The following is a 49,428-nucleotide window of genomic DNA, read 5'->3' as shown; positions in this document are numbered from 1 at the left end:
TCGCCTGACTTCGCGGCTGCCGGGTCGGCGGTGTCGATGACGGGCTCGAGCCGGTCAGCGAGCCGGCGCAGGACCGTCACCATCAGCCGGCGCATCGCCTCGCCGCGCTGTGGCGAAGAGCGCTCGCGCCGCACCCGCGCCGTCGGGCGGGCTGAGAGGACGTGCTCTCGGGTCGCGTCTTCAGCCAGAACCATCGCGGTCAGATCGATCATTGGATGCTCCTTTGAGCCGGGTCCCGTCTGCGCGGACCCGGTCACATCGCTGTCGCTCGGGCGGCCGTCCTCGCACGCTTGGGGTATCACCTGACAGCCTCTTACCGCCGAGCCGGCCGCACATCCGTGCCGTCCACCTATCCACCCCCGTAGTCACCACCTAATCGCCTACTGAGAGCGTGTTGAAAAACTTGGTCAGGTCGGGGTCTCTGTTCGAGCGTGGTAGCCCGGCCCGGTAGGTGCTGTTGTGGCCGGAAAGTGGTGGTCATGAAGATCTTGGAGACGGAACGTCTCCTCCTGTATCGGTGGGATCCGCGGTTCGAGCAGGACTTCGTTCGCCTCGCGACGGACCCGCGCGTTACCCGGTATATCGGCGATGGTCAGCCGTGGACCGCGCAGCAGGCGTTGACGGTCAGCGATGCGCGGTCCTCTGACATCGAGATTGGCTGGTGGTGTGTCCGGAGGCCTCCGGGCGTGGCTTGGCGACCGAAGGGGCGTTGGCGATCCGCGATGAGGCGTTCGAATGCCTCGGCGCTGAACGTGTCGTCGCCCGCTTACAAGGTGACAACACCGGTTCCCGACGTATTGCAGAGCGCTTGGGCATGCGCTGGCATGGCGAGGCGGTGGGCAGGTTTGGCGAACCCATTGCCGTCTACGTGCTTGAACGGGCGGGGTGGAGCGAGATAGTTTGAGAACTAGGCCGGCCTCCGGAGCCAAGCGCTCCCGCATTGGGCCCGGGCAGCTCCGCGATGGCGACCCCTCGCCCAGCGTGGCCTACTCCGGACAGTCCTGGCCGCCAACGCGGGCCACGCCTTCCGCCATTTGCTACCACGTAGGAATGGTCGCGTTGGCAATCCGCCGCTCCCAGTAGCAACTAGACGCGGTCGTCCACCCGGTCGCCGAACGCATGCCAGGTCTCGAGCATTTCCCCGGGTGGCGGACTACGAGGGGAGCGCACCTAGCCCTACGCCGTGCAAAACTTGACTGGCCAGCGCATCGCCAGGCCATTAGGCATCTGCCCAAACCAGATGACGGCGGAACTGTTCCCACTGGTGATATCGAGGTCTTTCCGCCTTCCGGCTTGGCTCGCAGAGGTGGCGTTCGCAGTCTACCTGACTGAATTATGAAGGCGAGATGAAACGACCACGCTTCACATTGGTAAACACCGCAGTGCGGATCGGCTGGGATCGCAACGGCGTTCCGACGGTCCGCACCCGAGCGAACGGTGGTTTCTGAAATGCATACTGGTTCCGTCAGAACGGTAGCCCGCGTAAGGGGGGTCGCCGCGACAGCGATCGGGCTGGCCGGCACGCTGATGCTCAGCGCTCCTGCGCATGCCGTTCCATCCGCATCGGAGGTCTGGGTCGAAGTGCCAGGGCCCAGCGTGCAGACACCCAACCAGTTCGCTGGCGTGTTGCCACTCACCGTTGCGGACGCCTGGGCAGTCGGTGGTAAGAGGGTCGCGGGCTCGGCTGACGTGACATCGCTGACCGCGCGCTGGAATGGTCGTACGTGGACAGCCGTACCCTCCCCGGGCCAGTCAAGGTTGCGTGGCGTTAGTGGTAAGCCCGGCGGATACGTTTGGGCCGTCGGGTCGAGCGACGACGGCACCAGATCCGTTGTCCAGGCTTGGAAGGGATCTGGTTGGTCGGTGGTTGGCCATGTTGCGGCCACCCCTGACAACCCGCTGCACCTCAACGCTGTAGCCGCGCTGGGCAACGAGGATGTGTGGGCCGTTGGCAATCGCGGCGACCTCGAAACGACGGGGCAGGCGGTCCCACATGCCCAGCATTACAACGGGCTTTCATGGCAGGAGGTCGAGGTCCCTCAACCACCGAACGCCTTTATCGCGCAGCTGACATCCGTGTCCGCCAATAACTCAACGGACGTCTGGGCTAGTGGCTTGGCATTTGGCGAAGCTGGGTTCATCCCATACTTCGTCCATTGGGACGGCCGGAAGTGGTCGCTGGTGCAGCCACCGGCGACCATCACCGGCGGGTACAGCGACGTTCAAGCGATCGGCAGCGGGCGCATCATCGCGGTGGGTTCGACTTTTGATGGCGAAGACCCCACACCTCGTCCGCGGATCGCGTCCTTGCGAAACGGTGTCTGGGTACAAGAGTCGGTTCCAGTCGCCGCGGCGGAGCTCAACGCGGTGGCGGTCGACGGCCTTGGCAACGTGTTCGTCGCTGGTGCGGAGCTGGGCGCCGGCGGCCACGACGATCGTAGCCCCCTGATCCTGACCCGGGGGGCCACTGGCCCGTGGTCCGTGCAGACCTCGACGGATGCCAAAGCAGGTGACCTTCTTGATATCCAAGCCACCCGGGTCGATTCCATCAAGTGGGCAGTTGGTTCGACGGGCGTGACGGACGAGACGCACAACAACCTCATCATGACCGCTATACCGAGCCAGCCTAACTAGCTAGCCCATCGCGTCCGGCTACGCCACCGGAGCTATCCAACTCCCGGAGGCGTAGCCGGCACACGATCCTTTCTGCCGGCGCTTCCTGGTGCATGGATGCGGATATTGGGTAGGACAGCCGATCGTGTTCGATTAACCACGACTGCGGTCACGACAGCTGCGTTGTCTCGTGGCGCTCTGGTACGACGCCGGCGGCATAGGCGCCTTGGCCGACCTGCCGCGATCGGGGCCGCCCACCGGTAGTGGATGAGGCGGCGGTCGTAGCGGCCATGCTCAACCCCCGCTGCGACTGGTGTCAGGCGATATAGCCCTGCCGGCCCGGATCGGCCGTCACCGCCAGGATTAGGTCGTTGCGTATCTCGACACGGACCCAGAAATCCCTCTCGCAGTGAGGACAGACGGTGTAGCCCTCGCTCTCGGCGCAGCCCTCGTCCGGGCGCCGCAGCGGCTCGTTCCCGTGCCCGCCGGCCCACCGCAGAGTGTCGCCAAGCCGGTACGTCCGAAGGTCCAACAGTCCAAGCTTGAACTCCACCTCGCACGCGGCACGCCGGTGGCACCATGGGCACCCCAGCTCCACCAGCAGCAGGTTGTAAAGGCTCACCAACTCATCTTCCTCGTTGCGACCCACGAGACGGGCGCCTGGCGCATAACGGTACCGGCAGGAAACCGGACTGTTGAATCAATGCCGTTGAGCAGGTAACCCGCCGTAGACGCGCCGAGCCCGCCACGCTGTCCGCAGCGCGACGCTACAATGACCATCATCAATGGCCAGTGGACGCGGGGTGCGATGTTCCCATCCGAACTCGACAGTGTGTTGTGCACCGGGCCATTTCATATCGCTCTTCGGCGGGCCATCCGGGAGCGGGGGCTGACGCTCGACCGGGTGCGGGTGCATCTCGCGCGGCGCGGTGTGTCGATCGGGCTGTCGAGCCTCAGCGACTGGCAGAACGGGCGTAGCCGGCCCGTCGACGGGCATGTCGTCGGCGCGCTCGAAGCCGTGCTCGGCGTGCCCGTGGGAGGGCTCGCGCGGTTGCTCGACGACGGGGCGCGCGGGCGGCTGGCCGACATCGGGCCCGTGGCCGAGCTGCTCGACGCCGTCGCCGACTCGCGGCCCGGGGACATCGAGATCGTCAGCATTCAGCAGCGGGTCGACCTCGACGAGGACGGGCGGTTCGCCGGCATGTGGGTGCGCAAGGCCATCCGCGCCCGGCGGGACGGTGTCGACCGGTACGTCGCCCGGTTCTACGGCGATCGTGACTGCGACCCGCGGCTCGTGCGGACCCGGGCCCTGCGCAACTGCCGCGTCGGCCGGCGGCTCGTGCATCCCGACGCGCCCGCGATCGTCTACGAGCTCGTCTTCGAGCAGGCGTTGCGGGCCGGCGACACCTGGGTGTTCGAGAGCCGGCTCGTCGACCCGAGCGCCGGGGTCTGCTCCGAGTTCGCCTTCGGGTTCCGCTACCCGGCCGAGCAGTGCCTGCTCGAGGCGCAGTTCCACCCCGGTGCGTTGCCCGCGCGGACCCGGGCGTTCGCCCAGTTCGACCTCGCCGACCGGCGGCACGCGATCGCCGACCTCGCGATGAACAGGCACAACGCGGTGCACCTGATCGCGTCCGGGGTCGACTCCGGCGTGCTCGGCATCGCCTGGGACTGGGCGTGACGGCCGCACCATAGGGCGCCGCGGAAAGGCGGTCAAGCGGCGGAATTCCGGGCCTTGCCCCCGACGGCGCGGTGGTGCGACAAAGACCGGCACAGCGGCCGCTCACCGTCCCCTCCGCCGAAGGAGCGAGTCCACCATGCGCGTCCCACGCACCGCGGGCCTTGCCGCCCTCGCCGTCACCCTGGTCCTCGGACCCGGCGTGCCGGCGCACGGCGCCGAGAACCCCGCCATAACCCAGCTTCCCCTGATCGACGCCGCCACCACGGTCCGCACTGCCGCCGCCGGCGCCGACGGGCTCTCCTCCATCGTCCTCGAGGAGAGATCCGTGACGGTCTGGTGGAAGGGCGCCGTCCCCGACGGGGTCCGCGCCGCCATCGCCCGGGCATCCAGAACCGCACCGGTACGCGTCGCCGCCGCCGCGTACTCCAAAGTGGAGCTTCTGGCCGCCTCCGCCACCATCGAGGCGCGACTCGGTGGCGACCCGGCCTTCCACGGCATCAAGGCCCGCCCCGACGGATCCGGCCTCATCGTGAAGCTGGACCGCCCGAGCACCCTGCGCACGACCAGCGCCGTCCCGGTCACCTACAGCGTCGAACCGCGCCTCGCGCCCGTCTCCCGCGGCGACGACGCGGCGCCCTGGTCCGGCGGCGCGCGGATCGTCAACACCAGCATCGGCGCGGCCTGCACGGGCGGCTACGGCGTCAACACCCCGAGCGGCCCGGCCGTCCTCACCGCCGGCCACTGCGGCAACCCGGGCAACCGCATCACCGACGGCGCCGGCGAGTTCATCGGGAACATCGGCGGCGACGACAACACGTACGACGTGCTGGTCATCCCGACCACCGCGGCGAGCAACCGCATCTACGTCGGCGGCGGCAACAGCAACCAGCAGCTCACGGTCACCGGCGCCGGCGCGCCGTTCGTGGGGGAGCGGCTGTGCCAGTCCGGTTACACCAGCGCCAACTCGGTCGGCGGGCAGATCTGCAACCTGCAGGTGCGGTTCGAGGGCACCGACTCGCAGCGGCTGTGGGAGGCGACGCAGACGGACGGCCAGATCGCGGCGCGGCCCGGTGACAGCGGCGGGCCGGTCTACCTCGACCGCGGCGACGGCACCGTGACAGCGCGTGGCACCACGACGCGGGTCGCGGGCTCCGGCTTCGGCTTCGCCGGCTTCGAGAAGGCGCAGCAGCGCTTCGGCGTCTCGATCCCGGGCGGCACGGGCGGCGGCCGGACCGGCCAGATCGTCAGCGCCGCGACGGGCAAGTGTTTGGACGTCAACGCCAGCGGCACGGCCGACGGCACGAAGATCCAGATCTGGACCTGCAACGGTACGGGGGCCCAGCGCTGGACGGTCGGCACCGACGGCACGCTCCGGGCGCTGGGCAAGTGCCTGGACGTACGCTCCAGCGGCACGGCCAACGGCACGCTGGTCCAGCTCTGGACCTGCAACGGCACGGGCGCGCAACGCTGGACCCCGCAGGCCAACGGATCGCTGGTCAACCCGCAGTCGGGCCGCTGCCTGGACGTAGCGGCCAACGGCACGGCCGACGGCACCCAGATCCACATCTGGGACTGCGTCGGCGCCGCCAACCAACGCTGGACCCTCCCGGCGTGACACAAACGCCCCGGGCCGCCGCACAGGTGGCCCGGGGCACCGACAGCGGCCTGGCCGGCGGTCGCGCTGCCGCCGGCCGGCCGCGGGCGTCACGGACCGGCGAAACCGGCGGCGAGCCGCTGGGCGAGCCGGTCGTGTCCCGCCGCGTTCGGATGCGGTGACCCGCTGACGCCGGTCTCCTGCATCTCGACCCGCGCCAGGTCCGGCGCCGCGACCACCCGCAGGTTGTCGTGCAGCGGCATGCTGAAGATGATGTTGGTGTTGATGGCGCTCATCACCGCCCGGGCCTGGCCGATCCAGAGCGGGTCGATCAGAGCCGACATGCGGGGTCCGAGGTTGGGTACGCGGTCCGCGATCCAGTCGGGCAGCTGGGCGCGGATCATCAGCTCGGCCACGGTGCCCGCGTCGGTGACCGCCGGGACGATGTCGTAGTAGAGCATCCAGACCACCTTGTCGGCGCCGGCGTCGAGCATGGTGTTGACGATCGAACTGGCGTTGGCGCCGATCGCCGCGAAGAGGTCCGGGCCGTTGAAGCGCGGCACGGTGGCCGACAGGTTGGTGTCCTTGTTCGTGATCGGGTTGTGCAACGTGAGCACGCACCCGCCACCCCCGGTGAAGATGCCCTCCTTCCCGTGCGGGTTGGCCCAGTTGACGTGCAGGCTCAGCCGCTCCGCGACGAACTCCAGCCCGCGGCAGAAGGCCAGCGACCGCAGCACGTCGGTCCAGTTGGTGTCGTTGATGCCGCCGGTGCTGACGAAGTAGGCGTCGTGGCCGGCCTCCTTGGCCTTGACGACCTCGGCCTCGGCCATGGACAGCGGCGAGGAGTTGCGGCCCCACGGGAACCCGCAGGCGTCGACGTCGTTGGCTCCCGCGCCGATGATCTGGCCGGTCGAGTAGCCGGTCCGGGCGAAGTTGTAGTAGTCGACGATGTTCTTGTTCGCGTTGAAGTAGCGGCCGACGTACGAGAAGAAGCCGTTGTTCCCAGGGTGACCGCGGTGGTCCTGGGAGACGTGCCCGCAGGTCTTGTCGCTCGACCGCAACTGCAGGTGCGCGGATGTGACCGAGTCGCCGGTCGCGACCAGCACCGTCGCGGCGTCGCGGTTCGGGATCTTGCTGACGTCCCGGCAGTCGACCCGGTCGCTCTTCGCCTCCTCCAGCACCTCCTCGTAGTCCTCGGGGCCGAGCAGCGCGGGGCACCCGGTCGGGTTCGGCGGGTTCGGCGGGCCGGGATCCGGCGGATTGCCCGGATCGCCCGGCGGCGTCTGCGGATCGGTCGGCGACGGGTCACCGCTCTCCGACGGGCCGGCGCTGCCGGACGGGTCGGCGCTGCCGGACGGGCTGGCGCTGCCGGACGGGTCGGCGCTGCCGGACGGGCTGGCGCTGCCCGAGGGGTCGGCGCTGCCGGACGGGCTGGCGCTGCCCGAAGGGTCGGCGCTGCCGGACGGGCTCGCGCTGTCGGACGGGTCGGCGCTGGGGCTCGCGGACGGGCTCGCGCTCTCGGACGGATCGGCGCTCGGGCTCGCACTGCCGGATGGACTCGCGCTGCCGGACGGGCTGGCGCTGCCGGACGGCCCGGTGCTGCCCGACGGGCACGGACTGTCGGACGGCTCGGGTGACGAGGTGGCCGTCGGGTGCGGCGCGGTGGGCGTGGCGACCGTGCCCAGCACCTGACGCAGCAGCAGCGCCGTCGCCGTCGGCTCCACGGGCCCGGTCGTCGCGGTCGGCGACGCGCTCGACGGGGGATCGCTCGGTTCCGCGGTGCAGTCGACCGCCGCACCCGCGTACCGCCGGCCGATCTCGTCCTGGATGAACGCGGGCAGTGCGTCACCTTCGGGTACGCACGGGTTGAGCACCCAGTCGGCGCCCGCGATCTCGCGCGTGCAGGGCCGCCCCGCCGCGGCCAGCCGCACCTGTTCCGCGCGCACCTCGGCCGGCGCCGGTGTCGGCTCGACCGTCGGCCAGGCGACGGCGGTGGCGATCACCAGCAGGACCGCGGCAGACCCGGCGACCAGCGCCGTGTGCCGCGGCCGCGCCTTCGGTGGCTCGGGCGGTGGCGGCCCTGCGGACGTCTCGCCCCAGGCGGAAGACCTCACCATCGCACACTCCTTTGTGGTCCGTGCGAGCCCCGGCGCCCGCCTCGCGGAAGCTAACCGGGGGCGATGATGCGGCGATGAAGCCGCGATGAAGGCGCGCACCGGTCGCGCCGCGGTCCGGGGCGAGGGATAATCTCGTCGATGTATCCCCGATAGGGCGATGGGACCGGGCAGTGCGGATACGGGCGCTGGGACCCATGCGGGTCTGGGACGGCGCGGCATGGGCACCGATCACCGCGCCACATCAGCGCATCGTCCTGGCGGTGCTGATCGCACACCGCGGGCCGGTGCCGCGCGACCGGCTGGTCGACGAGATCTGGGGGGAGCGGCCCACCCGCACGGCGGCCAGTGCCGTCAACGGCTACGTCATGCGACTGCGGCACCTCCTGCGCGGCGGCGGCGCCGGCACCCTCGTCAGCCGCGCGGCGGGCTACGAGCTGGTGACCGAGGACGACGCGGTCGACATCGCGGTGTTCGAGCGGTTGACCCGCACCGGGAAGCGGTACGCGGCCGAGGGCCGGACGGCCGACGCGGCCCGGCAGCTCTCCGCCGCCCTGGCCCTGTGGCACGGTCCCGCGTTCGCGGACGTGCCCGCCACGGCCACCGTCACCGCCGAGGCGGCCCGCGTCGAACAGCTCCGGCTGGCCGCGCGGGAGGAGCAGCTCGCCGCCCGGCTGCGCCTCGGCCAGCACGCGGAGATCGTCGAGGAGCTCGCCGCACTGGTGCGGGAACAGCCGTTACGCGAGCGGTTGTGCCACCTCCTGATGATCACCCTGTACCGCTGCGGCCGCCGGGCGGAGGCACTGGAGGCCTACCGCGCCGTCCGGCAGGCGCTGGTCACCGAGATCGGCATCGAGCCGGGCCCCGAGCTGCGCGACCTGGAGCACGCCGTGCTCACCGACGACCGGACGCTGGCGGCACCGACGGTCGCGGCCGTCACCCCGGCCCAGCTCCCGGCGGCCGTCGCCGACTTCGCCGGCCGGCACGAGCAGCTCGCGGCCCTCGACGCCCTCGCCGCCCGCCGCCCCGTGCCGCCCGTCGTCATCACCGGCCTGGCCGGCGTCGGCAAGACCGCCCTCGCCGTGCGCTGGGGACACGCCGCCGGTGACCGGTTCCCCGACGGCCGGCTCCACCTGGACCTGCGCGGCAGCTCCCCGTTCCCGCCGGTGCCGCCGGCGACCGCGGTCGCCCACTTCCTGCAGGCCCTCGGCGTTCCGGCCGGTGAGATTCCGACCGACCTCGACGACGCGGTCGGGCTCTACCGCAGCATCACCGCGGCGCGCCGCATCCTGGTGATCCTCGACAACGCCGCCGCCGCCGACCAGGTCCGCCCGCTGCTGCCCGCCGGCCCCGGGTGCATGGCCGTGGTGACCAGCCGGGACCAGCTCCGCGGCCTCACCGCGCGCGAGGGCGCCGCCGCGATCCGGTTGGGCGTCCTCGCCCGGGCCGAAGCCGGCACGTTGCTGGGCACCCTGCTGCCGGGCGCCGCGCCCGCCGACCGCGCCGAGCTGGCCCGGCTGTGCGGGAACCTGCCGCTGGCCATCCGCGTCGCGGCGGCGAACGTCCGCGCCCGGTCGGTGCCGCTCGCCCGCTACAACGAGCGGCTCGCCGCGACCGACCGGCTGGAGGCGCTGGCCGTGCCGGGCGATCCGGCGACCGCCGCCGCGACCGCCTTCGACCTGTCGTACGACGCCCACCCGCCCGCGGCCCGTCGCCTGTTCCGGCTGCTCGGCGTGGCACCGGGTGACACGGTCACGCCGGCCGGCGCCGCCGCCCTCGCCGCCGCCCCGGTCGCCGAGGTCGAGACGCTGCTCGACACCCTGGCCCGCACCCACCTCCTGGAACCCGCGGGGCACGGGCGCTACCGCTGGCACGACCTGGTGCGGCTGTACGCCCGGCGCCGGTCGCGCATCGAGGACACCGACCAGGACGCCGCGCTCGACCGCCTCCACGGCTACTACCTGTCCACGATGGACCGTGCCGCCACCCGGCTCTACCCGCACGTCGTGCGGCTACCGTACGCGTCCCGCCATCCCGGTGACGGGATCGATCCGGAGGACGCGCTGGACTGGGTCGAGTCCGAGCGCGACAACATGATCGCGGCGATCATGACGGCCGGCCCCGCCCACCGCGAGGCCGCCTGGCGCCTCACCGACCTGTTGCGCTGGCACCTCGACTTCACCGCACCGTCGGCGGCCTGGCTGCCCGTCACCGAGGCCGCCGTGGCCCACGCGCGGGCCGACGGCAACCCGTGGGGCCTGGCCGCCGCCCACCTGAGCCGGGCCACGGTGCTGCTCGCGGCGAGCCGGTACGGTGCGGCGCTCGACGACTTCGGTCACGCGCTCGACCACGCGCGCGTCGCGGGGTGGGCGGAGGGCCAGACGAGCGCGCTGAGCAACCTCGCGCACGTCGCCTTCGAGACGGGCGACCTCGACCGGGCGGCCCGCCACACCATCGAGGCGCTCGACATCGACACCCGCATCGGGCGGCCGGCCGGTCAGCTCGCCCGCCTCGCCAACCTCGGCAACATCCGCCTCCAGCAGGGCCGCCTGCCCGAGGCCGTCGCCCACTGCCGGGCCGTCATCGAGTTGGAGGGCACCGTCGGGCAGTGGCACGGGCAGGGCACCGCGCACGGCTGCCTCGGCGAGGCCCACCTGCTGCTGGGCCGGCACCGGGAGGCGCTGGACTATCTCACCACCGCGCTGGACACCCACCGGCGGCTCGGGGCGCGCAGCTGTGAGGCCGACACGCTACGGCTCCTGGCCGGCGCACACAACGCGGTCGGCGACACCGCCGTCGCCCGGGACCTGGCCACGCGGGCCGTGGACCTCGCGCGGGAGGTCGGCGACCGGTGGGTCGAGGCGCACGCCCTGATCGCGCAGGGCGAGCTCGACCTCGTCGCCGGCGACACCGACCTGGCCATCGCCCACCTGCGCCAGGTCCTGGCGCTGGCCCGCGGCGACGGCGCCCGGCACGCGGAGGCGCAGGCCCTGATCGGCCTGGCCCGGGCCCACAGCCGGCAGGAGGCGCAGCGGGCCCGCGAGTACGCCGCCCACGCACTGCGGATCTGCCGGGAGTTCGGATACGAGCTGCTGGAGCAGCACGCCGCGGCCGCACTCGCCTAGGTTCTGTTCGTATCTGGAGCCGGGCTGCGGCTGGACTCCGCCTCGCCTCGACCCCGGATACGAAACAGAACCTAGGACATTCAAGGCTGTCAGCGGTGGCCCGGCAGCTCGCCGACACCGGGGAGCTGTGCCCGGCTGAAGCGGTCAGGGACGCGCCCGCTGCCGCGGCGCGACGGGCTGCTCGCGGGTCAGCAGCGGGGCGAGCCCGGCGATGGCCAGCGAGCGCGCCACCGTGCGGCCCGCGTTGGCCAGGGTGAGCCGGGTGCCGCGCCGCCAGGCGACCCGGTAGGCGTCGGCGAGCGCCGCGATCGCGGCCGCGTCGACGAACGGCACCTCCCGCAGGTCGACCGTCACACCACGGCGCGCCGTGCGCGCGCAGAAGATCAGGGTGGGCCGCAGCTCGTCGACGTTGTCGTGGTCGACCTCGCCGCGGACCGCGATCCGGGCCGTGCCGTCGTCGTTTCTGACCGCGATCCGCAGCGTGCCGCCGTCCTGGCGCTCGTCGCCCGCACCCGGGTAGGGCACCGGGGTGTCGCCCAGCAACCCGCCGCGCAGCCACTCCAGCGCCCGGGACAGCAGCCTGGACACGTGCATCTGCGAGATCCCGGTCGCCGCCGCGATCTGTGCCTGGCTCTGGTTTCCGTAGAACCGCAGGGCGAGGATCTCCTGCTCGCGGGCCGGCAGGCGGGTGATCAGCAGGCGCACCGTTTGGATGTCGTCGACCTGCTCCAGGTCGTGGTCCGGTCCGCCGATCAGGTCGCCGACCTCTTCGGACTGCTCGTCGTCGGCGGGGCCGGCGGGCCGGTTCAGCGACCGCGCCCGGTAGGCCTGCCGGGCACGCAGGGCCAGCTCGAGATCGTCCGGCGACACCCGCAGATGGTCGGCGAGCTCGGCCCGGGTGGGCGCGCGGGCCAGCTCGTACGTCAGGTCGTCGATCGCCCTGGACACCTCGAGCATCAGCTCCTGGACACCGCGGGGCACGTGCGTGTCCCAGCACGCGTCCCGGAAATGGCGCCGCAGCTCACCGCGCACGGTCGTCGCGGCGTACCCGGTGAAGGATCCTCGATCGGCCTCGAGGCCGTTGACAGCCTTGACCATCCCCATCCGGGCGACCTGCCGCAAGTCCTCGAGCGGCTCGCCGCGGTGGTCGAACCACCGGGCCAGCCGGTCGGCCATCGGCAGTGCCTGCTCCCAGAGCAGCGCCCGCCGGGCCTCGACGTCGCGGCCGGACTCCCGCGCCTGCGCGTAGTCGCGGGCGAGATCGTCGAGGGCCGGCTGCGTCGATGTCCGCCCGCAACCGTCGGGCGCGTGGAAGGCCATGCGGTTCCTCCTCCTCCTCGGGCGCTGTTACCGCACCTACCCGCCCGGCCGCCGAGTACTCGCGTTCGAGGGCGCTTTACAGAGGCGCTCAGACCCCCAGGACCGCCCAGACGACCTTGCCCGAGTCGCTCGGGAGCCAGCCCCAGCGGTGGCTGAGCGCGTCGACGAGCGCCAGGCCACGCCCGTTGCCGCCGTCGTCCGCGCCCGGCATGGGCAGTGCCTCGGGCACGCCGGTGCCGCCGTCCTCGACCGCCAGCAGCAGCCAGCGGCTCCGGCGTGAGATCCGCAGGGTCATCGTCGTGCCGGCGTGCCGCGTCGCGTTGGCGACGAACTCGGTCACAACCGCGCAGGCCGGGCCCACGAGGTCGGCGAAACCCCACTCCAGGCACGCCCCGGTCACGACGGTGCGGGCGTGCCGGGCCGCGCCGCTGATCGGCGGCAGAACCTCGCGTACGCTCGGTCGCGCCCCACCCTGGTCGATCACCTCCAGCGCCGCCGCGACGCTGGGGATCAGCGCGAGCGACCGCGGGATTCCCAGACGGTGCATCGACCGAACCACCTCGGGGCGGGACTCGACGACGGCGAACGGCACGGCCGGCCACAGGCTTGCCTGCCGGGCCACCGCGGTGAGGACCAACAGGGATGCCCGGTCCTCGACGGCCACGGCCGCCAGGTCGAGCACCAGGGCGTCGGGATGGCCGGCGAGGCGCTTCCGCAGGACGCCGCTCAGGGCGCTCGACGTGGTGCCGTTCAGCGTGCCCCGTGCTGTGACCACGACGACGGTCTCGTGCGACACGGTGTCGAACAGCAGCGAACCTTCCCACATAGTGCGGTCGAGTCTGCCGTGCCCGGCGGGTCACCGCCACTCGTCACGAGATGCGCGCGCCCGCGCGGCGGGCGCCCCGACGGTTAGGCGCGCGTGCCCCGGGTAGGCCCTACAGGGGTCGTTCGTCGACCCGGTGGGGGCGATGTGGTTGGCGTTGCCGAAGAGTTCGAACGGTTGATCGCCGGCCGGCTGGTGACGACGGTCTTCCAACCGATCGTGCGGCTGAGCCAGGGCGGGGCGGTCGCGTACGAGGCGCTCGTCCGTGGCCCTGCCGGCTCGCCGCTCGCGTCCGCGGACAGTCTACTGGAGCAGGCCTACCGCACCGGGCGGGTCAGCGAGTTCGACTGGGTCGCCCGGGCTTCCGCGTGCCGCGCGGCGCTCGCCGCCGGGCTCCCGCTCGACGTGCCCCTCTTCCTCAACATCGAGCCGCTCGCGCTCGACTCCGACTGTCCCGCGGACCTCAGCGATGACATCGAGCGCGCCTACCGCGACCTGACCATCGTGCTGGAGGTGACCGAGCGGTCGCTGGACCGCGATCCGGCGACGCTGGTCGGCGGTGTCGCACGGGTGCGGTCGGCCGTCGGGGGCCTGGCGGTCGACGACGTCGGCTCGAACCGGGCGACGCTCACGATGCTGTCCATTCTGGAGCCCGACGTCATCAAGCTCGAGGACCGGATCGTCCAGGAGGAACCGTCGGCGCACACCGCGGAGGTGCTCGAGTGTGCCTGGATCCAGGCCGAGCGTACGGGTGCGCTCCTGCTCGCCGAGGGGGTGGAGGAGCCCGGGCAGGTCGACATCGCCCGTGAGGTCGGCGCGACGCTGGTCCAGGGCTACCACCTCGGTGACCCCGGCCCGATCCCGCCCGACCCCCGGCCGACGGCCGAGCCGCTGCGCCTGCCCGACCGGCCACGATGGACGACCCGGACCCCGTTCGACGCCGCCGGAAGCGGGGTGCCGCACCGTTCGGGCGCGCGGCTGCTCGCCCGGCTCGCCGAGCGGATCGAGAAGGTCATGGCGGGCGAGAACGCCGGCGTGCTGCTGGCGCTGCTGCCGGACGCGGAGATGTTCGACGCGGCCCGCCGCGACCGGCTGGCGCGCCTGCGCCGGCGGGGAGTCCTGACCGGTGTGCTCGGGCGCGGCCTGCCCGTCGAGCCCGGCGACAACATCCGTGGCGGGCAGCGCGGCGTCGAGGAGCACCTGCGCGGCCAGTGGGCGACCGTCGCCCTCGGCCCGCACACGGCGGTCGCCCTGCTGGCCCGGGCGGCGACGGCGGGGGAGTACGAGTACATCGTGACCTACGACCGCGCGCGGGTGGAGGCGGCGGCCCGCTCGCTGCTCGGGCGGCTCGGACCGCGCGCGGTCTGAGCGCCGTACACGGCGAAGCGGGCCGGCCCACTCCTACGAGACCTGGTAGGGCTCCGGGTTCTCACGCCGCGTGTCGGTCTCGTCCTCCGTCTCGTCGGGCTCGCCCCAGTCGCGGCGCGACCACGGCAGGACCGCCCAGAACCCGATGAAGAACAGCCCCGTGAACGACGAGAGGACCAGCGCCACCGCCCACGGCAGGACGTAGTCCGTGATCAGCAGGACCGACGAGACCATCGCGATGAACATGAAGAACAGGCCGCCGGTCGCGACCTTGTGCGCGTACTTCACGAGCTCCGGCTTGCGGCCCTGGCGGAACAGCGCCCGGTGGAACGCGACCGGCGAGATGATCAGCGCGGTGGCGCAGGCGGCGGCGATCAGCGCGACCACGTACACGTCCTTCTGGAAGGCCGTCGCCCGCGGGAAGCCGTTGCTGAACGGCAACGTGAGCAGGAACGCGAACAGGATCTGCACGCCCGTCTGCGCGACCCGCAACTCCTGGAGCAGATCGCTGAAGTTGCGGTCCCACCTCTGCTTCTCGGTCTCGTGGACCATGACCTCCCCTTCGCCGCGGTGTGGAATCCGGGCTAAGTTCCCGAACGAGATTCGCACGAAACGTGATGCGGGATCATGGTGCGGTGCTGCCCGACGAACCCGACCTGCCGATCCGCCGCGTCCTGCCGTCCGTACGCGCGGCGCTCGACGACCGGGGCAGCGCCGTCCTCGTCGCCCCGCCCGGCACCGGCAAGACCACGCTCGTGCCGCTCGACCTGGCCGGGCACGGAAGGGTGCTCGTCGCCGAACCGCGCCGGCTGGCCACCCGGGCCGCGGCCCGCCGGATGGCCGCGCTGGTCGGGGAGAAGGTCGGGGAGCGCGTCGGGTACGCCGTGCGGGGCGACCGCCGGACCGGCCCCGACACCCGGGTCGAGGTGGTCACCACCGGGCTGCTGGTGCGCCGGCTGCAGCACGACCCGGCCCTCGACGGCGTCGACACGGTGATCCTCGACGAGTGCCACGAGCGGCACCTCGACTCCGACCTGGCGCTGGCGTTCTGCGTCGACGTGCGCGCCAACCTCCGTCCGGACCTGCGGCTGCTGGCCACCTCCGCGACCGCCGACACGGCCCGGCTGGCCGACCTGCTCGGCCGGACCGTCGTCGCCGAGGACGCCCTGCACCCGGTGGAGGTCGTCTGGGCGCCGCCGGCGAAGGTCGATCCGCCGCACGGGCTGCGGGTCGACCCGCGGCTGCTGGACCACGTGGCCGCGACCACCCGGCGGGCGTTCCGCAAGCGGGACGGCGACGTCCTCGTGTTCCTCCCCGGCGCCGGCGAGATCGCCGCGGTCGCCGACCGGCTGCGCGACCTGCCGGTGCGGTCGCTGCTCGGCCGGCAGGACGCCGCCGAGCAGGACGCGGTGCTGCGGCCGTCCGCCACCCGGCGGATCGTGCTGGCCACGGCCGTGGCGGAGAGCAGCCTGACGGTGCCGGGCGTACGCGTCGTCGTCGACGCGGGCCTCGCCCGGGTGCCCCGCACCGACCATGCCCGCGGCCTCGGGGCGCTGGTGACGGTGCCGGTGTCGAAGGCGGGCGCCGAACAGCGGGCGGGGCGGGCCGGCCGCGAGGCGCCCGGCGTCGTCTACCGGTGCTGGTCGGAGGCCGCGCACGACCGGCTGCCGGCGCGGCCCCAGCCCGAGATCGCGTCGGCGGACCTGACCGGCTTCGCGCTCGACCTCGCCATGTGGGGTGCGCCGGGTGGCGACGGGCTGGCGCTGCCCGATCCGCCGCCGGCCGGGCCGATGACGGTGGCGATCGAGACGCTGCGGGCGTTGGACGCGGTCGACGACGCCGGTCGGGTGACCGCGCGGGGGCGGCGGATCGCCGGCGTCGGCACCCATCCGCGGCTGGCGCGGGCCCTGCTCGACGGTGCGCCGGTGGTCGGCGCCGCCCGCGCCGCGTCCGTCGTCGCCCTGCTCGACCGGGAGAGCCCCGGCGAGGACCTGGTCGCGGGCTGGCGGCGGGTCCGCGACGACACGTCCTTCCAGCAGGAGGTACGGCGGTTGCGGGCGGATCTCGGCGCCTCGTCTTCCCCGGCGCGGCGGATGCCCGACGACCTCGCCGCCGGGCTGGTGGTCGGGCTGGCGTACCCGGAGCGGCTGGCCCGGGCGCGTGGTGCCGGCGGGTCCGCGTACCTGATGAGTGGCGGGACCGCCGCGGACCTCGCGCCGGGGTCGGCGCTGACGGGCGTCGCCTGGCTTGCCGTGGCCGCGGCGGACCGGCCGCCGGGGCGCGCGTCGGCCCGGATCCGGTCGGCGGTGGCGATCGACGAGGCGACCGCGCGGGAGGCCGGTGCCGCGTTGCTGCGCACGTCGGAGGAGGTCGCCTGGTCCGGCGGTGACGTGGTGGCGCGGCGGGTCGAGCGGCTCGGCGCGGTGCCGCTGGTCGAGCGTCCACTGTCGACCGTCTCACCGACCGTGGTGGCCGCCGCCCTGCTCGACGGGTTGCGGCGCGAAGGTCTCGGCCTGCTGCGGTGGGACAAGGGCGCGGTCGCGTTGCGGCAGCGGCTCGCGTTCGCCCGGCAGGCGCTGGGGGAGCCGTGGCCCGACGTGAGCGACGCGGCGCTGCTGGACGGTGCCTGGCTCGGCCCCGACCTGGTGGCGGCGCGGCGGCGGGCCGATCTGGGCCGCGTCGACGTGGCGGCGGCGTTGCGCCGGTTGTTGCCGTGGCAGCTCGCCGGGCGGCTGGACGCGGTGGCGCCCGAACGGGTCGCGGGGCCGGGGGAGCGGCGGTTGCGGGTCGACTACGCCGATCCTTCGGCGCCGGTGGTGGCGCTCAAGGTGCAGGAGGCGTTCGGCTGGCGGGACACGCCGACCGTGGCCGAGGGTCGCGTACCCGTGCTGCTGCACCTGCTCTCACCCGCCGGCCGGCCCGTGGCGGTGACCCGCGACCTCGCGTCGTTCTGGCAGAACGGTTATCCGCAGGTCCGGGCGGAGTTGCGCGGTCGGTATCCGCGGCATGCGTGGCCGGCCGACCCGACCGGCTAGTTCGGACTCGGACCGACGGTTCTGGAATTTTGTCGGTGGGTGGTGCGAGGATCGGCGCACCGCTCCCGACGAGGAGGATCGCCGTGCCGTCTGTCCTGTTGCGACGCGCCGTCACCGGTGCCGTCGCCGCGTTGACCGCGCTCGCGCTCGCCACCCCGGCCGCCGCCACCGGCGGCTCGACCATCGGTTCGCCGGGTCTGGGCGACCCCTACTTCCCGCTCGCCGGCAACGGCGGCTACGACGTGCGGCACTACTCGCTCGACCTCGACTACGTCCGGGCGGGCAACCACCTCGACGCCACCGCGGTGATCACCGCGCGGGCCACCCAGCACCTGAGCCGCTTCAACCTGGACCTGCGGGGCTTCACGATCAGCTCGCTGCGGGTCGACGGCGCGCCGGCCCGGTTCACCCGCGACGGCCAGGAGCTGGTGATCACGCCCAAGCGCGCGCTGCGGGCCGGGCGCACGTTCACCGTCCGGGTCGACTACGCGGGCCAGCCGACCGAGGTGATCGACCCCGACGGCAGCAGCGAGGGCTGGGTGACCACCGAAGACGGCGCGTTCGTGGTCAACGAGCCGCAGGGCTCGCCGGGGTGGTACCCGGCCAACGACAACCCGCGCGACAAGGCCACCTACGACTTCGCCGTGACCGTGCCGACGGGGATCACGGCGATCGGCAACGGCAAGCTGGTCTCGAAGCGCGACCACAAGGGCAAGACGACGTGGCGCTGGCGGGAAGACTCGCCGATGGCGCCCTACCTCGCGACCGTCACCAACGGCGTGTTCGAGCTGCGGGTCAGCCGGGTCGGGCGGATCCCGCTCTACCACGCGGTCGACCCGGCCGAGGTGCCCAAGGGCGCGTTCGAGCGGCTGGGTGCCGAGGCCGAGGTGATCACGTTCTTCTCGAAGCTCTACGGGCCTTACCCGTTCAGCAGCGGCGGCGGGGTCGTCGACCACGCGCCCGAGGTGGGTTACGCGCTCGAGTCGCAGACCAAGTCGCAGTACGACGAGACGCCCGGCGCGGGCACCGTCGTGCACGAGATCGCCCACCAGTGGTTCGGCAACAGCGTGACGCTGACGGTCTGGCAGGACATCTGGCTCAACGAGGGCTTCGCGGCCTTCTCCGAGTGGATCTACGACGAGAAGCACGGCGGCCCGACCGCGCAGCAGTCGTTCGACGAGCTGTACGCCCGCGCGCCGACGCACTCGCTGTGGCAGCGGCCGCCGGCCAACCTGGGCGGTCCGGAGGTCATGTTCAGCGCACCGGCCTACGACCGCGGCGCCATGACCCTCCAGGCGCTGCGGGTCAAGATCGGTGACAAGAGGTTCTTCGGCCTGCTCCGCGACTGGTACGCCCACAACCGCGACGGCAACGTCACCACCGCCGACTTCGTCCGCCTGGCGGAGCGGCGCAGCGGCCAGCAGCTCGACGCGTTCTTCCAGACGTGGCTCTACACGCCCGGAAAGCCGACGACCTGGTGACGTCCCTGGCCCAGCTCGGCGCCGCCCTACCCGTGGTGGCGGCGCCGCTGGCCGGCGGCGCCGGCACGACCGACCTGGTCGTGGCCGCGGGCCGCGCGGGCGCGCTGGGCTTCCTGGGCGCCGGCTACCAGGCGCCCGCGGCGCTCGCGGCCGACCTGGCCACGGTGGCTGCCGCGGGTGTGCCGTTCGGGGTCAACCTGTTCGCCCCGAACCCGACGCCGGTCGACCCGGCGGCCTACGCCGCCTACGCGGCGCTGCTCGCGCCGGAGGCGGCCCGCTTCGAGGTGGCGCTGCCTCCGACACCGTCGGACGACGACGACGCGTGGCAGGCCAAGGTCGACCAGCTGGTCGCCCACCCGGTGCCGCTGGTGAGCTTCACCTTCGGCCTGCCACCCGCGCGTGACCTGGCGCGCCTGCGCCGCACGGGAGCGCTGCTGGCGCAGACGGTGACGACACCGCTGGAGGCCCGCGCGGCGGCGTCGGCGGGCGTGGACGCGCTCGTGGTGCAGGCGGCGGCGGCCGGCGGCCACTCGGGCACGTTCACCCCGGACCGCCCGGTGCGGCCGGTGCCGCTGCCCGACCTGGTCGCGGCGGTGCGCGCCGAGGTGGCCCTACCGCTGATCGCGGCGGGCGGCGTGGGCACGGCGACCGACGTGGCCGCGGCGTTGTCGGCGGGCGCCACGCTGGTAGCGGTGGGCACGGCGCTGCTGCGATCCGACGAGGCAGGCACGACGGCCACGCACCGCGCGGCCCTCGCGGACCCGACCCGCACGACCACGGTGGTGACGAGATCGTTCACGGGCCGCCCGGCCCGCGGCCTCCGCAACACCTTCATCGACCGCTACGACGCGGCGGCGCCTTCGGGCTACCCGGCCCTCCACCACCTGACCCGCCCGATCCGCCGCGCGGCCGCGGCGAACGGCGACCCGGAACGCCTGCACCTGTGGGCGGGCACGGGCTACCGCCACACCAGGGAGGCCCCAGCAGCCACAATCCTGACCGGCCTTTCCGCAGACGCCTGACCCCCCGCCGGCGACGTCCCGACCGCGCCGCCGCCCGCCGGCGGCGTCTCGGGCCGGGCGGTGGCGGCGTTGTGGCCCTGGCGGGCCGCGCGGTGGCGGCGTTGTGGCCCTGGCGGGCCGCGCGGTGGCGACGTCCTGGCCCGCCCCGGCCGCCCGGTTCAGGCGCGGGCTTCGAGCACCGCGAGGTCGCGGACCGCGTAGCGGTGGTGTTCCGCCTCTTCCTTCAGCACCACCTTGAGGCAGCGACGCACTACGTACTCCTGGTCCGGGTATGTGTCCCCGGGCTTGCGACCACACACCCGGTCGAGTTCTGCCTCCGTGAGCCCGTCGACCACCCGCCGCATCGTGGCCATGCGGGCCTGGCGCGGTGCGAGGACCTCGTCGAGCGTCGGGGTCGCATCGAGGGTGAGCCCGAGCTTCGCCGACGCCTCCGGCGGCATGCCGCCGGGCGGAAGGCCCAACGGGTGCAACGGCGTGTCCTCCTCGAGCACCGCGTTGCCGAGCCAGGCGTCGCCCGCCATCAGCAGGTGCCGCTGCGTCTCGACGAACGACCACTCGCCGTCGACGCGCTCGTGCAGGGTCGCCTCCGGCAGGAGTCTCGCGCGGTCGAGCGTCGCCGCCCACTGTGCCTCGATCGCGTCCCATGCCGCCCGGTAGTCGGCGGGGGACGCCGCCTCGCGTGCCAGTGCCCGCGTGGGATGCTGGCGGTCGAGCTCGGACTCGACGTACGCGGTCACGTCGACGTCGTTGACGACCAGCCGTGCGAAGTCGCCGCCGAGGTAGACGTCGCCGCCGTAGCAGTCCACGATCTTCAGGCCCGTGACCTCGCAGTCGCGGATCTCGAGGCCGGCCAGGTCGGACAGGTGGATGCGGGCACCACGGAACTGGTCGGTCTGGACGTACGCGTCAGCCATCGGGACAACCTCCCGCACCCGTCCCGCGCGCGTCAATGGGTGCCGCAGGCCGCGGCAACCTCACCCCGCGAACTCGCGCCTGAATCCGTCCCGCCACGTCGGGTACGAGGGCTTCCAGCCGAGCTCCCGCGAAGCCTTGGCGTTCGACGAACCGCGTACCTTCGTCATCATCGAGACGCCGTGCTCGCCGATCAGCATCTTGGCCAACCAGACCGGCACCCGCATCGGCGCCCGCGCCCCGAGCACGTTCGCCACGTACGGCAGCCACTCGCGGACCGGCACCGGTTCGTCGTCGACGATGTTGTAGACCCCGGTCCGGTCGCTTTCGATCGCCAGCACGGTCGCCCGCGCCGCGTCGTCGATGTGGATGAACGACCAGACGCCCGTGCCCGCGCCGACGACCGGCAGCCTGCGCTTGGCGATCATCTCCGCCATCTCGCCGCCCTTGCCCAACGTGTTGTCCGGGCCGTAGAAGCTGCCGTAGCGCAGCACGATCCCCTCGATGCCCGGGGTGTGCGGCACCGTCGCCTCGATGTGGCGGATCGCGGCCAGCGACTCGCGCGACGCCCGCGTCGGCGTCGGGTCCAGCGGGTCGGCCTCCGTCTTGACCGGGCCGCCGGTCCGCGCGTTGCTCCAGCCCGTGTAGCCCTGCGCCACGAACCTGCGCGCCCCCGCCGCGACCGCCGCGTCCAGCAGGATGTCGAGCCCGCGCGTACGCAGCACGTTCGTCTGCTGGAAGAACCTGTCGAAATGCTTGAGATCGAACGTCCCGCTCAGCGCCGTCAACTGGTGCACGACCACGTCCGGCGCCGCGTCGCGCACGGCCGCGCGCACGGCGTCCCGGTCGAGCGGGTCGAGCACGACGGCGGTGGCGCCCAGCCGCTCCGCCTTGGCGGCATCCCGGGTCGTCGCGAACACCTCGTGGCCGCGGGCCACGAGCATCGGCACCAGGCGGCGGCCCAGCGCTCCGGTTCCACCTGCGATCAGAATCCTCATGTGCGGTGGACGAGGCACCGGCCGCGGCTGTGACCGCCGGAGCGGGGGAACCGGACATGACGGGCGTCACAGGCCGGGTCGCCGCGCCGCCGGCGGTGAGCGAGACTGCGGTCATGACGTTGACGACCCGGATGCTGACGCCGGAGACGTGGGACGGCTTCGCCGCGCTGGTCGAGGCCAACAACGGCGTCTGGGGCGGCTGCTGGTGCATGGGATTCCACCCGGAAGGGGTGGGCGCCGGGCACACCCCCGAGGGCAACCGCGAGGCGAAGCGCCGGCACGTCGAGCGGGGGACGGTCCACCAGATGCTCGTGTACGACGGTGACCGCTGCGTCGGCTGGTGCCAGTTCGGGTCACCGGCGGAGCTACCCAACATCAAGAACCGCGGGGTGTACGAGCGCGGCGCGCAGGACCCGCCGGACTGGCGGATCGGGTGCGTCTTCACCCACGCGAAGGACCGCGGCCAGGGTGTCGCCGCCGCGGCGGTCGGGGCCGTGCTCGAGGAGATCAAGCGGGCCGGCGGCGGCGTGGTCGAGGCCTACCCGGAGCAGACGGAGGAGCGCCCCCCGCAGCGCGGCGCCTACCTGCACACGGGGCCGGAGGAGCTCTACACGCGCTACGGCTTCACCCGCGTACGCAGGATCGCGAAATGGCGCTGGGTCTTGCGCGCCACGGTCTGATCCGGACGGTCCAATGAGGACCGCATGCGGTGGTCGGTAGAACGGTCACGCCGGAGTTCGCGCGCCGGCGCGGTGCGTGCGGCAGTGTGGCGGCATGACCGACGAGCGGATCGACATCATGGTCGGGGTCCGCGACCTCGACACGACACGACCGTGCATCGAGATGCTGGCCGGACTCGACTACCGCTACGCGCCGTACCGAAGCGATGTCATGCACTGGTTCTGCAAGCCGACCCCGGCCCGCCGCACGCACCACCTGCATCTCGTGCCGACCGGCTCCGCCCGGTTCGGCGACGTGCTGGCGTTCCGCGACTACCTCCGGACGCACCCCGACGCCGTCCGCCGCTACGAGGACCTGAAACGGCGACTCGCCCGCGAGCACGCCGGCGATCGCGACGCGTACACCGAAGGCAAGAGCGTCCTGGTCGCGGCGCTGACCGCCGACGCCCGCCGGTGGCGCGGGGACATTCAACCCTGAACGGCCTTGCCATGTATGACGTTTAGGAAAATTCCCCATCGTCTCCGCAAAAGGTGGTTTTTCGCAGATCGCGGGTACCGGCGGTGAGAGAGGAGTTGGACATGATCACCAGTCAAGACGCCGCCAAGCTAGCCGGCCGCGACGTGTACGGGAGTAATGGCGACAAGATCGGGACCGTTGGGCATGTCTGGGGCGACCCTTCCGGCGCTCCGGCGTGGGCCAGCGTGAAAACCGGGATGTTCGGGGCGAAGGAGTCGATGGTTCCGCTCGCCGAGGCCAACCTGCGCCGGGGGCGCCTGATGGTGCCGTTCAACAAGTCACAGGTGAAGGACGCGCCCCGGATCGACGGGACCAGCACCGAACCGCTGCAGGCCAACGAGTTCGCCCGCCTCTACGACTACTACGGCGAGCCGGGATCGAGCGTCCAGGGTAGACCGGCCGACGCCGGCGCGGGCTCGTTCGGCGACATGGACCGGTCGCGGTCGACGTCGAGCGCCGGCTACAGCGCCGACGACGTGATCGAGGACCCGGCGCTGTCCGAGGGCTTCCTGACCCGGTCGGAGGAGCGGCTCTCCGTCGGCACGGAGCGCGACCGCATCGGCGTCGCGCACCTGCACAAGTACGTGGTGACCGAAGAGCAGCAGATGACCGTGCCGGTGTCCCACGAGGAGGTCCGCCTGGTCCGCGAGCCGATCACCCAGGAGAACTGGGCGTCGGCGGCCCGCGGTGCGCAGTTCGCCGAGGCCGACCTCGACATCGAGCTCTACGCCGAGCGCGCGGTCATCAACAAGGAGACCATCCCGGTCGAACGGGTGCGGGTGGTCAAGGAGACCGTGACCGAGCAGCAGACCGTCCGCGGTGAGCTGCGCAAGGAGCACATCGAGGCGGCCCTGCCGAACGAGGAGAAGCGTGACCTGAGCTGAGCGTACGGACCGGTCCGCACGCGGGTCGGGGCACCAACGCTCCGACCCGCGCGCGGGCGGCCGTGTTCAGCCGGCCCCCGGCGGCGCGGTGCTGCCGCGCTCGATCAGCTGGGTGGCCAGTTCGATGCGGGTCGACTCGAGGCGCTCCCCGTTGACGATCCGCAGCAGGGTGCGCGCCGCCGCCACGCCCATCTCGTGCAGCGGCTGGCGCACGGTGGTCAACGGCGGCGCGGTCCACTCCGCGAAGTTGAGGTCGTCGAAACCGACCACGCTGACGTCGCCGGGGATCGTGCGGCCCGCCCGGCGTACCGCCTCGTAGACGCCGGTCGCCTGTTGGTCGCTGCCCGCGAAGATCGCGGTCGGTGGCTCGGCCGAGGCCAGCAGCGACTGCGCGCCGCGCAGCCCGCCCTCGTGCATGAAGTTGCCGTAGCGGACCAAAGCGCGGTCCGAGTGGAGCCCCGCCGACTCCAGCGCCGCGCGGTAGCCGGCGATCCGCGCCCGCGTGCACTGCAGGCGCTCCGGGCCGCCGATCGCCGCGATCCGCCGATGGCCCAGCGCGATCAGGTGCTCGGCGGCCGCGTACCCGCCCGCGAAGTTGGTCGCGCCGATCGACGGCACCTCGGGCGGCGGCTGGTCGACGCCGTCGACGACCACGATCGGCAGCCCGCGGCGGTCCAGGTCGGCCCGCTGACGACCGGTCAGCTCCGAGAGGACCAGGATCGCGCCGAGCGACCCGCGGGCCAGCGCCGAGTCGACCCAGCGGCGGGTCAACGACTGGCGATTGTGGACGGTCGACACGACCAGGGCGTGGCCCGCCGCCTCGAGGACCTCCTCGACGCCCGAGAGGATCTCCAGGCCCCAGACGCTGTCGAGGTCGTTGATGACGAGGTCGACGAGGTCGCTGCCGCGGCCGGCCCGGCGGACCGCGCGGGGCCGGCGGTAGCCGCGGTCGGCCAGCAGCTTCTCGACCCGGCTGCGGGTGGCGGCCGACACGTCCGTGTGCCCGTTGAGGACCTTGGACACCGTCGAGATCGCGACGTTGGCCTCCTTGGCGATCTCCGCCATGGTCGGCCGCCCGGTGCCTGCCATAAGTTTCGAAAACCTTCGATGCGGTGGGTGTCCGGGCACCGTACACCCCTTGTTCGCGAAGCGAAACAGGTCTCGAAACTCGGGCGGACCCGCCATGGTCGGCGGCGGCGGGCGGGGTGACTCTTGGACTCCACCTGTCTGGAGGAGCCTGGAACTCGGTCTCGCCCTCCCCACCGCCGGGCCGCAGACCTCGCCGGAGACGATCGTCAAGGTCGCGGGAGGCCGAACGTCTCGATACGCCGCCGTGTGGACGTTCGGGCGGCACCCTGGAGCCGGCCGATGTGGACGAGTGGCTCGGGCTGCTCGGTGAGGTGATCGAGGCGGCCCGCCGCCTCGGCGTCCTGGCGGCGTAAGCGGTCAGGAAGGCGTACGACAGATCCCGCTACTGTGGATGCCGCCGGCTGGGCGCTTTTGGCGCCAGCGGAGCCAGGGCCAACCAGAGGCACAGGGCGCCCAGTCCTTCGAGGAGCCGGAGCGCGCCGTCCGTGAAGCGGCCCGAGACCATCAGGACAATGCCGAGCACGACCAGCGATGCCTGCCACGCGGCGGCGGTCCGGCGGATCGCGGCGTGGACGACCAGCGCCAGCAGGCCGACGAAGAGCAGCATCGGGCCGACAGTGAAGAAGACCGGTTCGACGCCCGGGGTGGCGAACACCGTGTCGTAGAGGCGGTCCATCGCGGCGTCGTCGGCCGCGCGGAAACCGACGACCAGGTCTATCACCATCTGTACGACCAGGGTCGCCGCGCCGACGAGGGCGACGGTGAGACCGACGCGCGCGACGGGTGTGCCGCCCACGAGGCGGAACAGGCCGTACGCGGCCGCTCCGAAGAGGACGAAGCTGACGATCCAGAGCACGTGGGCGACGTCCCAGCCGAGGCTCGGGCCGGAGCCGGCGAGACGCATGATCACCCAGCCGCTCAGCCAGACGAGCGGTGCCGCCACCAGCCCGACGGCGGGCAGCGTGACCGGACGCGCCACGGGCGATTTGATCATTCTCGATGTCATGGGTCGACACTATGGAGCGCCGGCCGCCGTGCGTATCGGTGGTGCCCCGGACCGTGCCCCCACTCCGCGCCCCGTAGGGTGCCGAAGTCGCGCGTACCCCTCGCATTGATGTTTATCGTCGTCTAGATTGGGGCTGTCCAACCAGACGGGGAGGTTGAGATGACGCTGCAGGACGACGCCCTGGCACTTCCGCTGCCGCCGGCACCCAGCATCTACCATCCGACGCCGCGCCTCGCGGAGCTGCGCGCCAACCGGCCGGTGGCCGAGGTGACCTTCCCGGACGGCTCGACGGGTTGGCTGGTCACGCGCTACGCCGACGTGCGCCAGGTGCTGATCGACCCGCGGTTCAGCCGGGCCGCCGCGGCGGGCTCGGCCGCCTCGGACACGGGCATCGCCCTGGTCGCCACCGACTCGATCCTCGGCATGGACCCGCCCGAGCACACCCGCCTGCGCCGCCTCGTCGCGGGCGCGTTCACCGCCCGCCGGGTCGAGGAGCTGCGCCCGAAGGTCACCGCGCTCGTCGACACGCTGCTCACCGACGTCGCCGCCCGCCCGCGCCCGGTCGACCTGGTCGAGCACTTCTCGCTGCCGCTGCCGGTGCGCGTCATCTGCGAGCTGCTCGGTGTGCCGCCCGAGGACCAGCACGTCTTCCACGCCTGGTCCGACACGATCATGTCGGACGCGGGCGGCGATCCGGCCGAGATCAGGGCGGCGATGGGCAACCTCGCGGTCTACTTCGGCAAGCTGATCGCCGACAAGCGGGCCACGCCGGCCGACGACCTCATGACCGCCCTCATCGCGGCCCGTGGCAACCAGGACAGGCTGACCGAGCAGGAGCTGGTCAACCTCTGCTTCGGCCTGCTCATCGCCGGGCACGAGACCACGGCCAACCAGATCAACATGTTCCTGCTGACGCTGCTGCACTTCCCGGAGGAATACGCGCGGCTGGCCGGGTCGCCCGAGCTGGTCCCGCAGGCCGTGGAGGAGCTGATGCGCTTCGTCCAGCTCGGCGAGGGCGCCGGCCTGCCACGGGTCACCACGGAGGCGGTCGACCTGAGCGGCGTCACGATCCCCGCGGGCGCGGTCGTGCTCACCTCGATGGCGGCGGCCAACCGCGACGAGTCGGTCTTCGCCGACGCGGACCGGCTCGACCTGTCCCGCGAGATCACCCAGCACCTCGGCTTCGGCGCGGGCGCGCACCACTGCCTGGGCGCGCAGCTTGCCCGGATGGAGCTGCAGGAGGCGCTGCGCGGCCTGTTGCGGCACCTGCCCGACCTGCGGATCGCGGTGCCCGACGCGGAGTTGCGGTTCAAGACCGGGATGATCGTACGCAGCCTGCAGAGCCTCCCGGTGACCTGGTAGGGCGTCGGTCCGATGTGGAATGTCGCGGTGTCCCCGGCGTGTATCGGGTCCGGCGTGTGCGCGGGCAGCGCGCCGGGCCACTTCGCGATCGGCGCCGACGGCCGCTCGCACCCACCGGCGACACCGGTGGACCCGGACGACGCGATCCTCGGCGCGGCGGCCTCGTGCCCGATGGAGGCGATCACGGTGACCGACGCCGACACCGGCACTCATGTGGACCCCTTCATCTGAGGAGGAAGCCTCTGGGTCGGGGTGACGACGGGTCTGATCGTCTGGGTCGCGGACTACGTGCTCAGGAGTCGGGCTTCCCCGCCCGCCCCGCGGGCCGGGTGGGCGCGCGCCTCCGTTGCGCGGTCGGTTCGACGATCGATGCCGGCCGGGGGCTGTGACCTCGGGCCTTCGTCTCGGCCGGTTCATGCGCTTCGGCGTGCCCCCAACGAACTGCCCCGCGCTGTGGGGCTCCGTGGCGTGACCCGCGGATTCCGGTTGACGGGCTCGGGAGGATGGTGACGTGCGTGCGTTCGAAGACCTGGTTGACGAGGCTGCCACCGTCGACGTGTCCTGGAGCTTCGACTGGCTCGACGGGCGGGCCACCGAGGAGCGGCCGCCGTGGGGCTACGCGCGGCTGCTTGCCGAGCGTCTCGGCCGGGTCGGCTCCGCCCTCGACATCGACACCGGCGGTGGCGAGATCATCGCCGAGGCGCCGCGGCTCCCCGACCGCATGGCCGCCACCGAGGGCTGGGCGCCGAGCGTCGCCCGCGCCCGACGGTTGCTCGGACCCAGAGGCGTCGACGTCGTCGCCGTCGAGCCCGGACAGCCCCTGCCGTTCCCCGACGGCAGCTTCGAGTTGGTGAGCAGCCGGCACCCGGTGAGCCCGGACTGGCCCGAGATCGCCCGCGTGCTCGCCGCCGACGGCACCTACTTCGCCCAGCACGTCGGCCCCGCGTCCGCGTACGCGCTGATCGAATGGTTTCTCGGCCCGTCCGACCGCACGGGGCGTGATCCGCAGCGGGAGGCCGCGGCGGCCCGGGCGGCGGGGCTGCGGGTCGTCGACCTGCGCACGGCCCGCTGCCGCATGGAGTTCTTCGACGTCGGCGCGGTCGTCTACATCCTGCGTACCTGCGTCTGGTGGGTGCCCGGCTTCACCGTCGACCGCTACCGCGAGCGCCTCGCGCGGCTCGACGCCCACATCCGGTCACACGGCTCGTTCGTCGCGCACTCCACGCGTACGCTGATCGAGGCCACACGGTCATGAGCCGGGTGCGCGACCCGGCAGGCGCGTCGTGACCTCCTGCAGCGTGAAACCGTTGCCGTCAGGGTCGGTGAACGTGGCGTACGAGGCGTAGCTGTTGCGGTCCGGGTCCGGCCCCGCGATCCGGGCCGAAGGATCGAACACGCTGGCCGCGCCACCGTGGAACACCTCCGTCACGTCGACCCCGCGCTTGGCGATCTCCTCGCGGGCGGCGACGATGTCGGGGGTCGCCAGCTCCAGGTGGCGCAGCGACCCCGCCGGCGCCGGCATCGGCAGGCCGAACACGATCGACGCGTGACCTTCGCCGGTCGGCGTGACCTCCACGATGCGCGAGTCGCCGTCCTTGATGTCGACGTCGACGCGCCAGCCGAGTGTGTCGCGGTAGAACGCCACCGACCTGTCGACGTCCGCCACCGGAATGCTGACAACCTCAAGATTCACGTTCATGGCATGCTCCCCCGTCCGCGCGCCATCGCATCGCGGATCTCGGACTGCAAACCAGCCTAGTCCGCCCCCGGGCGCCCGGGGCGGCTAGCGCGAGAACTACTCAACAGGCAAAAATTCGAGTACGGACACGGTCCGAAGTGGAGCGTTCAGCCGAGCAGCTCGTGCGGATAGCACCAGCGCCACGACTCGCCGATCTCGGCCGACTGGATCACCGGATGGCCGGTCTGGTGCGCGTGCTTCGTCGCGTGCCGCGGCTGGGACGAGTCGCAGCAGGCGACGTGCCCGCAGGTGAGGCAGACCCGCAGGTGTACGACCGGCTCGTCGGTCGGCAGGTGGTCCTCGCAGGCGGTCGGCCGCCCCACGTCCCGCGCCGGCTCGGCGTCCAGATGCTCACACAGCTCCGGCTGGTAGACGGGTAGCTGCCCGGACCGGACGAGCTGGCGGAACAGCCGTAACGGCTTGTCGCGCCGCTCGTCGTCGGGCTCGCCACGGTGGCGCCTCAGCACGATGTCGCTCCCACCCGGCCAACGTACAGCGATCTGCCGGGAATGTCGGTTCGGCTCACTCGGCGTGCTCCGCGAGCTCGGTGGCCGCCCGTTCCAGCCGCGCCGCGAACGTGGCCGGCGCGACCAGGTGCGCGACCAGCAGAGTGGCGTGCCGGGCGGCGACGTCCGGCTTGACGGGCGCCTCGTCGGGGTCGGTCTCGAGCACCCCGAGGGCGCCCGCGAGCAGCAGCAGGACGACCTGCGGGTCGACCTCCGGCTGCCACGCCCGGGCGCCGGTCACCACGGCGGCCAGCGTGTCCCGGATGTCGTCACTGGCCAACCCGTCGGGGTGGCCCTCCTCCAGCGCGTGCCGGACGACGGTGCCGAGCAGGAGACCCGTCTGGGCCGGGTCGTACGCGGCCAGCCGCGCGACGGCCGCCTCGAACCCGGCCGCGTCCTGGTCGCCGGCCGCGGTCACGGCGTCGGCCGCCGCGTCCGCGATCGGCCGGGCGACCGCCGGCACCGCACTCCATCGCTGTCCCACGTCAGCGACCCTACCGGTCAGGCCGGGGTGAAGATCACGCTGACGTTCTGGCCGCCGAAGCCGAAGGAGTTGCTCAGGACCGGGCCCGGGCGGGTGGTGCGGGTCGCGCCGGCCACGACGTCGAGGTCGACCGCCGGGTCCCGCTCCGCGAGGTTGAGCGTGCGCGGCACCACACCGTGCGTGGCCGACAGCAGCGCGACGACGCCCTCGACCGCGCCGGCCGCGCCGACGAGGTGGCCGATGTTGGACTTCGGCGCGGTCAGCACCGTGCCGGGGCCGAGCGCGGCGGCGATCGCGGCCGCCTCGCCGACGTCGCCGACGACGGTGGACGTGGCGTGGCAGTTGACGTGCACGATGTCGCCCGGCTCGAGGCCCGCGTTCGCCAGCGCGCGCCGGATCGCGCGGATCTGTCCGGCGCCGGTCGGGTCAGGACCGGTGATGTGGTACGCGTCGGAGGTGATCCCGAAGCCGGCCAGCCGGCCCAGCACGGTGGCGCCGCGGGCGGCGGCGAAGTCGGCCCGCTCCAGGATCATCGCGCCGGCACCCTCGCCGAGCACGAAGCCGTCGCGGCCCGTGTCGAACGGGCGGGACGCGGCCGCGGGGTCGTCGTTGCGGCGGCTGAGCGTACGCGCCTGGGCGAAGCCCGCGATCGTCAACGGGTTGATGGCCGCCTCGGCGCCACCGGCGATGACCACGTCGGCCTCGCCGTCACGGATCATCCGGGCGCCCAGGGCCAGCGCCTCGGCGCCGGACGCACAGGCGGACACCGGCGTGTAGACGCCCGCGCGGGCGCCGTACTCGATGCTGACCCAGGCCGCCGGGCCGTTGGGCATCAGCATCGGCACGGTCAGCGGGGACACCCGGCCGGGGCCGCGCTCCTCGATGAGGTCGTCCTGGTCGAGCAGCGTGCCGACGCCGCCGATGCCGGTGCCCATCGCGACGGCCAGCCGCTCGGGATCGACCTCGGGCGTGCCGGCGTGCTGCCAGGCCTCGCGGGCGGCGACGAACGCGGCCTGCTCGGCCCGGTCCATCCGGCGGGCCTGCACCCGGGTGAGGGCGTCGGCGGGGGAGACCGCCATGGGTGCGGCGATCTTCGCGGGCAGGTCGTCGGCGAACGGGTACGCGGCGACGAGGTCGTCGATCCGGCGCACGCCCGAGCGGCCGTCGAGCATGCCCTGCCAGAGGGCTGCGACGTCGCCGCCGAGCGGGGTCGTCGCGCCCAGACCGGTGACGACGACGTCGGCTGGGGTGGTGGACATGACTTAGTTGTATCGCATACAACTTAGGGGTGTCCACCGCGGTGCCACCGAGATCACGGGGACGGCGCACCCGTGCGCTGATCCTCGACAAGGCCGTCGAATTGTTCGCCTCACGGGGGTTTGACCGGGTCAACGTGGCCGAAATCGCCACGGCCGCGGGTGCCCACCCCAACCAGATCACCTACTACTTCGGCTCCAAGGACGCCCTGTTTGTTCACGCGGCGTTCCTGATGCTGTTGCGCGACGCGGCCCGCCTGGAGCCGATCGGCCGCCGCCAGCGCACCCCGGCGGCGTTCCGGTCGGCCCTGGCCCGCACGGCACTGGCGCTGCCGTCACTACCCACGGTGGTCGAAGCGATGTCCATCACCCGCCGCCGGCCGGAGTTGCGGCCGTTGGCCGAGCAGAACCTGACGGTGCTGTTCCGCCAGGCTGAGCATTACCTGGCCGCGATCCTGGCGCGCCGGGGTTGGGTCGTCGACCGCACGCCCCAGGTCGAGGCCCGCACGTTCTGGAGCGCGGTCCTCGGCGCCCGCCTGATCGCCGAGTCGGGCTACCCGGGCACCTCCTCCGACGTCGACGTGGCCGGCGTCCTCACGGTCCACGGGTGAGGACGCGACGGCGGAGGACTCGTGTCACGTCCGTTCGCCGGTCACCCTTCCGGCGCCAACGCTCTCTCCGGGGTCGGACCGGTCCAGAGGAAGGAGTCGTGCCGGACCCGTTGGATGAGCCTGCTCGACGACACCGTCAGTGCGGCGCCAACCGTCCAGGCCAGCCAGTAGCTCACGGACGCGGCCGACGCCGGCAGGCTGGCGAGGTACGGGAACGCGCCGACCACAGCGAGTGCGCTGATCGCCGGAAACGAGATGAACAGCGGGTTCAGCACGCGGTAGCGGCGCGGTACCTCGCGATGTGCACGGAGCCATTCCTCCCAGCCGAGCCCGCCGGCTACGCGAGGGCTGAGCTCAGTTCTGATGTAGGTCGCGATGCTGAGGCACGCGTAACTGTGCGCCACGTGGCGGCCCGCCAGCATCACCGTCGTCAGCGGCAGGATCAACAGCACCGCGGCGCGGCCGGGACTCGACAGGGCGAGGCTGAACAGCGCGCCCCCGACCGTGAGCTGGATGGAGAGCAGTCCCTGCTGGCTGCTCTGCCGAGCCATGATCTCCGCGCGCAACGCGGTGAACTCAGCCACAGCCGCTTCATGGGATCGCGCGGTGTCGTCGTCAGGCATGGCCGCCCCAATCCGGCTCGAACCCTGTTCTCCAGATAATGACGTACCCGCGCAAAGCCGATGAGATCCAGACAAATACCCGACGGTACGTACGCCGTGGGCGGGCTGCGGCGGCGGGCACACCGCGTTCGCCGAGTGGCTCTTCCCCGCACGGCCCGAAGCGGTGGAGACCCGCCCGGTCGGCAGCGGTGTCGAGACGCGCTGGCGGGTGAGCGGGGTCGAGTACCGGGTCTTCACCGTCGCGGTCGGCGACGCGAGCTACGCGGTCCACGTCATGACCGGCAGCGACGAGGCCTTCCGGAAAGCCCTGCCAGCCTTCGTCCTCGCCCGCGACTCGCTGGCCTCGCTCGCCTGACGGACGGGCGAGGGCCCCCCTCGACTCGTCGAGAGGAGCCCTCGGCCCGCGGCCGCACACCTAGGGGCCGAAGATCCAGATGCCGTTGTGCCCGCCGTTGCAGTCGAAGGTGATCAGCGGGGCGTTGTCGGTGGCCTTGCTCTTCGTGGTGATGCACTTTCCGGTCATCTGGTTCCGGATGTAGTCGCCCTCGGTCGACCAGTTGACGATGATCTCCCAGACGTCGTTGTTGACGCCGTCGTACGTGCAGGTGGCGTTCACGATCGGGATGTTGTTGCCGCCGTCGGCGTTCTTGACCGCGAGGCGCTTGTCGTTGTGCACGTTGCCGTCGTTGCTGTAGGTGTGCTGCGGCTTGAGCCGGTACACGCCCGAGGTGCTCTCCCGCTCCAGGATGATCCGGTCGTTGTGCGGCGCCGGGTCGGTGTAGGGGGCCTGGATCATCGGGGCGGTGTTCCCGGTGGACGCGTTCAACACCGCCATCGCCTTGGTCAGGCCCACGTCCTTGGTGTGCTGGTTGTAGAACGGTCCGGTGTAGACGATGACCGGGGCGGCCGACGCGGGCGGGGCGACCCCGACCACGCCCGCGACGGCCGCCAGGACGACGGCGGCCGCCCAGCGCGCTGTTCTGGTGGTACGCACGACGCACTCTCCTTGTGTGGGAAGGCTTTCCGGCACCGTACGAAGGAGCGCCCCCAACAGCGCTTGATCCACACCCCCCGTGGCCGGCGCGCGCTGACCGGCGCCGCCGCCCGCCGTCCGGCACGAGACCGGCAGAAGCGCGGCGGGTTCTCCCGCGGCCTCAGGCGCCGCGGGGCCGGTTGTAGAGCGCGCGCGACCAGAAGAAGCCCACCGTGGCCAGCACCGCGCACCAGCCGACCGCCCACCACGCGCTGTCGCCGATGCCCGAGCCCATCAGCAGGCCGCGCAGCGTCTCGATGATCGGGGTGTACGGCTGGTGCTCCGCGAACCAGGCCACCCCGCCCGGCATCGAGCCGGTCGGCAGGAAGGCGCTCGAGATCAGGGGCAGGAACTGGAGGATCAGCGACAGGCTGTTGGCGCCCGCGACCGTCTTCGTGGCCAGGCCGAACGCCACCGCGATCCAGGTCAGCGCGAACGTCAGCATCGCGAAGACGCCCAGCGCCGCCAGGTACTCCAGCGGCGTCGCCGACGGGCGGAAGCCCAGGGCCAGCGCCACCCCGACGACCAGCACGACGCTCAGGATCGTACGCACCAGGCTGCCGACCACCTGGCCGGTGAGCACCGACATGCGGGCGATCGACATCGTCCGCAGGCGGGCGATGAGGCCCTCCTGCATGTCCTGGTTGACCTTGATCGCGGTGGCCGCGGTGCCGGTGCCGGCGGCCATCAGGATGATGCCGGGCGCGATGTAGTCGACGTAGCGGCCGCCGTCCGCCGGCAGGAAATCCGCGCCCAGCGCGTCGCCGAACACGCCGACGAAGAGCAGCAGGAAGAACGACGCGGTGCCGATGCCGCTGATCGTCATCATGGGGAACCGCACGGCGTGGGTGATGTCCCGGCGGAACAGGGTCACCGAGTCGAGGACGGTGGTGGTCATCGGACACTCTCCTTGGCGGAAGTCGCGGAAGTCGCGGAAGCCGCGGGCGTCGCGGTCAGGGCGAGGAAGACGTCGTCGAGGTCGGGGGTGTGCACGGCGAGGCCGTCGGGCTCGACCCGCTCGTTCGCGAGCCGGTCCAGCAGCGTGCGCAGCGACGACACCCCGCCGTCGCCGGGCACGTCGAGGGTGAGCGCGTCGTCGTCGCGCGTACCGTCGGTGAACCTCGCCGCGGCGAAGTCGAGACCGGCGGGGTCACTGAACTGCAGGCGTACGTGGCCGCCCGGCACCAGCCGCTTCAGCTCGGCCGGGGTGCCCTGCGCGACCAGCACGCCGCCGTTGAGCAGCGCGATCCGGTCGGCGAGCTGGTCGGCCTCCTCGAGGTACTGCGTGGTCAGGAAGATCGTCGTGCCCGCCGCCAGCAGCTCGCGGATGCACTGCCACATCGTGTGCCGGCTGCGCGGGTCCAGGCCCGTGGTCGGCTCGTCGAGGAAGATGATCCGCGGCGTGCCGACCAGCGTCATGGCCAGGTCGAGCCGGCGGCGCATGCCACCCGAGTACGTGGACGCGGGCCGCCCGGCCGCCTCGACCAGGTCGAAGCGCTCCAGCAGGTCGGCGACCCGCTGCCGGCCGGCCCGCTTGCCCAGGTGCCGCAGGTCGGCCATGAGCTGCAGGTTCTCCCGGCCGGTGAGGATGTTGTCGACCGCCGAGAACTGACCGGTGACGCCGATCGCCGCGCGTACCCCCTCGGGGTCCTTGGTCAGGTCGTGCCCGCCGACGATGATGCGGCCGGCGTCCGGGGCCTGCAGGGTGGTGAGGATCTCGACGGTGGTGGTCTTGCCAGCGCCGTTCGGGCCGAGCAGGGAGAACACCGACCCCTCGGCGACGTGCAGGTCGATGCCGTCGAGCACGGTGTGCTTGCCGTACGCCTTGCGCAGGCCGGACACCTCGATCGCGGTCATGGTCTCGATTCCTTTCGTTAATACCAGGGCAGCATGGGTAGCCATGGCAGCAGAGCTGCCGCGGCTGCGGAGGTAAGGGGGAGTGCGGGGGGTCAGGCCCGCTGGACCGTGATGTCGCCGAAGTAGGTGCGGGCGCGGATCTCGACCTTCTCGTCGGTCTCGCCCGGGCCCGACGTGCCGGAGAGGCCGTTGCGGACGGCGCCGTTGCGGACGTCGAGGTCGAGCCAGGCCGCGGTGCCGGTCGGGATGCCGACCTCGATCGAGCCGGCCGCCGTGTCGAGCGAGACCTGGCCGCGCACGGCCTCGCGGACGCGCAGGCTGCCGTTGGCGGTCTTCAGCGTCGCGCCGGCGGTGACCCGGTCGACGTCGATGCTGCCGTTGGCGCCGTTGGCCCGCACGGTGCCGACCGCCTCGCCGACCCAGGTCTCGCCGCTGGAGTTCTTGACCACGGCGGTGCCCTCGACCTTGCCGATGTGCACGCGGCCGGTGCCGGTGGTCACCTCGGCGTCGCCGGCGACCCGGTCGACGGTGACGTCGCCGGCCCCGGTGTCCAGCCGGAGCCGGCCGGTCTCGGCCAGCCGCACCGCGCCGAAGCCGGTCTTGTAGCGGGTGTCGCCGAGCGGGCCGGCCGCATGCAGATCGCCGGCGTCGGTGCTGCCCTCGAGCCGCGAGCCGGCCGGGACGGCGACCTCGACCTCGATGCGGCCGGTGTTGCCGGAGAACCAACGGGCGATGCCCTTGGGCGTACGGACGGTCAGGCGGCCGTCGGCGTACGACACCTGGGTCTCCTCGGCCATCCTGGTCGACTTGGCGTGGGAGTTGGCGGCGCGGACCTCGACCTCGGTGGTGTCGCGGTCGCCGGCGGTGATCCGGACGTGGCCGGCGACGATGCCGATCTCGACGTCGATGGGCGTAGGGGTGGCGAACGTAGGCATGGTGGTCCCCTCGTGTGTGGTGATCGTCAACGGACCCAGCCGGTGAAGCGCTGGCCGTCGCCGCTCGGGTCGCTGGTGGCGCGCGGGGTGCTGTCGGCGTCGAGCGCGCTCGCGGCGGCGCGGACGAGCCAGGTGTTGACCGAGACGTGCGCCCGGCCGGCAGCCGCCTCGACGCGGGCCTTGAGCTCGTCCGGGAGCCGCAGGTTGATCCGGGCCGAGGCCGCGCCCGCGGTGAGCGCGTCGTCCGGCACGGCAGCGGTCGGCGCCGGCGCTGGTGCCGGCGTGGTGCCACCTGGCACCACGTTGACCACGAACTGCGGGTCGCGTCCGCGCAGCCGCAGGTCGACCGAGCCGGGAGCGAGGTCACGGGTGATCTCGTCGGCGGCGGCCGACAGCGCCTCGAGGAACGCCAGCCGGACGGCCGAGTCCAGGGGAGCGGTCAGCCGCTCGGCGAGCGCGCGGGCCTCCTCGCCACCGGCTTCGGCGGCGACGGCCAGTTCCTCGCGGAGCTTGTCGACGTAGGGCGTCAGGTCCATGGCAGTACTATGACACCACGATGGCACCACGCGCAAGTGCGTGGTGCCATCGTGGTGTCAGGAGCGTCAGAGGGTGATGGCGGTGGCCGCGCGGTGGATGGGCTCGACGACCTTCGCGAGCAGGCGCTCCTTGCCCGGCAGCCGGTTGAGCACCCCGAGCATGCGCATCGACATGCGGACCTGGCCGCGGCTGCGCAGCACCATCCGCTTGATGTTGGCCGGGCCCAGCTTCTGGTTGGCCGCGACGAACGGGCGCATCCGCTCCTCGTAGCGGGCCGGGCCGGCGTCGAGGCCCGCGGTGGCCAACTCGCCGGCCAGCACGTAGGCGCCGACCAGCGCGAGGCTCGTGCCCTGGCCCGAGGCGGGGGAGGCGCAGTAGGCCGCGTCGCCGACCAGCACCACCCGCCCGCGCGACCAGGCGTCGAGGCGGACCTGGCTGATCGTGTCGAAGTAGAGGTCGTCGGCCTCGCCCATCGCGGCGAGCAGCTTCGGGACCTCCCAACCCTCACCGGCGTACGCGTCGGTCAGGAACCGCTCCTGCGCCTCCCGCCCGCGCGGCCGCGCCGCGGTGTCGCCCGCGAACAGGAACATCGCCTTGGCGTCGTGCTGGCCGGCGGTGCTGTAGACCAGCGCGGTGCGCCCCGGCCCGACGTAGGTCAGCTCCTCGCGGTCGAGCCCGAGGTGGTTGGGCACCGACCAGATCGCGACGTAGTGGCCGAGGTCGTGCACCCCGCCGGCGCCGAACGCCAGGGTGCGGGTCGCGGAACGCAGCCCGTCGGCGCCGACCACCAGGTCGTAGCGCTCGCGCGCGCCGCCCGCGAACGTCGCGGTGCCGTCGGGGTCGAGCGCGGCCACCTCGGTGCCGAACCGGAAACCGGCCCGGTCGGCTGTGGCCTCGCGCAGGATCCGGGACAGGTCGCCGCGAAGCAGCTCGGCGTCGTCGTGCACCCGGCCGCCGAACGTGTCGGCGTCCATGCTGGCCACCCGCCGCCCGGTCGCGTCGACCACCGAGCCCGTGCGCACGCCGGTGCGCAGCGCCCGGGCCTGGTCGAGCAGCCCCATCCGCTCGACCACCGTCAGCGCCGCGCCCCGGATGTCCACCTTGTAGCCGCCGTCGCGCGGTGCGTCGGCGCGCTCGGCGACCGTGACCTCGGCGCCGTGCTCGGCCAGCCACCACGCCAGCGCCGTGCCGGCGATTCCGGCGCCCGAGACGAGGACCTTCGCGTTGCCGATGCGTGTCATGCTCATGATGGTACGCACGTCTTAGACAACTGTGCAAGACGCATGTTTGTCAGCGGCTGACCGGTTCGCGTGCGAGGCTCGCGGGTAGTAGGTCTCCTGCGGAGGTGGTGGTGATGGCGCGTCCGATCTGGACGGGAGTGATCAGCTTCGGCCTGGTGGCGGTGCCGGTGCGGATGTACTCGGCGACCCGCGAGCACGAGGTCTCGTTCCACCAGTTCGAGAAGGGGACCAGCGACCGGATCCGCTACCAGCGGGTCAACGAGCGGACGGGCAAGGAGGTCGAGTACGCGGACATCGTGCGCGGCGCCGACGTCGGTGGCGGCCAGCACGTGATCCTCGACCCCGACGAGCTCGACTCGATCGCGCCCGGCCGGTCCCGCAGCCTGGAGATTCACGCGTTCGTCGACCTCGAGGAGATCGACCCGATCTTCTACCAGAAGGCCTACTACCTCGGCCCGGGCGGCGAGGAGACCAACCGCACGTACGCCCTGCTCCGCGACGCGATGACCGACGCCAACCGGGCGGCGATCGGCACGCTGGTCATGCGTAACAAGGAGTACCTGACCGCCATCCGCGCCGACGGCGACGTGCTCGTCCTGCAGACGATGTTCTTCTCGGACGAGGTGCGGCACGCCGACGACCTGGCCGACATGCCGGGCAAGGTCAAGCTCAAGCCGACGGAGCTGAGCATGGCGGCGCAGCTCATCGACTCGATGACCAGCGGGTGGAAGCCCGAGGAATACCGGGACACCTACACGGACCGGGTCAACGAGCTGATCGAGGCGAAGAAGGCCGGTGAGGAGATCACCGAGACCGAGGCGGCGCCGGAGGCGACCAACGTCACCGACCTGATGGAGGTGCTGCGGCGCAGCGTCGAGGACGCGAAGGCGCGGCGGGGTGGCGGTGCGAAGAAGACCGGTGCCGCGAAGAAGGCGTCGGCTGCGAAGAAGACGTCCACCAGCGCGAAGAAGGCGCCGGCGAAGAAGACGGCGGCCAAGGGCACGGCGGCGAAGAAGTCCACCGCCAAGACCTCCACGGCGAAGAAGACGACCGCGAAGAAGAGCACGGCGAAGAAGAGCACCGCGAAGAAGACGACCGCGAAGAAGACCGGCCGCAAGGCCGCCTGATGGCCGACGGGCGGCCGGCGGCCGGGTCGACCCGCGAGCCGCGCCTCCTGCGGAGCCCCGGCCGGCTCGTCGCCTTCAGCGACGGCGTCTTCGCCATCGCGGTGACGCTGCTCGTGCTCGAGATCGTGCCGCCCGACGACTTCGGCGACCTGACCCACGGCCTGGGCCGGCTCTGGCCGTCCTATCTGGCCTACGTCGTCAGCTTCCTCAACATCGGCCAGGTGTGGATCAACCACCACGTGATGTTCGACCGGGTCCGCCACGTCGACCGCGGCGTCCTGTTCCTCAACACCCTGCTGCTGATGGTGATCGGCTTCCTGCCGTTCTCGACGTCGCTGCTCGCGGGCGCCCTCCGGGCGGAGGAGGGCATCGGCACCGCGATCGTCTTCTACGGCACGACCCTGTGGTCGGCCGCCGCCCTCTTCAACCTCATCTGGACCCACCTGCGCCGCGCCGACCTGCTGGACACGACGCCGGCCGCCGCCCGCGCGATCACCCGCCGCTTCGCGCTGGCCCTGGCCTGGATCGGCGCCGGCATCATCGTCGGCTTCTTCGTACCCCTGGCGGGTGTGGCGGTCATCGCCTGCTTCTCCGCGGCCTACTACCTGCCCATCCGCGGCGAGTAGGGCCTAGTGGAACTGGGCGATCTGGATCAGGTTGCCGCAGGTGTCGTCGAGGGTCGCCGTGGTCACCGGGCCCATCTCCGTCGGCGGCTGGGTGAACTGGACGCCGCGGGCGCGCAGGCGCTCGTACTCGGCCCGGACGTCGTCGACCGCGAACGACGTCACCGGGATGCCGTCCTCGGCCAGCGCCGTCTTGAAGGGCTTAGCCGCCGGGTGCTCGTCGGGCTCCAGGACCAGTTCGGTGCCGTCCGGGTCCTCCGGCGAGACCACGGTGACCCACCTGTGCTCGCCCAGCGGCACGTTGACCTTCTCCTTGAACCCGAGCACGTCGGTGTAGAACCGCAACGCCTTCTCCTGGTCGTCGACGAAGACGCTGGCCAGGTGAATCTTCATGGGGTGCCCTCCCGCTCGAGCCACCGCGTGACGATCGTCCGCAGCGGCGTGGTGTTGAGATGGTGGTACTTGTAGCGGCCCGCGCGGCGCGTCTCGACCAGGCCCGCGGCCGCCAGGACCTCGAGGTGCTGCGAGATCGCCTGGCGCGAGGAGCCCAGCCCGTGCCGGGTCGCCAGCCGCGCGCAGATCTCGAAGAGCGTCTGCCCGTCGCGCTCGGTCAACTCGTCGAGGATCGTGCGGCGCGTGGGATCGGCCAGTGCCTTGAACACGTCGTCGCCCGCCACGCCACGGAACGTTATGCAAGCAGCGGCTTGCCTGTCAAGCGGCCGCCTGGAGCAGGTCGCGCACCCCGAGCAGGCCGGCGGCGCCGTCCGCGGCCGGTTCGGCCTGGCCGGCGATGGTCTGGACCAGGCGGGAGAGCTGGACGACGAACGGGTTGACGGGGGTGTAGTCGAGCGGCCGCCCGTTGAGGACGATCTCGCCGCCGCCGTCGGGGCCGAACGTACCGGCGCAGATCGACGACCCGTGGTCGCCGAAGATCTCGACCCGCGTGTACTCCGGGAACTGCACGGAGCTCAGCACCTCGACCGTGGGCCCGGACGCGAGCTCGGCGGCGATGACCGCCGTCTCGTCCCGCGGCGCCCGCCACCGGCTGTTGCCGATCAGGGCCGAGAACCGCGCCCAGTCGTCGGCGTCGTCCGCGAGCCAGCGGGCGAGGTCGAGGCAGTGGGTCCCGGTCGCCGACAGCGCCCACCAGGTGGCCAGGTCGCTGCGGGCCCGCCAGTTGGTGTCCTCGAAGGGATAGGACCAGGCCAGCCGCAGGTGCCGGACCGTGCCGATCTCGCCGCCCAGCACGCGTTCGCGCAGCGCCTCGTGGCCGGCGTGACAGCGCAGGTGGTAGCCGACCGCGAGCACCAGCTTCCCGTGCGCGGCCAGGTCGACGAGCGTGCGCGCCTCGCCGAGCCCGAGCGCCATCGGCTTCTCGACGAGCACGTGCTTGCCGGCCCGCAGACACGCCTCGGCCTGCGGGGCGTGCAGCGCGTCGGGCGAGGTGACGATCACCAGATCAAGGTCAGGATCGGTCAGAAAGGCGGAGAGATCGTCGTACGCCCGCGCGCCGGAGGCGTCGAACGTTCCGAGGAACTCCCGCGCCGTGGACTCGGTCCGCGACAGGGCGGCGACCAGCCGCGCCCCCGGCACCGCGGTGATCGCCGGCGCGTGTGCCCCGGTCGCGATGTAGCCGGTCCCGATGACACCGACGCCGACCTGCTCCACGCGCTCACGCTACGTGCCCGATAGACCCGCGGGGGCGCGATCGCCCAGAACGTAGCTAGTGGTCACCGAGCCAGGAGACGATCCGCGGGATCAGCCACGCGGCGTGTGACACGTGCACCGGGTGTCCGGCGTCCGGCGCCTCGAGGAAGCGGCCGCGTGGGATCGCGGCGGCCATCTCGCGGACGAGGTCCGGTGGGCAGACCGGGTCGTGCGTACCCGTGATCAGCAGGGCCGGGCACGTGATGTCCGCGGCGCCCGAGCGGCTGATGTCGCCGCCCGCCTCGACGATCGCGGCCATCGCCGCCGACCAGGTGCGGGCCATGGTCCGGGCGCCGTCGGCGCCGTACTTCTCGGCCAGGTAGGCGGCCAGCGGCAGCAACTCGGGGACCGGCTCGTCGATCAACACGCGCAGCGCCCGCAGCATCTCTGGCGTCGCGACGATGCTGCCCGCCGCGCCCCAGGTCAACACGGACAGGGCCCGGGCCGGTCGGAGCCGCGCCATGAGCAGGGCCTCCTCGCCGCCGTCGCTGAACCCGACCAGGTGGGCGGCGCCGACGCCGAGGTCGTCGAGCAGGGCGAGCAGCAGGTGCGCGTCGTCAACGTAGTAGGTCGGCGGGTACGCGCGCGGCTGCGGCTGCGACCGCCCCGAGCCCGGCAGGTCCACGGCGATGACCCGGAAGCCGCCGCGCAGCGCCCGGCGCACGCCGTCGAGGTCGACGATGCTCCCGCCCCAGCCCGGCATCAGGACGACGGCGTCACCCTGGCCCTCGTCCTCGAACCAGAGGCCCGGCCCGTACCAACCCATCACGACACTGCCGACGGTCGGGTGTTCGAGTTCGTTCGAGATCGTTCGAGATCCTTCCACCGGCGGCGTCCGGCCGGCCAGGATAGGAAGCCCCCGGTCACCGGCGGGCCGGGCGGATGACTGATTCGGGGGCCGTCCGGGCCGCCGGCTGGAGCAGCAGCTCCGCGGCCTCGTCGTGGCAGGCGCGGGCGCGCGCGGTCTGGCCGAGGCTCGCGTAGACGTCGCCCATCAGCCGCAGGGCGAGGCCGCTGCCGCGGTCGTGCCGCAGGTCCCGGCTCAGCGCCAGGGCCCGTTCGGCGTGGCCGAGGGCGTCGTGCGGCTGGCCGGCCACGTGCTCGGTCTCGGCCAGGTTGGTCAGCACGAGCGCCTCGCGGATCCGGTCGTCGAGCTCGCGGGTGATCGCGAGGCCGGCGTGATGGTGGTCGAGGGCCTCCGCGAACCGGCCCATCAGGCGCAGCACGATGCCGATGTTGTCGAGGGCCGACCCGGTCTTGTAGCGGTCGCTCAGCTCCCGGCGCAGCGCCAGGCTCTCCTGCAGGCAGCGCAGCGCCGTGTCCAGGTCGCCCTCGTCGCGGTGCGCGTTGCCGAGGTTGTTGAGGCTGGCGGCCTCGCCGGCGCGGTCGCCCAGCTCGCGGCGGACCGCCAGCGCCTGCTCGAGCATCGCGATGCCCTCGCGCCGCCGCTCGTGCCGCAGCATCCCGATCGCCAGCGTGTTGAGCGCCTGCGCCACCGCGAGCCGGTCACCGAGCGCCTCGGCGGCCGCGATCGCGAGCTGGCCGAACCGGGCCTGATCCACGAAGTGGCCCGCGTAGTCGAGGTACTTGGCGATCGCGACGCCCAGGTCGCGGATCGCCGGCAGCGAGCGCCCGGCGGCGAGCTCCTGACCGGCGAGCAGCCGCAGGTTGACCCGTTCCCGCTCCAGCCATTGCCAGGCCTGCGCCGTGGTCGCGTCGGGCGGGATCAGGGACTGGGCGGTGGCGCCGAGCGTGCCGTACGGCAGCGGGTCGTGCGGGAACAGCGACCGCGTTGCGCTCGCCGCGGCGCTGAACATCACGGCGACGAGCCGTTCCGACGCCGCGGCCAGCGTCTCGGCCGGGTCGACCGCCTCGGCCTGCTCGCGGGCGAAGATCCGTACGCTGTCGTGGTAGCGGAACCGGCCCGCGGTCGTGCTCTCCACGAGGTGGGCGTCGAGGAGCAGCTCCAGGGCCCGGTCGACGGTCACGACGGGCGTGTCGAGCATCGCGGCGCAGGCGGCCGCGCTCAGGTCGATCCAGTCGGGGACGGCGGCGACGCGGAACACGGTCGCGGCCAGGCCGTCGGCGCTCTCGACCAGGCTGCGGTAGCCCACCCGCAGCCCGGCCCGCACCGACAGGTCACCGACCTCGAGCTCGTCGAGGTGGCGGGCGTGGTCACCGAGGTGGCCGGCGACGGCGCCCAGCGTCCCCGGCACCATCCGGGCGGCGGCCCGGGACCCGACGATCCGCAGGGCCAGCGGGGACCCGCCGCACAGCCGGACGATGTCGCCGGCCGCGCCGGCCTCCGCGGCCACCCGGTCGGCGCCGCACAGGTGGGCGAGCAGGTCGCTCCCGGCGGTCGTGGACAGCGGCTCCACCGGCAGGCGGCCGGTGACGTCGAGGTCGGGCAGCCGCCACCGGCTGGTGATCAGCGTGCCCGTCCGCGGGCCGCTCGGCAGCAGCGGCCGCACCTGCGCCGCCGACCCGGCGTTGTCGAGGACGACCAGCATGGCCCGGTCGGCGGTCACACTGCGGAACACGGCGCTGGCCTCCTCGACCGTGTGCGGCGCGGTCCGCACGCCGAGGGCCCGCAGGAAACCGAGGAGCACGTCGTGCGGTTCGCTCGGCGCCCAGTCGGCGCTCGCCCCGCGCAGGTCGACGTAGAGGCAGCCACCCGGATAGCGGGCGGCGGCCCGGTGGCCGGCCAGCAGCGCGAGCGTGGACTTGCCGACGCCGCCGGCTCCGGTCAGCAGCCAGACGCCCTGCGGCTCCGCCAGCCCGGCGGCGAGGCGGTCCAACTCGTCGGCCCGGCCGACCACGACGGGCGGCGGCGGTGGGAGCTGGAACGGCACGGTCTCGGGCGGCGGCTCCTCCTCGGCGTCGCCGGCCCGCTCGGCCAGCCGCTCCCAGACCTCCAGCCAGACCGCGACCGCCGCCGGTCGCACGTCGCACGCGGCCAGCACGGCGGACACGAGCTCGCGGCGGGGGAGGGTGCGCCGCGCGAGCATCGTCGCCAGCGTGCTGGCGGGCAGGACGGCGCCGGCACGCTTGGCGATCGTCCGGTAGGACAGGCCCGAACGGTCCCGTACGCGCCGCAGCAGGACGACATATTCCTCCGCCGAGGTCACTCCCCGTGGATCGAGACCCTGCATGACCCCCCGGTCCGGTGAGCGATCCATAACCTGCCGTCGATGATCGCGCGACCGGTGTGCGGAGGGCAACGTACCGTCCTAGCCCGTGGACAGCGTTAGCGGGGTTGGGCCTCCAGATAGCGCAGGACCGCGCGGACGCGGCGGTGGTCGGTGGCGGCGGGCGGCAGGTCCAGCTTGGTGAAGATGGCGGTGACGTGCTTCTCGACACTGCGTCCCGCGAGCCGGAGGTCCGCCGCGATCGCCACGTTGGAGCGGCCCTCCGCCAGCAGCGCCAGGATCTCCCGTTCGCGCGGTGTGAGCCGGGCGAGGCCGGCGTCCACTGTGGGCGCCGACAGGAGCTGGCGGATCACCTCCGGATCCAGGGCCACGCCACCCTCGGCGACGCGGCGCAGGGCGTCCAGAAAGGACGCCGTGCTGACGATGCGGTCCTTGAGCAGGTAGCCGACGCGTTCCGGGTGCTCGCGCAGGAGCTGGTGCGCGTACACCGTCTCGACCCACTGCGAGAACACCAGCACACCGGTGCCGGGGTACGCCGCCCGGATCGCGATGGCCGCCCGCACCCCCTCGTCGGTGAAGCTCGGCGGCATCCGGACGTCGACGATCGCCACGTCGGGCCGGTGCTCCTCGACCGCGGCCAGCAGCGCCGTCGCGTCGGACACGGCGGCCAGCACGGTCACGTCGTGGTCGGCCAGCAGCGCGGCCATGCCGTCGCGCATCAGCGCGTTGTCCTCGGCGATGACGGTGCGCATCTCAGGCCGCCGGCAGCCGCACGGTGACGACGGTCGGCCCGCCGTCGGGGCTGTCGACCTCGAACCGCCCGTCGAGGGCCCGGGCCCGTTCGGCGAGGCCGCGCAGGCCCGTACCGGTGCTGGAAGGTGCCGCGCCACCGCGGCCGTCGTCGGTCACGACCAACCGTAACCAACCGTCCGCGCGGGTGAGGGACAGCGTCGCCGCCCGCGCCCGACCGTGGCGGGCGGCGTTGCTGAGCAGCTCGGCCGCCGTGAAGTAGAGCGTCGTGGCGGCCTCCGGCGGCACCGGCCGGTCCAGCTCGACCGAGACCGCGACCGGCAGCCCGCTGCGCGCGGCCAGTGTGCTCAGCGCGGTGGGCAGCCCGGCGTCCAGGGCGGGCGGGTGGATGCCGCGCACGATGTCCCGCAGCTCGTCGAGCGCCTCGGTGACGGCCGTCCGCGCGCCGCCGACCAGCGCGGCCACCTCGTCGTCGGCGGGCTCGAGCCGCTTCTCGACCCGGGCCAGCGTCATCCCCAGCGCCACCAGCCGGGCCTGCGTGCCGTCGTGCAGGTCGCGCTCCAGCCGGCGCAGCGTGCCCGCGGCGCCGGCGGTGAGCGCGGCCCGGCCGGCCACCAGCTCGTCGATCCGCTCCGCGGCCGGCCCGGGCCCGAGCAGCAGTGAGGCGAGGACGCCGTCGACGGCCACCAGCCCGCGCAGGACCCACGGGAACAGCAGCAGCGCGCCGGCGCCGGCCAGGGTCAGGTAGGTCGCGTCGAGCCCGCTGTCGACGCCGAGCGGTGCCAGGTCGTCGACCCCCGTGGCCCACCACACCGGCGAGGTGAGCAGCAGCGCGCCGAACAGCGCGCCGAGCAGGGTCAGGTACGCGGTGACGCCCGCCAGGGGCACCTTGACGAACGCGTAGACGGCGGCGCGCCAGGCCCGCCCGTCGACCAGCACCTCGCGGACCCGGGCGAGCACCGTGCGGCCGGCCAGCGGCGGTGCCGGGCGCAGGTCCCAGCCCAGCAGCGGCCGGGCCGCCGACCCGAACCAGCCCGGCAGGTGCCGGGCCAGCAGCAGCACCCCGACCAGCAGCGGCAGCCCGACGCCGAGTAACGCCAGCGGCGCCGCGACGACCAGCGCGACCGGCACCAGGAAGGCCGGCACCGCGAGCAGCAGGCTGGTGAGCGCGTAGCCCACCATCCGCCAGGTCCGCGGCGTGAACGGGGCGAGCAGGACGGCGGTCAAGCGAGCGCCTCGACCGGCCGGCCGCGGGTCGACAACGCGGCCGGCAGGACCGTGCCGGCCGCCACGACCGCGGCGGCCGCGAGGATGCCGGTCACCCAGGCGGCGGGCGGAAGGTAGGGCACCCAGGTGCCGAGTCCGGAGTGGACGATCGGCACCAGCGTCACGCCCGCCACGGCGGTGGCGAGGGCGAGCGCGGTGCCGGTCACGATGCCAGCTTCGCAGATCACGACGGCCAGCACCCGCCCGCGCGTGGCGCCGGCCAGGCGCAGCGTCGCCAGGTCGCGCCGGCGCCCGACCACGACGGTGGCCAGCGTGTTGACCGCCGCGACGGCGGCGAACAGGCAGTAGACGCCGGTGCCGGCAGCGTCCAGCCAGACCTCGGCCGCCGGCCCGGCGCGGCCCGTGACGTGCGTGGCCGTCGTGTGCGCCGCGACCTTGACCGCGGCGAACGCGACCGCCAGCACCAGCGGCACCAGGGCACCCGACAGCGCCCGGGACAGCACCGCCACGTTGTCGGCGGCGAGCCGCCCGGTGCCGGCGAGACCGGTCAGGGGGCGGGTCACGGCGATGGCCGCCCGCAGCACGACCGGGCCGAGCAGGCCGACGCCCACACAGAGCGAGAGCATGACGAAGAACGCGGCGTCGTCGGCGGCCTCCGCCGCACGGTCCGCGATCAAGACCGACAGCGTCACGCCGGCGGCCACCAGCGCCAGTCCCAGGCCGACCCGGACCGCGGTGAACCGGGGCCGGCGGGTCGCCACGTCGGCGAGCGCGACGGCGGGCCGGGCCCGCGCGGGCCGGATCGCCGCGACCAGCGCGCCGAGCACCGAGGTGACGACGAGCACGCCGAGCACCGGCGCGAGCAGCCACGGCACAACCGCGAACCGGACGTCCGCGGGGGCCAGCCCGTGCGCGGCCAGGGCGCCCAGCCATTCCCGGCCCGCGGCCAGGCCGAGCAGGTGGCCGACGACCCCGGCGGGCAGCGCGATCGCGGCCGCCTCCACGGCGACAGCGCGGCGGATCCGGCCCGGGGTCGCGCCGACCGCGCGGAGCAGCGCGATGTCGCCGGACTGCTGGGCGATCGCGGCGTTCATGGTGATGCCGACCAGCAGCACCGTGAGGTAGCCGGCGATCGCGGCGAAGGCGACCATCGCCTCCGAGATCTCGGCCGCGGGGTGGTCCCGCAGCGCCAGCGCCGTGGTCAGGGTCGCGGTCAGCACGGTGGCGGCGACCGTTTGCGTGCTCGCCGGCCCGACGAAGGCCCAGCGGTGCGCGCGCAGCGCCTGGGCCGCGATCCCGGCCCTCACGCGGGCACCGGTGCCTGGTCGGTCACGCCGCGCAGCAGGTCCGCGATGGCGGGCGCGTCCGGCGTGGGGGTGTCGGCGACCAGCCGGCCGGCGCGCAGCAGCAGCAACCGGTCGCTGTGCGCCGCCGCGACAGGATCGTGGCTGACCATCACCACGGTCACGCCGTCGCGGACGGCCGCGGCCCGCAGCAGCCGGAGCACCTGGCCGCCGGTGGTCGGGTCGAGCGCGCCCGTCGGCTCGTCGGCGAACACGACCGCGGGCCGGGTGACCAGGGCCCGGGCCACCGCGACCCGCTGGCGCTGGCCGCCGGACAGGTCACCGACCGGCCGGTCGCCCATCCCGCCCAGGCCCACGGCGTCGAGCATCGCCGCGAGGTCGCCGGCGCTGATCCGCGGGCCGCCCAGCCGCGCGGGCAGCAGCACGTTGCGGGCGACGGTCAGCGCCGACAGCAGGTTGTAGGACTGGAACACGAAGCCCACCCGGTCGCGGCGCCACCGGGTCAGCGCCGCCTCCCGCAGCCGGGCGATGTCGCGGCCGGCCAGCCGCACCCGCCCGGCGGTGGGCCGGTCCAGGCCGGCCAGGCAGTGCAGCAGCGTGCTCTTGCCGGAGCCGGTCGCGCCCATCACCGCCACGAACCGCCCCGCCGGTACGGCCAGCGAGACGTCCCGCAACGCCCACAGCCGCCCGCCGTACCGCCGGCCCAACCCCTCCGCCATCACCGGTGTGTCGTCCATGTGACCAGCCTTCCGGCGTGCGGCGGGCCGGACGACCGGGCGGCCCACCCGGTCCCGGTGCGGTCAACCGCATCATGGGGTTTCCCGAGCGTCCGCGCGGGGCAACGCAGTGCGCATGACGTGGGTCGACTCCGTCCGGCAGCGGGCGCGCAGCAGCTTGAGCACCGCCGGGCGGCGGGGTGGACCGCCGCCGTTCACCCCGAACCAGCGGCTGGCGCCGCCCGCACCGCCGCCGGTGGTGCTGGTCGACAAGCAGCCGTCGATCGACGACGGGATACCCCGGGGCATCCGGGTGGCGGGCGCGTGGGCCTGGCGGATCGTGCTGTTCGTCGCGGCCGCGTACCTGTTGCTCCGGGTCATGG

At 73.0% G+C, this 49,428-nt stretch carries 50 protein-coding genes (1 of these 50 cut by a window edge); 20 read left to right on the top strand and 30 right to left on the bottom strand.

The annotated features are described in order from the left end of the window. A partial coding sequence (locus Asi02nite_RS17880) for a hypothetical protein (protein WP_203714365.1) occupies positions 1 to 212 on the bottom strand: 212 nt, incomplete at its 3' end. Positions 213 to 661: 449 nt separating this feature from the next. Here Asi02nite_RS17880 and Asi02nite_RS42765 point away from each other — a divergent pair. Together Asi02nite_RS42765 and Asi02nite_RS17870 are read left to right on the top strand one after the other, a co-directional pair. After that, positions 662 to 904: a GNAT family N-acetyltransferase gene (locus Asi02nite_RS42765; RefSeq protein ID WP_373312276.1), complete on the top strand. Its 243-nt coding sequence runs from the start codon at positions 662 to 664 to the stop codon at positions 902 to 904. A gap of 959 nt (positions 905 to 1,863) precedes the next feature. Continuing rightward, entirely contained in the window at positions 1,864 to 2,634 is a 771-nt protein-coding gene (locus Asi02nite_RS17870; RefSeq protein ID WP_203714363.1) for a hypothetical protein, read from the top strand. A gap of 295 nt (positions 2,635 to 2,929) precedes the next feature. On the opposite strand, the gene Asi02nite_RS17865 is transcribed toward Asi02nite_RS17870, so the two are convergent. Beyond that, positions 2,930 to 3,235 (bottom strand): hypothetical protein, encoded by a 306-nt coding sequence (locus Asi02nite_RS17865; protein WP_203714362.1) that lies wholly within the window; start codon positions 3,233 to 3,235, stop codon positions 2,930 to 2,932. Between the two features lie 282 nt (positions 3,236 to 3,517). Between Asi02nite_RS17865 and Asi02nite_RS17860 the strand changes: the two genes are divergently transcribed. Together Asi02nite_RS17860 and Asi02nite_RS17855 are read left to right on the top strand one after the other, a co-directional pair. Next, on the top strand, positions 3,518 to 4,291 hold the full coding sequence (locus tag Asi02nite_RS17860) for a hypothetical protein (protein WP_203714361.1): 774 nt from the start codon (positions 3,518 to 3,520) through the stop codon (positions 4,289 to 4,291). A 136-nt stretch (positions 4,292 to 4,427) separates the two neighbouring features. Then, a complete protein-coding gene (locus Asi02nite_RS17855; protein WP_203714360.1) occupies positions 4,428 to 5,906 on the top strand; it encodes a ricin-type beta-trefoil lectin domain protein in 1,479 nt (492 codons plus the stop codon). 89 nt (positions 5,907 to 5,995) lie between these two features. Here Asi02nite_RS17855 and Asi02nite_RS17850 read toward each other — a convergent pair whose 3' ends face one another. Next, on the bottom strand, positions 5,996 to 8,002 hold the full coding sequence (locus Asi02nite_RS17850) for a hypothetical protein (protein ID WP_203714358.1): 2,007 nt from the start codon (positions 8,000 to 8,002) through the stop codon (positions 5,996 to 5,998). Positions 8,003 to 8,196: 194 nt separating this feature from the next. Here Asi02nite_RS17850 and Asi02nite_RS17845 point away from each other — a divergent pair, with 194 nt between their 5' ends. Then, a complete protein-coding gene (locus tag Asi02nite_RS17845; RefSeq protein ID WP_203714357.1) occupies positions 8,197 to 11,124 on the top strand; it encodes an AfsR/SARP family transcriptional regulator in 2,928 nt (975 codons plus the stop codon). A gap of 144 nt (positions 11,125 to 11,268) precedes the next feature. Here the strand turns inward: Asi02nite_RS17845 and Asi02nite_RS17840 are convergent, their stop codons facing one another. Together Asi02nite_RS17840 and Asi02nite_RS17835 are read right to left on the bottom strand one after the other, a co-directional pair. Continuing rightward, the gene (locus tag Asi02nite_RS17840; protein WP_203714356.1) at positions 11,269 to 12,444 is read right to left on the bottom strand and encodes a sigma-70 family RNA polymerase sigma factor; all 1,176 of its coding nucleotides are present in this window, start codon (positions 12,442 to 12,444) and stop codon (positions 11,269 to 11,271) included. An 88-nt stretch (positions 12,445 to 12,532) separates the two neighbouring features. Beyond that, complete coding sequence (locus tag Asi02nite_RS17835; protein ID WP_203714355.1) at positions 12,533 to 13,270, bottom strand: ATP-binding protein; 738 nt, start codon at positions 13,268 to 13,270, stop codon at positions 12,533 to 12,535. Positions 13,271 to 13,414: 144 nt separating this feature from the next. On the opposite strand from Asi02nite_RS17835, the gene Asi02nite_RS17830 reads away from it, so the two are divergent. Then, complete coding sequence (locus Asi02nite_RS17830) at positions 13,415 to 14,635, top strand: EAL domain-containing protein (RefSeq protein WP_203714354.1); 1,221 nt, start codon at positions 13,415 to 13,417, stop codon at positions 14,633 to 14,635. 33 nt (positions 14,636 to 14,668) lie between these two features. Here Asi02nite_RS17830 and Asi02nite_RS17825 read toward each other — a convergent pair whose 3' ends face one another. Continuing rightward, the gene (locus Asi02nite_RS17825) at positions 14,669 to 15,187 is read right to left on the bottom strand and encodes a DUF6328 family protein (protein WP_203714352.1); all 519 of its coding nucleotides are present in this window, start codon (positions 15,185 to 15,187) and stop codon (positions 14,669 to 14,671) included. An 83-nt stretch (positions 15,188 to 15,270) separates the two neighbouring features. On the opposite strand from Asi02nite_RS17825, the gene hrpB reads away from it, so the two are divergent. From hrpB to Asi02nite_RS17810, 3 genes are all read left to right on the top strand, one after another. Further along, complete coding sequence (gene hrpB, locus Asi02nite_RS17820) at positions 15,271 to 17,670, top strand: ATP-dependent helicase HrpB (RefSeq protein ID WP_203714377.1); 2,400 nt, start codon at positions 15,271 to 15,273, stop codon at positions 17,668 to 17,670. 83 nt (positions 17,671 to 17,753) lie between these two features. After that, positions 17,754 to 19,151 carry a M1 family metallopeptidase gene (locus Asi02nite_RS17815; protein ID WP_203714345.1) on the top strand — a complete coding sequence of 466 codons (1,398 nt, stop codon included), beginning with the start codon at positions 17,754 to 17,756 and terminating at the stop codon, positions 19,149 to 19,151. Beyond that, complete coding sequence (locus Asi02nite_RS17810; RefSeq protein ID WP_239126784.1) at positions 19,148 to 20,173, top strand: NAD(P)H-dependent flavin oxidoreductase; 1,026 nt, start codon at positions 19,148 to 19,150, stop codon at positions 20,171 to 20,173. The genes Asi02nite_RS17815 and Asi02nite_RS17810 overlap by 4 nt, the downstream gene beginning before the upstream one ends. Positions 20,174 to 20,331: 158 nt before the next feature. On the opposite strand, the gene Asi02nite_RS17805 is transcribed toward Asi02nite_RS17810, so the two are convergent. Then, on the bottom strand, positions 20,332 to 21,087 hold the full coding sequence (locus Asi02nite_RS17805) for a DinB family protein (RefSeq protein WP_203714343.1): 756 nt from the start codon (positions 21,085 to 21,087) through the stop codon (positions 20,332 to 20,334). Positions 21,088 to 21,147: 60 nt separating this feature from the next. Next, positions 21,148 to 22,083 (bottom strand): NAD-dependent epimerase/dehydratase family protein, encoded by a 936-nt coding sequence (locus Asi02nite_RS17800; RefSeq protein WP_203714341.1) that lies wholly within the window; start codon positions 22,081 to 22,083, stop codon positions 21,148 to 21,150. A gap of 113 nt (positions 22,084 to 22,196) precedes the next feature. On the opposite strand from Asi02nite_RS17800, the gene Asi02nite_RS17795 reads away from it, so the two are divergent. From Asi02nite_RS17795 to Asi02nite_RS17785, 3 genes are all read left to right on the top strand, one after another. Continuing rightward, the gene (locus Asi02nite_RS17795; RefSeq protein WP_239126783.1) at positions 22,197 to 22,763 is read left to right on the top strand and encodes a GNAT family N-acetyltransferase; all 567 of its coding nucleotides are present in this window, start codon (positions 22,197 to 22,199) and stop codon (positions 22,761 to 22,763) included. 94 nt (positions 22,764 to 22,857) lie between these two features. Continuing rightward, on the top strand, positions 22,858 to 23,241 hold the full coding sequence (locus Asi02nite_RS17790) for a GrpB family protein (RefSeq protein WP_203714339.1): 384 nt from the start codon (positions 22,858 to 22,860) through the stop codon (positions 23,239 to 23,241). A 101-nt stretch (positions 23,242 to 23,342) separates the two neighbouring features. Further along, on the top strand, positions 23,343 to 24,164 hold the full coding sequence (locus tag Asi02nite_RS17785; RefSeq protein ID WP_203714337.1) for a PRC and DUF2382 domain-containing protein: 822 nt from the start codon (positions 23,343 to 23,345) through the stop codon (positions 24,162 to 24,164). Between the two features lie 66 nt (positions 24,165 to 24,230). Here Asi02nite_RS17785 and Asi02nite_RS17780 read toward each other — a convergent pair whose 3' ends face one another. Both Asi02nite_RS17780 and Asi02nite_RS17775 read right to left on the bottom strand, forming a co-directional pair. Then, the gene (locus Asi02nite_RS17780; RefSeq protein ID WP_203714335.1) at positions 24,231 to 25,253 is read right to left on the bottom strand and encodes a LacI family DNA-binding transcriptional regulator; all 1,023 of its coding nucleotides are present in this window, start codon (positions 25,251 to 25,253) and stop codon (positions 24,231 to 24,233) included. A gap of 382 nt (positions 25,254 to 25,635) precedes the next feature. After that, positions 25,636 to 26,259 (bottom strand): hypothetical protein, encoded by a 624-nt coding sequence (locus Asi02nite_RS17775; RefSeq protein ID WP_203714333.1) that lies wholly within the window; start codon positions 26,257 to 26,259, stop codon positions 25,636 to 25,638. 159 nt (positions 26,260 to 26,418) lie between these two features. Between Asi02nite_RS17775 and Asi02nite_RS17770 the strand changes: the two genes are divergently transcribed. From Asi02nite_RS17770 to Asi02nite_RS17760, 3 genes are all read left to right on the top strand, one after another. Further along, positions 26,419 to 27,621 (top strand): cytochrome P450, encoded by a 1,203-nt coding sequence (locus Asi02nite_RS17770; protein WP_203714331.1) that lies wholly within the window; start codon positions 26,419 to 26,421, stop codon positions 27,619 to 27,621. 27 nt (positions 27,622 to 27,648) lie between these two features. After that, positions 27,649 to 27,852, top strand: a complete 204-nt coding sequence (locus Asi02nite_RS17765; protein WP_308440161.1) for a ferredoxin — start codon at positions 27,649 to 27,651, stop codon at positions 27,850 to 27,852. 280 nt (positions 27,853 to 28,132) lie between these two features. After that, positions 28,133 to 28,876, top strand: a complete 744-nt coding sequence (locus Asi02nite_RS17760) for a methyltransferase domain-containing protein (RefSeq protein WP_203714328.1) — start codon at positions 28,133 to 28,135, stop codon at positions 28,874 to 28,876. Here the strand turns inward: Asi02nite_RS17760 and Asi02nite_RS17755 are convergent. From Asi02nite_RS17755 to Asi02nite_RS17740, 4 genes are all read right to left on the bottom strand, one after another. Further along, complete coding sequence (locus Asi02nite_RS17755; protein ID WP_203714327.1) at positions 28,871 to 29,320, bottom strand: VOC family protein; 450 nt, start codon at positions 29,318 to 29,320, stop codon at positions 28,871 to 28,873. The two genes, Asi02nite_RS17760 and Asi02nite_RS17755, sit on opposite strands and share 6 nt — an antisense overlap. Positions 29,321 to 29,466: 146 nt before the next feature. Then, the gene (locus Asi02nite_RS42760) at positions 29,467 to 29,826 is read right to left on the bottom strand and encodes a UBP-type zinc finger domain-containing protein (RefSeq protein WP_373312275.1); all 360 of its coding nucleotides are present in this window, start codon (positions 29,824 to 29,826) and stop codon (positions 29,467 to 29,469) included. A gap of 55 nt (positions 29,827 to 29,881) precedes the next feature. Further along, positions 29,882 to 30,349 (bottom strand): hypothetical protein, encoded by a 468-nt coding sequence (locus Asi02nite_RS17745; RefSeq protein ID WP_203714324.1) that lies wholly within the window; start codon positions 30,347 to 30,349, stop codon positions 29,882 to 29,884. A gap of 17 nt (positions 30,350 to 30,366) precedes the next feature. Further along, entirely contained in the window at positions 30,367 to 31,608 is a 1,242-nt protein-coding gene (locus Asi02nite_RS17740) for a beta-ketoacyl-[acyl-carrier-protein] synthase family protein (RefSeq protein ID WP_203714322.1), read from the bottom strand. A gap of 29 nt (positions 31,609 to 31,637) precedes the next feature. Here Asi02nite_RS17740 and Asi02nite_RS17735 point away from each other — a divergent pair, with 29 nt between their 5' ends. Then, on the top strand, positions 31,638 to 32,216 hold the full coding sequence (locus tag Asi02nite_RS17735) for a TetR/AcrR family transcriptional regulator (protein WP_203714320.1): 579 nt from the start codon (positions 31,638 to 31,640) through the stop codon (positions 32,214 to 32,216). 41 nt (positions 32,217 to 32,257) lie between these two features. Here Asi02nite_RS17735 and Asi02nite_RS17730 read toward each other — a convergent pair whose 3' ends face one another. After that, positions 32,258 to 32,839: a hypothetical protein gene (locus Asi02nite_RS17730; protein ID WP_203714318.1), complete on the bottom strand. Its 582-nt coding sequence runs from the start codon at positions 32,837 to 32,839 to the stop codon at positions 32,258 to 32,260. 163 nt (positions 32,840 to 33,002) lie between these two features. Here Asi02nite_RS17730 and Asi02nite_RS17725 point away from each other — a divergent pair, with 163 nt between their 5' ends. After that, positions 33,003 to 33,194 carry a hypothetical protein gene (locus Asi02nite_RS17725; protein WP_203714317.1) on the top strand — a complete coding sequence of 64 codons (192 nt, stop codon included), beginning with the start codon at positions 33,003 to 33,005 and terminating at the stop codon, positions 33,192 to 33,194. 60 nt (positions 33,195 to 33,254) lie between these two features. Here the strand turns inward: Asi02nite_RS17725 and Asi02nite_RS17720 are convergent, their stop codons facing one another. From Asi02nite_RS17720 to Asi02nite_RS17695, 6 genes are all read right to left on the bottom strand, one after another. Next, positions 33,255 to 33,833: an RICIN domain-containing protein gene (locus tag Asi02nite_RS17720; protein ID WP_203714315.1), complete on the bottom strand. Its 579-nt coding sequence runs from the start codon at positions 33,831 to 33,833 to the stop codon at positions 33,255 to 33,257. A 160-nt stretch (positions 33,834 to 33,993) separates the two neighbouring features. Then, complete coding sequence (locus tag Asi02nite_RS17715) at positions 33,994 to 34,770, bottom strand: ABC transporter permease (RefSeq protein ID WP_203714313.1); 777 nt, start codon at positions 34,768 to 34,770, stop codon at positions 33,994 to 33,996. Further along, positions 34,767 to 35,729 carry an ATP-binding cassette domain-containing protein gene (locus Asi02nite_RS17710; RefSeq protein ID WP_239126781.1) on the bottom strand — a complete coding sequence of 321 codons (963 nt, stop codon included), beginning with the start codon at positions 35,727 to 35,729 and terminating at the stop codon, positions 34,767 to 34,769. Before Asi02nite_RS17710 ends, Asi02nite_RS17715 begins: the two co-directional genes overlap by 4 nt. Before the next feature lie 92 nt (positions 35,730 to 35,821). Then, the gene (locus Asi02nite_RS17705) at positions 35,822 to 36,664 is read right to left on the bottom strand and encodes a DUF4097 family beta strand repeat-containing protein (RefSeq protein WP_203714304.1); all 843 of its coding nucleotides are present in this window, start codon (positions 36,662 to 36,664) and stop codon (positions 35,822 to 35,824) included. 26 nt (positions 36,665 to 36,690) lie between these two features. Continuing rightward, positions 36,691 to 37,200 carry a toxin-antitoxin system HicB family antitoxin gene (locus Asi02nite_RS17700; RefSeq protein ID WP_203714296.1) on the bottom strand — a complete coding sequence of 170 codons (510 nt, stop codon included), beginning with the start codon at positions 37,198 to 37,200 and terminating at the stop codon, positions 36,691 to 36,693. Positions 37,201 to 37,266: 66 nt separating this feature from the next. Next, a complete protein-coding gene (locus Asi02nite_RS17695) occupies positions 37,267 to 38,442 on the bottom strand; it encodes an FAD-dependent monooxygenase (protein WP_203714294.1) in 1,176 nt (391 codons plus the stop codon). Between the two features lie 113 nt (positions 38,443 to 38,555). On the opposite strand from Asi02nite_RS17695, the gene ku reads away from it, so the two are divergent. Together ku and Asi02nite_RS17685 are read left to right on the top strand one after the other, a co-directional pair. After that, on the top strand, positions 38,556 to 39,569 hold the full coding sequence (gene ku, locus Asi02nite_RS17690) for a non-homologous end joining protein Ku (RefSeq protein WP_203714292.1): 1,014 nt from the start codon (positions 38,556 to 38,558) through the stop codon (positions 39,567 to 39,569). Continuing rightward, positions 39,569 to 40,195 (top strand): TMEM175 family protein, encoded by a 627-nt coding sequence (locus Asi02nite_RS17685; protein WP_203714282.1) that lies wholly within the window; start codon positions 39,569 to 39,571, stop codon positions 40,193 to 40,195. The genes ku and Asi02nite_RS17685 overlap by 1 nt, the downstream gene beginning before the upstream one ends. A 3-nt stretch (positions 40,196 to 40,198) precedes the next feature. Here the strand turns inward: Asi02nite_RS17685 and Asi02nite_RS17680 are convergent, their stop codons facing one another. The 9 genes from Asi02nite_RS17680 to Asi02nite_RS17640 all read right to left on the bottom strand — a co-directional run bounded on the left by Asi02nite_RS17680 (position 40,199) and on the right by Asi02nite_RS17640 (position 49,066). Then, complete coding sequence (locus Asi02nite_RS17680; protein ID WP_203714278.1) at positions 40,199 to 40,585, bottom strand: VOC family protein; 387 nt, start codon at positions 40,583 to 40,585, stop codon at positions 40,199 to 40,201. After that, a complete protein-coding gene (locus Asi02nite_RS17675; RefSeq protein WP_203714275.1) occupies positions 40,582 to 40,869 on the bottom strand; it encodes an ArsR/SmtB family transcription factor in 288 nt (95 codons plus the stop codon). Before Asi02nite_RS17675 ends, Asi02nite_RS17680 begins: the two co-directional genes overlap by 4 nt. Positions 40,870 to 40,903: 34 nt before the next feature. Then, complete coding sequence (locus tag Asi02nite_RS17670) at positions 40,904 to 41,860, bottom strand: Gfo/Idh/MocA family protein (protein WP_203714272.1); 957 nt, start codon at positions 41,858 to 41,860, stop codon at positions 40,904 to 40,906. Between the two features lie 55 nt (positions 41,861 to 41,915). Continuing rightward, complete coding sequence (locus tag Asi02nite_RS17665) at positions 41,916 to 42,725, bottom strand: alpha/beta fold hydrolase (protein WP_203714269.1); 810 nt, start codon at positions 42,723 to 42,725, stop codon at positions 41,916 to 41,918. Between the two features lie 37 nt (positions 42,726 to 42,762). After that, a complete protein-coding gene (locus Asi02nite_RS17660) occupies positions 42,763 to 45,027 on the bottom strand; it encodes an ATP-binding protein (protein WP_203714266.1) in 2,265 nt (754 codons plus the stop codon). A gap of 119 nt (positions 45,028 to 45,146) precedes the next feature. Continuing rightward, entirely contained in the window at positions 45,147 to 45,800 is a 654-nt protein-coding gene (locus tag Asi02nite_RS17655) for a response regulator transcription factor (RefSeq protein WP_203714263.1), read from the bottom strand. A 1-nt stretch (position 45,801) separates the two neighbouring features. Continuing rightward, positions 45,802 to 47,025: a sensor histidine kinase gene (locus tag Asi02nite_RS17650; protein WP_203714261.1), complete on the bottom strand. Its 1,224-nt coding sequence runs from the start codon at positions 47,023 to 47,025 to the stop codon at positions 45,802 to 45,804. Beyond that, positions 47,022 to 48,332 (bottom strand): FtsX-like permease family protein, encoded by a 1,311-nt coding sequence (locus Asi02nite_RS17645; protein ID WP_203714259.1) that lies wholly within the window; start codon positions 48,330 to 48,332, stop codon positions 47,022 to 47,024. Before Asi02nite_RS17645 ends, Asi02nite_RS17650 begins: the two co-directional genes overlap by 4 nt. Then, positions 48,329 to 49,066, bottom strand: coding sequence for an ABC transporter ATP-binding protein (locus Asi02nite_RS17640; RefSeq protein WP_203714257.1), 738 nt, complete (start codon positions 49,064 to 49,066; stop codon positions 48,329 to 48,331). The genes Asi02nite_RS17645 and Asi02nite_RS17640 overlap by 4 nt, the downstream gene beginning before the upstream one ends. 115 nt (positions 49,067 to 49,181) lie before the next feature. On the opposite strand from Asi02nite_RS17640, the gene Asi02nite_RS17635 reads away from it, so the two are divergent. Then, positions 49,182 to 49,428 carry the beginning of an AI-2E family transporter gene (locus Asi02nite_RS17635; RefSeq protein WP_203714255.1) on the top strand. It continues 1,082 nt past the right edge of the window, so the window shows 247 of its 1,329 coding nt (coding positions 1–247); its start codon is at positions 49,182 to 49,184; its stop codon lies off the right edge, out of view.

The organism is Asanoa siamensis, from assembly GCF_016862555.1.
GTDB classification, from domain to species: domain Bacteria; phylum Actinomycetota; class Actinomycetes; order Mycobacteriales; family Micromonosporaceae; genus Asanoa; species Asanoa siamensis.
This window is presented reverse-complemented; position numbering and strand designations above follow the sequence as displayed.

Bases quoted from the DNA above. Each gene is read 5' to 3' on its own strand.
- Asi02nite_RS17795 (WP_239126783.1), top strand. From the start codon at position 22,197: ATGACGTTGACGACCCGGATGCTGACGCCGGAGACGTGGGACGGCTTC.
- Asi02nite_RS17640 (WP_203714257.1), bottom strand. From the start codon at position 49,066: ATGGACGACACACCGGTGATGGCGGAGGGGTTGGGCCGGCGGTACGGC.
- Asi02nite_RS17825 (WP_203714352.1), bottom strand. From the start codon at position 15,187: ATGGTCCACGAGACCGAGAAGCAGAGGTGGGACCGCAACTTCAGCGAT.
- Asi02nite_RS17835 (WP_203714355.1), bottom strand. From the start codon at position 13,270: ATGTGGGAAGGTTCGCTGCTGTTCGACACCGTGTCGCACGAGACCGTC.
- Asi02nite_RS17710 (WP_239126781.1), bottom strand. From the start codon at position 35,729: ATGACCGCGATCGAGGTGTCCGGCCTGCGCAAGGCGTACGGCAAGCAC.
- Asi02nite_RS17700 (WP_203714296.1), bottom strand. From the start codon at position 37,200: ATGGACCTGACGCCCTACGTCGACAAGCTCCGCGAGGAACTGGCCGTC.
- Asi02nite_RS17695 (WP_203714294.1), bottom strand. From the start codon at position 38,442: ATGACACGCATCGGCAACGCGAAGGTCCTCGTCTCGGGCGCCGGAATC.
- Asi02nite_RS17680 (WP_203714278.1), bottom strand. From the start codon at position 40,585: ATGAAGATTCACCTGGCCAGCGTCTTCGTCGACGACCAGGAGAAGGCG.
- Asi02nite_RS17715 (WP_203714313.1), bottom strand. From the start codon at position 34,770: ATGACCACCACCGTCCTCGACTCGGTGACCCTGTTCCGCCGGGACATC.
- Asi02nite_RS17790 (WP_203714339.1), top strand. From the start codon at position 22,858: ATGACCGACGAGCGGATCGACATCATGGTCGGGGTCCGCGACCTCGAC.
- Asi02nite_RS17775 (WP_203714333.1), bottom strand. From the start codon at position 26,259: ATGACATCGAGAATGATCAAATCGCCCGTGGCGCGTCCGGTCACGCTG.
- Asi02nite_RS17800 (WP_203714341.1), bottom strand. From the start codon at position 22,083: ATGAGGATTCTGATCGCAGGTGGAACCGGAGCGCTGGGCCGCCGCCTG.
- Asi02nite_RS17655 (WP_203714263.1), bottom strand. From the start codon at position 45,800: ATGCGCACCGTCATCGCCGAGGACAACGCGCTGATGCGCGACGGCATG.
- Asi02nite_RS17805 (WP_203714343.1), bottom strand. From the start codon at position 21,087: ATGGCTGACGCGTACGTCCAGACCGACCAGTTCCGTGGTGCCCGCATC.
- Asi02nite_RS17855 (WP_203714360.1), top strand. From the start codon at position 4,428: ATGCGCGTCCCACGCACCGCGGGCCTTGCCGCCCTCGCCGTCACCCTG.
- Asi02nite_RS17730 (WP_203714318.1), bottom strand. From the start codon at position 32,839: ATGCCTGACGACGACACCGCGCGATCCCATGAAGCGGCTGTGGCTGAG.
- Asi02nite_RS17770 (WP_203714331.1), top strand. From the start codon at position 26,419: ATGACGCTGCAGGACGACGCCCTGGCACTTCCGCTGCCGCCGGCACCC.
- Asi02nite_RS17785 (WP_203714337.1), top strand. From the start codon at position 23,343: ATGATCACCAGTCAAGACGCCGCCAAGCTAGCCGGCCGCGACGTGTAC.
- Asi02nite_RS17705 (WP_203714304.1), bottom strand. From the start codon at position 36,664: ATGCCTACGTTCGCCACCCCTACGCCCATCGACGTCGAGATCGGCATC.
- Asi02nite_RS17685 (WP_203714282.1), top strand. From the start codon at position 39,569: ATGGCCGACGGGCGGCCGGCGGCCGGGTCGACCCGCGAGCCGCGCCTC.
- Asi02nite_RS17780 (WP_203714335.1), bottom strand. From the start codon at position 25,253: ATGGCAGGCACCGGGCGGCCGACCATGGCGGAGATCGCCAAGGAGGCC.
- Asi02nite_RS17845 (WP_203714357.1), top strand. From the start codon at position 8,197: ATGCGGGTCTGGGACGGCGCGGCATGGGCACCGATCACCGCGCCACAT.
- Asi02nite_RS17840 (WP_203714356.1), bottom strand. From the start codon at position 12,444: ATGGCCTTCCACGCGCCCGACGGTTGCGGGCGGACATCGACGCAGCCG.
- Asi02nite_RS17850 (WP_203714358.1), bottom strand. From the start codon at position 8,002: ATGGTGAGGTCTTCCGCCTGGGGCGAGACGTCCGCAGGGCCGCCACCG.
- Asi02nite_RS17755 (WP_203714327.1), bottom strand. From the start codon at position 29,320: ATGAACGTGAATCTTGAGGTTGTCAGCATTCCGGTGGCGGACGTCGAC.
- Asi02nite_RS17740 (WP_203714322.1), bottom strand. From the start codon at position 31,608: ATGTCCACCACCCCAGCCGACGTCGTCGTCACCGGTCTGGGCGCGACG.
- ku (WP_203714292.1), top strand. From the start codon at position 38,556: ATGGCGCGTCCGATCTGGACGGGAGTGATCAGCTTCGGCCTGGTGGCG.